Source organism: Tannerella forsythia 92A2, assembly GCF_000238215.1.
Taxonomy (GTDB): Bacteria; Bacteroidota; Bacteroidia; order Bacteroidales; family Tannerellaceae; genus Tannerella; species Tannerella forsythia.
In genome coordinates, this window is sequence record NC_016610.1 from 1,614,798 (window position 1) to 1,671,449 (window position 56,652).

The window sequence follows — 56,652 nt, forward strand, 5'->3', positions numbered from 1 at the left end:
TTTAATCAGGGATTGCGTAGCTTTTGACGTGTTAAAATTGAGAAGGTTTAACCGTCTTCTGTTAAAAACGCTTCAATTTTTTTGACGGCATGATGATACGAGGCTTTTAACGCTCCGACCGATGTACCAAGCACCTCGGACATCTCCTCGTATTTCATCTCTGTACCGTATTTCATCGTGAAGACGAGTCGCTGCTTTTCGGGAAGTTTGAGAATCGCTTCCTGAAATTTAAGTTCCAATTCATCCCCATCGAAATATTCGTCGCTTTTCAGGGTTTCCAGTAAGAAGACATCCGTGTCATCAAGCGAAATGTTACGATTGGAACGTTGCCGGTTCAGAAAGGTGATACATTCGTTCGTGGCGATCTTATACAGCCACGTCGAGATCTTGGCTTCGCCCCGGAAACAGTCGAGGTTCGACCATGCTTTCAGGAAAGTGTTTTGCAGAATATCATGGGCATCGTCATGCGAAAGCACCATTTTACGGATCTGCCAATACAGTTTTTCGCCGTATGCTTCAACCACCTCGGCAAACGCATTCCGCTGGGTCTCCGGATTGCGAAGACGTTCCGTTACCTCTTCTTCCTTGTACAGTCTGATCGACCTCTTTTTCACGGCGTAAATATACGTATTTTTGTTCGTATAAGGTAGCTTAATGTAAATGAATTTGTTAAGAATTGATAATTTTAGAGGCGAGTAATCGGGGTTTCCATATCTTTGTAGTGTGTTTTTTAACATTAAATAATTCATATGAGAACAAAAAAACGACTGAATGATCAACAGGCTTTCCGTTTCAGACGATTTGTACGGAAGGCGTACGGTGCATTTAACAGTATGCACAAGGTAGTGAACATCGGGGTGCTGACAAGCAGTATGCTGACCTTTGCACATCTGTCGCCGGTATCGGCACAGCAGGGAGCAGGTGCAGTAGCCGACAAGATGCCCGAAGAAGAACTGGATGAGGTGACGGTGACGGCTGCACGCGTCGAGACGCCCCTTGCGCAGTCGGCACGATTGGTTACAGTCATCACTAAAGCGCAGATTGAGCAGGCGCCCGTCCAAAGTCTGCAGGAACTACTGGCCTATGCCGCCCATATCGACGTGATTCAACGTGGCGGGCACGGCGTTCAGGCCGACATCTCCATCCGCGGCGGCTCAGCCGATCAGACCGCCATTCTGCTAAACGGCATCAACCTGACCAATCCACACACCGGACATTACAACCTCGACCTTCCGGTCAATCTCTCCGACATCGAACGTATCGAAATCATCCACGGCCCTTCGGCACTGATCTATGGATCAGGCGCTTTTTCCGGAGGGATCAATATCATCACAAAAAAAGAAATCGACGCACGCGTATATGCCAATGCGGAGGCAGGGATGCATAACCTGTGGCGAGGCGATGTACGTGGAGCGGCTGAGATCGGGCGGACGAGAAACAGCCTTTCGGCAGGCTACCAGTCGTCCGACGGATATATTCCTCACAGCGACTACCGGATGCATAACCTGCTCTGGCAGACACGCTGGAATGCACGCGAAGACGCATATCTGGACGTGCAACTGGGCTACAACAACAAACACTACGGAGCCAATACGTTTTATTCGGCAAAGTTCCCGAATCAGTATGAACGGACAAGCGCTTACATGGCAACACTGAAAGGCTCCTTTGGCCAGACGCTGCGGGTAATTCCCATCCTCTACTGGAGCCGCCACTACGACCAGTTCGACCTGATTAAAGATACCCCTAAAGGGCGTAATTTCCATCGCGGCGATACGTATGGCGCCAACCTGATTCTTCAATATACTTCGCGCATCGGTACAACGACATTGGGAGGTGAAGTGCGACGCGAAGACATCGTCAGCAGCAAACTGGGCAAGCCACGTGCCCGTCCGGAGGGAGATTATACGAAATATGACGACCGCACGACGAGCAGTGTAACATTGGAGCATACGTATACGACGAGCCGTTTCTCGCTTTCGGCGGGAGCATTGGTAAACTACAATACCTTGACGGATGCCATTCGTTTCTATCCGTCGGTCAGCGCGGCATACCGTCCCACAGAAGGGTTGAAGATTGCCACGACATGGAGCCAGTCAACCCGCATGCCGACCTTTACCGACTTGTATTATACGCAGGAGACACATCATGCCAATGAGCAGTTGAAACCTGAACGGTCGGAGTCGGTCGACTTGGGAGTGACGTATGACCGTCCGCTCGTAAGCGCTTACGTAAAAGGCTTCCTGATGTGGGGGCGCGATATGATTGACTGGGTGCGCACATCGGGCGATGCGAAATGGGCGTCATGGAACTTGACGGAAGTAGATAAGCAGGGCGTGGAGATAGGCGCCACATTACGACCGGGACACCAATGGCCGATGCTCGGGCACTCCGAACTTTCGATCAGCTATGCACGAATGAATCAGACTGCCGACTCGAAAGGATTGGAGTCAAAATATCTGCTGAACTATTTGCGCGATAAACTGGCGGTACAGTTACAACACCCTGTGTGCCGGAATTTTTCGGCCGCATGGCGTTTCCGGTTCCAAAAGCGGATGGGGAACTACCGCCGGTTTGAGGGAGGCACTGATGCGGGACTGCATCCCTATCCGGCTTTTTCGGTACTCGACCTGAAGCTCAACTATACACTTCGGAACGTCGATTTACATGTGAGCATGAATAATCTTTACGATACGCAGTATTACGACGTGGGCAACGTGCCTCAGGCCGGCTTCTGGCTGATGGGAGGCATAACGTACCGGTTGAAGTAAAAATCCAAAAACGGAGAGCTACCCTTTGCATCGGATGATGGAGGGTAGCTGCTTCTTGTGCTTTTATCAGCATTCATAAGCCTATCGCAAGTGTTGAATTGTTTAGTTGTTTGTTAAGGTGTTTGATTGTTGAGGTGTTGAATTGTTTAGTTGTTTGTTGAGGTGTTCGATTGTTGAGGTGTTGAGTTGTTGATCTGTTTGCTGACCGTTGTAAAAGCCCTGAAAGGGCGCATTAATTCAGCCCAATGTGGAGCGAAGCGAGTTACCTGATTTTCCGACCTGCGAGCGTCGCAACGGCGTGTGAAGCGCACGGAAGCCTTGACCTTTTGGTTACTTTTGGGTCAAGCCAAAAGTGACAAAAAAGAGATTCTTCGCTTCGCTCTGAATGACAAATTAATGGTTAATTGTTATGCGTGGTACACGGTATCCGAACGCAGAGGAACATCCCCCCCAGCCCCCCTTCAAAGGGGGGAAGAGCGCAGCGAAGGGGGATGTTATCCCTTCAAAGGGGGAAGAGCGGTAAAACGAAAAAATCTGTGCGAAGATTTATCTCCCGCATCGTTGTTTGTAATAAATCTGTGTAGAGATTTATTAGCCACAACGCCGTTTGGTTAAAATTCCTTTTGCGATTTATCTCCCGCAAATTGTTTCTGATAAATCACAACTGTGATTTATCTCCCGCTATGCCGGTTTCTCCGGAAATCTCTATCTTTGCCTTTCAAACGGCTTACAGTTTGTAATTTGTAATAAACGTGACGATCGGCGAACGTAACATCATGTATCTTCCGGGAGTAGGGCCTAAACGTGCCGAACTTCTGAAGAAAGAGGTCGACGTGGTCTCTTTCGAAGACTTGTTGTACTATTTTCCTTACAAACATATCGACCGCAGCCGGTTCTACCGGGTCAGCGAGATCACGGGCGACATGCCTTACATCCAGCTCAAAGGACGCATTGTCTTCTTCGATACGGTTGGTGAAGGACGCAAAAAACGACTGATCGGGAAATTCACGGACGACACCGGCACCATTGATCTCGTCTGGTTTCAGGGACTTAAATATATCACCGACAAGTACCGGCCGGGAACGGAATACATCGTCTTCGGCAGACCGAAAGCATTCGGTCACTCGGTGAACATTTCTCATCCCGAGATCGATCCGGTGGAAAATGCACCGCAGGTAGCCAGCGGACTGACCCCTCTTTATCATACGACCGAGCTGATGAAAAAGGCGTTTCTTCATTCACGCGCCATCCAAGATATGCAGTATACGTTGCTCTCGACGCTCGACTGGCAGATTCCCGAAACATTGCCCGAAGCCATCGTGACGCACTTTCAGATGATGTCTGTCTCGGAAGCTATCAAGAACATACACTTCCCCGAATCGGCACAAACGTTGCAGGCGGCGCAGCAACGTCTTAAATTTGATGAGCTGTTTTACATTCAGCTCAACATCCTGCGTACGGCAACGCTTCGGCGAAACAAGCTCAGCGGGGTTGCCTTTCGCAGAGTGGGCGACGCTTTTCATACGTTCTACCGTGATTATCTGCCCTTCCGGCTGACCGGTGCACAGCAACGCGTGTTGCGTGAGATCCATGCCGATATGAAGAGCGGACAACAGATGAACCGGCTGTTGCAGGGCGACGTGGGCAGCGGCAAGACACTCGTCGCCCTGATGGCGATGCTGCTCGCCGTTGACAACGGCTTTCAGGCCTGTATGATGGCTCCGACCGAGATTCTGGCCAATCAGCATCTGGCCACGGTAAAGGAGTTTCTGAAAGACATGGATGTGCGGGTCGAGTTGCTTACCGGATCGACGACGAAAAAGCAGCGTAGCGCCTTACTGCCTGCCGTAGCCTCGGGCGAGGTCGATATCCTGATCGGTACGCATGCGCTTATCGAGGAGACGGTTGTTTTCAAAGCCCTCGGCATGGCGGTAATCGACGAACAGCACCGTTTCGGCGTGGCACAACGTTCGAGATTATGGGTCAAAAACCAATTTGTACCTCATGTACTTGTGATGACAGCTACACCCATTCCGCGCACCTTGGCCATGACGCTTTACGGCGATCTCGATGTCTCCGTTATCGATGAATTGCCTCCCGGCCGAAAACCGATAAAAACCGTTCATCGCTACGATACGAAAAAAGCGGCCGTCTATGAGTTTCTGCGGAGCGAGATTCGCAAGGGACGGCAGGTTTATGTAGTCTATCCGCTTATCGAAGAAAGCGAAAACCTCGATTATAAAAATCTGGAAGAAGGGTTCGAGACATTCAAAAAAGTGTTTCCCGAATACCGGGTGTGCATGGTTCACGGCCGGATGAAAGCGAAAGAGAAAGACGCCGAGATGCAGCGTTTCGTTGGCGGAGAGGCGCACATTCTCGTGGCTACTACTGTTATCGAGGTGGGGGTCAATGTCCCGAACGCCTCGGTGATGGTCATCGAGAGCGCCGAACGTTTCGGACTGGCGCAGCTTCACCAGTTACGCGGACGTGTAGGGCGTGGCGCCGAACAGTCTTACTGCATCCTGATCTCATCGTACAAGTTGAGTAACGAGACACGCAAGCGACTCGAAATCATGGTTCGGACAAACAACGGTTTCGAGATTGCCGAAGAAGACCTTAAACTGCGTGGCGCGGGCGACCTTGAAGGGACGCAACAGAGCGGCGACGGGCTGTTTCTGAAGATCGCCAATCTTGCACACGACGGAGAAATCCTCCAACGCGCCCGCCGGACAGCGCAAAAAATACTCGATAACGACCCCGACCTGACAAAGCCCGAACACAAGCTGCTGCACGATCGGCTCAGCTCGCTTTTCCGTCGGAAAATGAACTGGGGACTGATCTCTTAATCTGACTTTTTGACCGGACACGCGAAACACCGGAAGCCTTAGTCGAGCCACAGCTCAGGATCGAGCTTACGCTTTTCTTTCCATAACTGGAAGTGGAGCACGGTCTCGTTATTGTTCTCCGTATCCGTATAGATTTTGCCGATGCTCTGACGGGTTGTCACATTGTCGCCGGCTTTTACATAAACATGGCTCAGGTTGCTGTAGACCGTCAGGTAGTTACCATGTCGTACGATGACACTGTTATTGTAGCCCGGGACGACGAAGACGCGTGTTACCACGCCATCAAAGACGGCACGGGCTTCCGTCCCGCTCGTAGTCTGGATATCGATACCGTTGTTGTTCGTACGCACATGCCTGAGAGCTTGATGTTGGTGTTCTCCGAAAGTGGAGATGATACGATATTTCCCGTTGAGAGGGAAGGGGAGTCGACCACGGTTCGAGGCAAAGTCGGCCGAAAGTTTCCGTTCTGCTTTCGTCATGGCATATCCGCCGTTGCTTTCGGCTTTCCGTTTTCCGCTCGAAGCTTTGCTCGATCTTTTTACCTCTTCGGCAATCAGCTTCTCGATTTGTCGGTTCAACGCTTCGGCCTGACGTCTTTTTTGCGCCAACTTCTGCCGCAGATTCTTCTCTTTTTTGTTGAGCTGCTGTACTTCCGCTTTCTGTTCCGATTCTTCCTGCTGCAGTTTCCGGCTTTCCTCCTCGCGAGCATCGAGCAAGGCTACTTTATCCGCACGCGTCTGCCCCAGTTCTTCCCGTTTTTTATCCAGCTCTTCCTGTTTTCTGACAATCAGTAATGCCTGCATTTTCTGCCACGACGCATATTCGCGCAGATAACGCATTCGGCGGAGCGACTGAGCGAAGTTATCGGCCGAGAGTACGAAGAGTAACCGGTGTTGCGATGCACGCCGCGTGTACAGATTCCGCACTAATTGGGCATATCGTTCTTTCCGGTCATTCAAACTTTTCTCCAATACAGCCAATTCACGGGTAGCATCAGCGATCTGCTTGTCGAGCACGGCGATCTCCTGATTGAGGAGACTGATCACCTTTTTCCGTGCGATCACCTGCTGCGATATCAGGTGCAGGCGGTTGAGCGATGTCTGGGCTGAGGCACGCGCCTCGTTAAGCAACTGGGTTGTCTGTTCAATTTCGCGAAGTGCCGCTCGCCGTTGCGCTTCGAGCTGCCTGATCGTATGCGTCTGTGCGGTTACACGACCCGCGCAAAGCAGCAGAGCGAGGTAACCGACATACCAAACATATCGTATCAGGCGTATGCGTTTCATTGAGACAGAGCTTTGAGGATTTGTTCCGGAGTCACCCGCTCATACCCTTCGGGAATGATGAATTTCAGGTCGACGGGTGTGTTAATTTCAACTTTATTAAACCGTATCGATAACTTATGGTCACGCAACGACGCAAGCATATCCATCGGGAAGAGTTGCCCTTCGACGGTACGGAAATTCGCATAATCCCACATGAGGGTATGCTTGTCGGCATCCGTGATTTCGGCAGTACGAAGTTTAGCCTCGTTATCGGCTAAGAAACGGTACTGCATACCGGTTGCATCAGACGTTTGAAGGCGATAGCCGGCGGGTATCCGTTCCCAGCCGAAGCGGCCGCGGTCATCCGGGGTGACGGCTTGTTTGCCGGGCAGGAAGAGGCGGTTGGTGAGGAGCGCCTGCAGGTTATCGAATGTAAAGTCGAGATGCTTGCGGGCTTTCAGGTCGGCGATGGATTCGGCGAAGTAGCGCTTGTTCATTCGGTCGATCGCCTTGACACTGTCTCGACTTACTTCAAGCCGGAACATCTCGATACCGAGCAATGGCTGGACGGAGATTTGCAGCCGGTCGTCGCGACGCAGTTTGAGTTGTGCACGCGAGCCGACTTCCTTGCCCGAAGCCGGAGTGAACTCAACTTGTATTTTAGCCGAAAGAGTTTGGTAGCGAAGCGACTGCTCATCGAGGGTACGGAAAAATTCCGTTTCGGCCTTCAGTGCGACATCCGTTTCGCCTGCGCCCTCTTTTACCGTCCGACATCCTGCCGGCAGAATACACAAGACGACGCACACATACAACCACAACGGATTAAGTGATATTTTTTTATTCTTCATTCGGGTCTTCGATATAGATTCCTTCTGCTATTTTGCGTTTCAATATTTCCGTGTCTTTGCCCAGCTCCTGCGCTTTCTTCCACTGTTCAAGGGCTTTTTCCTTATCGCCCGTCATGTAGAGGATGTCGCCATAATGATCGACGAGTTCAGCGCTGTTCGTCGTATCTTTTTCGAGCGCACTGCGGATGTAAATGTGGGCAAGCGTATAGTTTCCTTTCATAAAGAAGACCCACGCATACGTATCGAGATACGTCGGGTTATTCGGCTCCAATTTGATACATTGGGCGCTCATGCGCTCGGCCTTATCCAAGTCGTGTTTACGCAGCGTCAGGAAATAGCTGTAGTTGTTTAGCACGGGTACATTCTTGTCGTTGTATTTAAGCGCCTGTTCGTAAGCATTGAACGCATCCTCCACCTGTTTCATCTGATAATAGATGTCACCGATCTGTCCGTAAAAGTCGGAGCGCAGCGGTCGGTTGTCTTCGGGTATCTTGGCCAGCCCTTCCTGATATGTCTCGAGCGCCTTCCGGTAATCGTTCTGCTGGTAATATGCGATGCCGAGGTAGAAATAATATCCCGGCGCTTCGGGGAAAAGTTCCTGACATTTCCGGCAGATGCGGATGGCTTCGTCGATGTTTTCGGCACGGAAGGCCAAGTTAAGCAGCTGTTGCCAGGCCGATTCATTGTCGGGTTCCATTTCGGTAACCAGCCGGTACTGGAATTGTGCCTCATCGGTTTTGCCTTGCATCGCCAGCAAGCTGCCGTAGTGAAGTTTCAGTTCCGTATCTTCGGGATGTTGCTCGAGCAGAGTCTGAAAAAGCGCGTTGGCCGCCTCCGTACCGTTGCGTGACTGTTGCAGCTGACCAATGTAACGAGCCAGAATACCCATCTTCGTACTCACATCAAGGTCCTTATTGATTAAAGCCGTATGTATCTGCTTTTCGGCGGCTTCATGATCACCCACCTGTTCGTAATAGTTGGCCATCGAAACGGTATAATATGGATTCGACGGGTCGATACCGTGCGCCTTTTGGTAATATTCGTATGCTTTTACCGTATCGTTTCGCTGGAGATAGAGATCCCCGATCAGGATCGGATACCGTGCATCCGACGGATATTTGTCGGCCAGCTTTTTCAGTTCATCAAATGCTTTCTCCGGCTCTTCAATCTGCATGTACAACTTGTATTTCTGCGTCGAGAGCGCTTCGTTCATCCCGACAGCATTCTCCAGATCGTTGAATCGGTCGATGGCTTCGCCAATCTCTCCGGCTTGGGTCAGCGCTTCGGCGAGATAGTAGTTCAGTTCCACTTTGCCGGGGTGAGTCTTTACAAGTTCGCGATAAATCTCGGCCGCTTCACCATACATGCCGATGTTGAGTGAGAGGGAAGCAAGCGCCAATTTATAATGGAAGTTGGAAGGAGCATAAGCAACTGCTTTCCGTAGAAAGATGGCGGCTTTCTCGGGCTGATTGAGCTGCAAATAGAAAGCCGAAAGTTCGTAGAGTGGCGCGGCTGCCGTAGAATCCGTTTGGAGGCAGTGATAAAACATTTCGTATGCAGCGTCATATTTTCCTTCGTTCTTCAGTTTCACACCTTCGTAGAAAAAGTAGTCGACCTTGCGCTGTATGGCTGCCGGCGACGGTTTCTTCTTCAGTGGAGCATGTGGTGCAGCCGAGAGTATGCCGACCCACAGAGATAAACACAAGACGCCGATCTGCCGAGCCTTCCCGGATATGACCTTCTTTTTAAACGGTATGTTTCCTTTTTTATTCAATCGTCAGTATGATTATGATTCAGTTTTCGATTTATCTTATACCTTTCCCGTATGTCCGAATCCTCCGGCGCCTCGTTCCGTTTCGTCGAGTATTTCTTCGGGCTCCCATGTCACGTGCGCATGGGAGGTAATGACCATCTGGCAAATCCGCTCGCCGTCGTTTATTGTGAACGGTTCGTTCGACAAGTTCACCAGAATAACGCCGATCTCGCCGCGATAATCGGCATCGATCGTACCCGGCGTGTTCAGCAACGTAATCCCGTGTTTGAGCGCCAATCCGCTACGCGGACGTATCTGAGCCTCGTATCCTTCGGGCAGTGCGATGAATAAGCCGGTAGGAATCAACCTACGTTCAAGCGGACGGAGCACGACCGGCTCACGCAGGTTGGCACGCACATCCATCCCTGCCGAAAGAGGGGTTGCATACTGTGGCAACGGATGATGAGATGTATTGATAATTTTGACTTTCATGCTTTCTGTTTTGTTTGCCGGGCAAAGGTAGAAAAATTTGTCGAGAATGAATGAATGCATATTTGGGGCTTACAAAAACTGAAAGCCCTATAATGCACGATTATCGCCTTGTTTTTTGTTTCTAAATCTTCCGATAAACCTGATCGAACGGCACGCGGAACCGTTCGCCCCAGACACCTTCGGGCAAACGCATGCCGCATGAAATAATCATATTGATCTCCGTGCCGCGTGGCAGCTTCAGCATACGTTTTACCATCCGACTGTCGAATCCTTCCATCGGGCACGTATCGTATCCGGCATCCGACATGGCAAGCATAAACGTTTGAGCTATGAGACCGCACGATTTATGCACCACCACGCGCATATCGCCTTCCGAGACCTGATGTACCATGGGACGGAAAAGCCCGAAGCACCATGTCAAAGTTTTACGTAATGCTCCGAGCAACCCGAAGCATCGCGCGTAGAGAAACGGTATGATCCGCGTATAGTATAACTCTCTCCGTTCGATACGCTTGGCCTGACGGGCAGGTGAACTGTTATGTGTAATATTACCGCGTTCGAATGTCAGTACCGCATGGGCGCGTTGACGATGTAGGTCCTGTCGTGTAACGAAAACCACCATCTGCTTTGCGGAGCTCGCCGCCAATTGACCGAGACAGGCTTTCGAAAGTTGTCTGAGTATCTCGGGGTCCGTCACATGATACGCTTCCCATAACTGCATGTTACTGCTCGTCGGGGCGAGTGTGGACAGCAGGATACAACGCTTTACCGTTTCGGAATCTATTTCTTTCGTCGGGTCGTACTTGCGTACCGAACGGCGATGAACCAGTATTTCTTCGAATGTCACTTGTTTTATGTTTTGATATCGTTAAAAAAATAAGCGAGCCAAACACTTTGAGAACAGAGGGTGCGGCCGTTTATCGTACAACCATTAGCGAGGGGAAAAGGTTCTCGTCATGCAGAGAAAATGAAGCCGAATGCTGGCCGGAACTTCTCGGGAGTAAGATGAAGGTTGCGAGTAACGCTTTATGATCACTCGGCCATATTCCCATCGGTTCAATAAACGTATCTTTACCGGAATCGGGAGCGCGCTCTCCCCGAAGAACGGAGCCACTCGGTCCGACGATCCGCATATCTTTCAGTGCGATTGTATTGTCCGAACGGTAGTAGATAAAATCAATACGTTCTCGGTCATCGGCATCGGGCGACCAGACTAATCGGTCGAGCTCCGCCGCAGGATTATCCGCCGCAAAGGTGAAGCCCGGATAGTCGACGGCATTAGGATGCTTCTCGCGGAATGCATCGACAAATCCGTTGGAATACAAGAGTGCCGAGCAGTCCCATTCGATCACAACGTTACGATGATCGCGTATGTTTTTCGTATCAGCTTGCCAGTCGAGATGGGATGGCTCATTGAAATCTCCCCCGATCAATATGATCTTGTCCTGTTCTTTTAATGCGTCAGAGAGCAGGGCGCGTATCTCATCATCACGAAAAGAGGCCCTGTTGTCGGCCAGTAAGGAGTCTATGTCCGTGACCGGCTGAGGCAACTTTTTCCAATCGCTGCTTCCGTAACCGCGAGGGAGGTAAGAGGAGCAATTGAGCCAGTCTAAGTGTGCCGAATAAACAACGACTTCTCTTCCTTCGACCCGAAAACAGGCTTTCAACACGGAGCCCCGGTCGTTTTGCAGCGGATAAATGATTTCTTGCTTCAGAATGGGATATTTCGATATAATCCCCGTGCTTACACTCCGTTCGCCGTAATATGTTACGCCCGCCTCCGACAATGCGTCAATCAGACGGGCGATAAAATCCGTGTCGTTATAATTGCGTACTTCGCTGAATGTGACAAAATCCGGTTGCAAACGAGCGATATGGTTCACGATACTCGCGAATCCGCCTTCGATCATTGTCCCCTCCTGCCAGATATTGAACTGCAGGAGGGTAATTTCTTTAGGGCTTTCTTGACGGCAACCGGCACAGAGCAGGAACAAAACAAAAATATATTTCAAGTGTCTCATCTTAATTTGTGTATTATTTTAACAACCACATAACATCGTTTGGGGTGTCTGTTCCGTTAAACTGACGTTTTATTGCATTTTCTACATTTTCCTTATTGCGTTCATATTCGTTTTCAGGATACATCCATCGGACCGGATACTGTGTCTTGATTTCATTCATATTCGTTGTTGGATCTAATGGCAATTCAGGATAGCCCGTGCGCCGATAATCGTAATATGAATTAAACGGTAACTGTACGAACGATGCGATGTATTTCTGAATCATAATCTGTTTTAATCCATCTTTTTCGTTAAATGCGGCTTTACCTTTTAAATATCCGTCGATATACGCATCATCTATCGTTCTTCCGTGCCTAGATGCTTCGGGAGTATGTTCTGCCGTAAATTTCATGGCGGCACGGACTCCTTTTTCATAATGCTCCTTGGCCGAGCCGGGTGTCTTCCATCCTCGCAAAGCTGCTTCGGCCAGGATAAATTGAGTCTCGGTGTAGGCGATGAACTTTACCGGCTCGCCCTGTGGCATGCGGTGATAACGTTTGTTTATTGTAGAATGTTTTCCGGCAGCAAATTCGGCTTGAATCTGTCCGTATTCCAGCACGGGATTTACACCACTGTATGCATCGAAAGAAGACATGTCAGCAGTCAACGCTTTCGCCGGTTCTGCAAAATAGAAGAGGCGGTAATCCTGTAAGTCCTTCAACATATTTACGAAAAACGAAGTGAAAACAGGATATGGCCAGAAGTTCTGTTTCTCATGGTAGAACGGATACCACTGGCTACTTTTGCCGGCATCGTATGTGCGCTGATAACTGTCGGCTTCGCTCTCAATAAGAGGAGAGGCGGCTGTTTTCTCGAACAGGTTGCGTATATCAATACCGGCCACGGTCTGTTTTTTGCTTAACATATTCAGTAAACGCAACATGAAACTGTTCGTTGCACGCTGCCATTTGACCGGATTCCCGTTATAAATAAAATCACCATCGAATGCCGAAGCCGAACCGAATAGCTCGGAAGATTTCTGTAAGTTTTTCAGAATGACTCCGAATACCTCCTCCTGGGTATCATATTGGGGCGAAACAATGCCTTCGGATTCCCCTTTCAAGGCTTCTGAACAAGGAACATCACCCATAGCCATGGTAGCGTTATAGAAGACCAGTGCCTGCATAAAATAATCCAGTGCTTCGTAGGCTTGTTTTTTGTTTTCTGCCATGCCTTGATCGGCATGTACCAGGTCTACCATCTTCTTCGTGTCAATCAGATAGGCATAAGCATCGTAATTGCCGCGTTCGAATTTATTGTACATATACCATTCCATGTGTTCGGTAAAGCCGGTAGACTTCATCAGCCACGAGTCGCCGAATAGCCATTTGCTTGCCGGGCTGTCCGTCGTATTGAGAATGATTCTTGTCGCTAAAAAATCGGGAGTCACCATTGTCGGTGTATCCGGATTCAAGTTGATATCGTTGAAATCGCCGCAAGCAATCAGCATGACGGAGAGTAAGGGATAAATTATCTTTTTCATAATGATAGGTATTATAATGTCAAATAAATATTAAAACCGATATATCTGGTGGTCGGAGAGTTCAGGTTCTCTTTTCCGCGATCCGGGTCTGAATACTTGAACGCTTTGCTCCACATCAACAAGTTTTGCCCGATTATGCCGATCTGCACATTTTTCATAAGTAGTTTATCTGTGAGTGGGGCAGGGAAAGAATAGTTCAGCGCCACTTCGCGCAGCTTAACGAAGGAAGCATCGAGGATATTCTGGCGAGGCTGGTGATCCCACGGATTTTCATTATAAATCATGGTGTAGCTCTGGTATGATACGGGGATATCGTTCGGTGCGAATGTACGGGTATCTTGCAGCATCCGACCGTAAGCATCGTATGAGGCAGATCCGTTCACTATTTTCGAACCTGGGGCGACGTAATTCTGCTTTCCGTTCACTACCTCGTCGTAGCGCCACTGATTATCACTATCCGGATGTGATCCTGCATGCCATAATGCCTGTTCTGTCCATGAATACATCATACCGCCCAAACGACCATCTAATGAGATACTCAGATTGAAATCTTTATATCTGAAGCTGGAACTGAGACCCAGGATCAAATCCGGATCGCTGTTTCCGATCACACTTTGATATTTATTCTTGACAGGTAACCCTGCCTGATGAACGATATTTCCCTCGTGATCGCGCTCCCAATCGTAGTAGAAGAATTTATCGTAACGTTCTCCTTCTTTGATGCGGGGATCTTTCGAACTGTACACCGGATCGAGCTTGTCGTAATACCAATGGAAAAATGCTACATTCAATGCTCCTTCCCATGTGAAGTCGCGATTCACGACAGGTTTACCTCTGAGAGTAAACTCCATGCCTCGCTGCCGGATTTCTTCTGCAGTGTTCGTTGTGATTTGTCCGAAGCCTGAGCTTGTCGATATTTTGGATGAGATCAGTCGGTCGTAGCGTAGCCGATTGAAGAGCGTATAATCGAATCCTAGCCGGTTATTAAAGAAACGGAAGTCTGTACCGAACTCAAAGGACGATTCCGTTTCGGGTTTGATATTCGGATCACGCAAGGTGGTCGGATATGTTGCAGTAGACAATCCATTCCACACATCTGTTTCTACAGAATATATCCGGTTCAGTTCATACACTTCCAGATCTCTTTTGGCTACTGTCCACGAGGCGCGGATTTTCCAGAAGTCCAGGATGTCTTCGACCGGATTCCAGAGAGCTGTCGGGATCATGCTGCCTGATACGGAAGGGTAAAAGTAAGATCTTGAAGAAGAAGGGAGTGTTGACGACCAGTCGTTACGCCCGGTGATGTCGAGATAGATCGTACTTTTCCATGATAGACCTGCTTTTCCATAGATACTGTAGAGCGCTTTCTCACTTATTTCTTTCGAAACGTTCGGTCGTTCTACCGAAGCGTTCAGGGAGTAGAATCCCGGCACTGAAAGCCCGCCACGAGTATTACTTGTGAACGAAACGGTTTTATACCAGTAAGACGAGAGACCGGCGATTAGATCAATACCAAAGTCGTTATGGGAATAATCTCCTTTCACGATGAGGTCGTTATTAAAGCTGGATCCGTCGTATTGTCCATATCTGTAATATCCGCGCTTCTGACCGCTGTCACCGATCGACTGGCGGTAGTCCTCATCATTGTTGTAATTATCGAAACCCGAACGGAACATGACAGAGAGATTCTTCATAAAATCGTATGAGAGCGTAACATTCGTTGTAAACAGATTTTTATCCTGCTGATGAATTCGCTCATTCATGATATAGTAAGGATTATCATACCATGCTTCGAAAGGCCAGTTTTGTTTCCGGTCTTTGACTTTCCAGTAATTTTTGTAGTCGAATACATCGTACTCCGTTCCGCTCCATATCAGCATGTTATAGAAAATATTGCCATTGCCGTAATTGACTCTCGGCATATTCGGCACTTTTTCCTTTTTATAAGAGAAGCTGGCGTCAATTTTAAAGTTGTTGTATGTGATGTTGCCGTTGCCTGTCAGAATATATTTATTCAGGCTTGTATTAGGATAGGAACCTCGTTCGTGAACCTGTGTTCCCGAGATACGAAAACCTCCCAGTTTGCCGGCCTGCGAAATACTCACGTTTGTATTGGTAATAATACCCGAGCGGAAGAAGTTCGAGATATTGTTCTTTCCTCTCGGTAGCAAGGGCATCATTTGCTGTTCCATCGTCAGCGGGTCATACTGTTTTACTTCGCGACCATCCATGTAGTTTCCCCATACATAACCGCTGTTGTATTCTAATTGTCCGTAGTTTCCCGTACTGTACGACGTTTGTGCTTCCGGAATTTTCAGATAGCCCATTCCGGCCATTGTATGATTCGAAATATTGACAGTCAGTGTGCCGGACTCACCGCTTTTTTTCGTTGTGACCATGATAGCGCCTGCACGACCACGCACACCGTATAAGGCTGAAGCCGTTGCACCTTTCAGTACATCGATACTTTCAATATCTTCGGCCGAAAGATCGTGTAGAGTTATATTTCCATAAGCGACACCATCTACCACGATCAGCGGATTTTCCCCACGCAACATAAGCTTTGGTTTTTCCGATATCTCGGAACTGTTATGAATAGCCAGACCGGCAATTTTACCCGTCAGACTGGATGCCACATCGGTCCCTTTCACGGCAGAGAGCGCCTCCCCTCCGATTTTCTGCACCGAGTAGCCGAGCGCTTTTTCTTCCCGTTTGATACCTAAAGCCGTTACCACTACTTCGCTCAGACTTTTCGTATCTTCAATTAGCACGACGGTAAACGACGTTTTATTTCGTGTATCAAGTTCCTGCGTGTGATAGCCGATATAAGAAACAATAAGGGAGGCATGATTGGAGACAGATAAGGCGAATCGTCCGTCGTGATCTGTTACGGTGCCATTCGTCGCCGTGCCTTTTTCGATAATGTTTGCTCCGATTATTGGCGTGTTCGATGCATCCATGACGACGCCCGTCACAGCTTTTCGCCTGTCATCCTGTACTACCGTTTTTGCCGATAGCTCTTTAGGAGATAAGATGATGTTTTTGTCCAGAACCTTGTACTGAATGTCCATGTCGGCAAATAATCGGTCTAATACGTAAAAGATATTTTTTCCCTCGCTTTTAATGGTGACCACACGCGCCATATCTATCCGACGGTTGTTATAAAAGAAATGGAATTCAGACTGTCGCTCGATTTCGTCCAGGACCTCCTGCATCGTGCGGTTTTGTGCATTCAGTGTCAGGAGCGTTGATTGTCCATCGTTTTCCGTCGCTCGCATTCCTCCTGCGCAGAGCAACAGGCAAGTTATCAACACAAGCCCTTGTAATTTGCACTGTAACAAATAGCACGACAGGATTCCGTGCCTGATTTTCCGGTCTGTTTGTTTGTTTTTCATGTTTTTGGGTAAATCATTATAATATCTGTGTTAAAAAATCTCTACGATTGTTTTCTCTTGTGCCGCATCCTCCTTCCTCTCCGGCTCAATTATTCGATACCGAATACCCGAAGAGATACGGAAATGTTCCAGAATAAGCGGTAGTTGTTGCGTATCGAAGCGTCCGGTGTACGAATGTTCGTATAATTTATTGTTTTTTACATCGAACTGAGCGTTAAAACGTTTTTCGAGGATTCTTAACGCATCTTTGAACGGGGTATTACGGAAGATGACCAAACCGTCTTTCCAAGCAATCTGTGTTTCGGGGATTATTGTATTGAGAATTAAATGCTTCGTCGTTTTGTTATATCGGACATATTCGTCCGGATTCAGCACGATAGACGCTTCCCCGTGATCGCCCGATGGGTACGTGAAGCGAACAGAGCCGGAAACCAGCGTGGCGTTGACTAGTTCATCTTTCCGATAAGCTTCCAGATTAAACTCCGTGCCTAGTACCTCGACCTTTGCTCCGGAAGAGGTGTGTACGATGAACGGCCGGTTGCGATGTTTACGTACCGAGAAATATGCTTCGCCTTCAAGATCGACTTCCCGACAGTGGCCTGTGAATACACTCGGATAAGTTATGCGTGAGTCAGCATTGAGCCAGACCATGCTCCCGTCGGGAAGAGTGGTTGTTGCCACCATGCCCGGAGAAGTGTGTAGTTCTACATTTCCGGTTGTCTTTTCGGGGAGATGCTGGTAAAGTAGCACACAAAAGAGCGGAATGAATAAAACAGCGGCTATCCTTTGTGTCCATCGCCCGACCGTGCTCAGACGTCGCCATACGATCTTGCGACGGACATTTCTCAACGCTTCTATCGTCTTTGCTTCACGAATTGTCCTCAGTACCTCTGTACTGTAATATATATAATGTATATCGCGAGTCAGTTGCTCATTAGTTTCCGATTGTGCAATCCATGTTTCCACATCGACTTTTTCCTTTCCGAAAATCTTTCCGGAAAGATATTCCAGCAAAATCGCCTCATCGATCTTATTCCCTGTTTCCATATTATGAAGACGGTTTACATGTCAAATATCCTAAACTTGGTCGTTCGTTGGGAGGGATATTTTTAGGGAAGCTAAGATTTATCTTCGTCTTTTTATCGTATTTTTGTGAAAGAAATAAGAACATGAGAAAGGATAAAGGTTATAGAATATCGGACGAAACACTCTTTTTGCAAATCCGTCACGGATGCGGGAAATCTTTTGATGCACTTTTTATAAAATATTATCCGGTGCTATGGGCCTATACGCGGCAGTTTATCGAGCCGGAAGATGGCGAAGAAGTGGTGCAGGATGTCATGGTTTGGCTATGGGAAAACCGCCAGCGAGTGGCGTTCGAAACCTCTCTGAGGAACTACTTGTTTCGTGCGGTACGCAATCGTTGTCTCTCTTTGATTGATCGCAATGAGCTGAAACGAAAAGTATACCATATCGTCCATGAAAAGATGTCATCGCACTTCGAAAATCCCGATTTCTACGACTACGAAGAGTTGACCCGACGGATCGAAGAGGCTTTGACACGTCTTCCGGAAAGTTATCGCGAGGCTTTTGAGCTAAATCGCTTCCATCAGCTTACGTATAAAGAAATTGCTGAGCGGCTGAATGTATCGCCTAAAACAGTTGATTATCGTATTCAACAAGCTTTAAAACAATTGAGGGTGGAGTTAAAAGACTTACTGCCGATTCTTTTTCTCGTCCTATAACAACCCGTTATCGCGCAGCCATGTGTCCGCTTCGGCGAGCGCTTCGGGTTTTCCGATGTCTATCAGGCGAAGGCCGTCCTGCACGTAGGGGCAGATCGGAGCTTTGGCGCAGACTGAAAGATAGAAGTTGATGATTGAAAACTTGCCGGTCCATTCTTCCATCAGGTCGAAGATTTTGGGGGAGATGACATGGATACCTCCGAAGGCATATTCCAAGTATTTCGACGGGTCGAACTGCGGATAGTGCGAGCGTACCTCCCCTGTGTTGCGGTTACGCCAGCCGTAGAGACGATGGTCTTTTTTCTGCCCGAAGAGCAGTCTGCGTGCGGTCTGGCGGTGGCTTACCACAAGCGTGGCCAGTGCATCCGATGTCAGATGATGACGATAGAGCGCTTCCAGATCGATATTTGAGAAGATATCTACATTATGCACCAGAAACGGTTCGTCGCCTTTCAGAAACGATTGTGCCTGTTTGATTCCGCCTCCGGTATCCATCAGATAGTTACGCTCGTCCGAGATATCGATATGAAGCCCGAAATGACTCTTTGAGGTGAGGAACTCAATGATCTGTTCGCCCAAATGATGAATGTTGATGACGAGATGGGTGAATCCGGCAGCTTTCAGCTTCAGGATAATATGTTCGAGCATAGGCTTCCCGCCGACGGGTAGCAATGCTTTAGGCGTCTCGTCGGTCAGCGGTTTGAGACGCGACCCGAGCCCTGCGGCAAAAATCATGGCTTTCATTTTTCTTTGGGTTCAAAAGTCTCTTCTATGTTCTGCTCACGGTGAATCAGCCGCACTTTAACGTCGTACTTCTGATGTAAATGCTCGGCCAGATGTTGGGCTGAATAGACGGAACGATGTTGTCCGCCCGTACATCCGAAAGAAACCATCAGATTCGTAAATCCACGGTCTATGTATCGTTTGACGGATGCATCCACCAGCGAGTATACATGGCCGAGGAAAGTAGTGATTTCACCATCGTCTTCCAAAAAACGGATAACCGGTTCGTCCAGACCCGTGAAATGATTGAATCGTTCGTACTTACCGGGGTTATTGATGGCCCGGCAATCGAAGATAAAGCCTCCGCCGTTGCCGCTCGGATCGTTCGGGATTCCTTTTTTGTAGGCAAAACTCACGATCTTTACTTCGAGCATGCGTTTGCGGTGTTCCTCCGAGAACTGTTTCAGTTGAATCAGTTGTTTCAGAATAGTGCAGAGGTACGGATATTCCGGATAATCTTCGTGTAGCAGTTCGCGCAGATTCTCTAACGCATACGGTACGCTTTGAATGAAGTAAGGTTTTTTCTCGAAATAGCCGCGAAACCCATACGCCCCCAATACCTGTAGGGTGCGGAACAATACAAACTGTCTGAGCCGGTTGCGGAATGCCGCCTCATTCACGTCCGTATATTTTCGGAGTGCCTGAATATATTCGCCGAGCAGCTCTTCCCGTAGCTCGTTCGGATACCGCGCCTTGGCCTGCCAAAGAAACGAGGCTACATCGTAATAGACCGGCCCTTTGCGTCCTCCCTGAAAATCGATGAAATAGGGTTCTCCGTCCTTGATCATCACATTACGCGACTGGAAGTCACGGTACAGAAAAGTCTGTTCCGAGTCGCGTAACAACATACGGCACATCTGTTGGAAGTCGTCTTCGAGTCGCGCCTCCTGAAATTCGAGACCGGTGGCTTTCAGAAAACAGTATTTGAAATAATTCAAATCCCACATGACCAATCGGCTGTCGAATTCGGGCTGCGGATGGCATCGCGAAAAGTCGAACCCTTGCGCACCGGTGTACTGAAACGCCGGCAGCATCCGGATCGTTTTCTTCAGTAGCGCCCGCTCTTCCGGACTGAAGACACTGCTCTGCCGTCCTTTCTCGATGGCGTGAAAAAGCAGCGTGTCACCGAGATCCTCCTGCAGATAGAAACGTTTGTCGTCGGAGTGGGTGTAGATTTCAGGAACAGGCAATCCCTGCTGCCTGAAATGATGCCCCATATAGATAAAAGCTGCATTTTCTTCGATAGAGGTGCCGCATACCCCGATCAATGAGGTCTTGCCTGCCAGCCGGAAATAGCGCCGGTTCGAACCGGACGAAGGAAGCTCTGTCACTTCTTCCGCCTCCGTGTCGGTTTGCAGGCGATATAGTCGTTTTAATTCATCTGTTATCATTACGGGACACGAAGGTACGGCAAATTATTGGAAAAAGAAAACGATCCGCATGTTTTTCAACAGCAGAAATTAGGACAGGTGTCTTGAGACATGCGGTAAGAAGGCGGCAACTCCTTTTAAACATCTGCTTATGGTTACGAAAAAGCGGACGTTTCCAAATTAATCATTAACTTTGCACGTCTTGAAAATGATGACTCGATGAAAAAGTTAATTGTATCACTTATGACAACCGTAATGTTTACTGCCTGCGGCAACAAATCGCAGACTGTTCATGATGAAGCTGCAAAACAACAGGAAATCGACTACACGGTCGATCGTTTTGCCGACATCGAAGTACTTCGCTACGAAGTCCCCGGATTCGAAGCCTTGGCTTTGCAACAAAAACAGTTGCTTTACCATCTCTCGGAAGCCGCGTTGATGGGCCGCGATATTCTTTTTGATCAGAATTGCCGTTACAACCTTGCTATTCGCCGCTCGCTCGAAGCCGTGTATCAGGAATATAAAGGCGATCGGAACAACGCGCAGTTCAAGGCGCTGGAAACATACCTTAAACGCGTATGGCTGGCTAACGGTATCCACCATCATTATGCCGAAGACAAATTCGAACCGACGGGTCTTACGCCGGAATTCTTTGCGGAATGTATCCGTCAGGTTGATGCGGCCCGCTTACCCCTTCGCGAGGGACAGAGCGTGGAGCAGTGGCTTGAAGAAATCATGCCGGTCATCTTCGATCCGAAGGTGATGCCCAAACGGACCGTACAGAGCGGTGAAGGCGATATCCTTCTGGCTTCGGCAAATAATTACTATGAGGGCGGCATCACACAGAAAGAAGCGGAAGATTTCTATGCCCGCATGCGTCTCCCGAACGATACGATGGCTGTCTCCTACGGCCTCAACAGTCGGCTGGCTAAGGTAAACGGCGAGCTCGTTGAAAAAGTCTGGAAAGTTGGCGGATTGTATACGCAAGCGATTGAACGCATCGTCGACGAGTTGCAAAAGGCCGTGGCCTTTGCCGAGAATGACGCACAGAGAGCCGTTATCGAGAAGCTGATCGAATATTACCGTACAGGCGACCTCAAAACGTTCGATGCCTATGCCATCCTCTGGGTGAAAGACCTTGCGTCGGAAGTAGACTTTGTCAACGGCTTTACGGAGACATACGGCGACCCGCTGGGCATGAAAGCAAGCTGGGAGTCGATTACGAACTTCATCAATCGGGAAGCGACGAAGCGTACAAGAATCATCAGCGAAAACGCGCAATGGTTCGAGGACCATTCGCCGATGGACAAGCGTTTTAAGAAAGAAGAAGTAAAAGGTATCACAGCGAAAGTGATCACCGTGGCAATGCTTGGAGGCGACTGTTACCCGACAACGCCGATCGGCATCAACCTGCCGAATGCGGACTGGATACGCAAGCACTACGGCTCCAAGTCGGTGACGATCGAGAATATCACGGAGGCTTACGACAAAGCGGCGAAAGGAAACGGATTTAAGGAGGAATTTGTGATCAACGATGCGGAACGCGAACGAATCGAGCAATACGGTTTCATTACCGACAACTTGCATACCGACCTGCACGAGTGCCTCGGACACGGCTCGGGACAGTTGCTCGAAGGCACAGACCCGAATGCGCTCGGAGCATACAGCTCGACCCTTGAAGAGGCGCGCGCCGACATTTTTGCGCTGTACTATCTGGCCGATAAAAAACTGCTCGAACTGGGGCTGTTGAGCGATCCCGAAGCTTACAAGGCAGAATATTACAAGTATCTTATGAATGGCTTGATGACTCAGCTTGTGCGCATACAGTCGGGCAAAGACATCGAAGAGGCACATATGCGAAACCGGCAGCTTATTGCCCGCTGGGCTTACGAAAAAGGGAAGCCGGACAATGTCGTCTCATTCGAGAAACGTGACGGTAAGACGTTCGTTGCCATTAACGACTACGAAAAGTTGCGGACGCTCTTCGGCGAGCTGCTGGCGGAACTTCAACGCATCAAGAGCGAAGGTGATTTCAATGCCGGCAAGCAATTGGTGGAAACGTATGGCGTTAAAGTAGACCGGGCCCTTCACGATGAGGTGCTGGCACGCTATCAGCGTCTGAACCTCGCTCCATACAAAGGGTTTGTCAATCCGGTCATGAAGGAGGTTAAGAATGCACAGGGCGAAGTGACCGATATTACGCTCGATTATACCGAAGGGTATATAGAGCAGATGCTGCGGTATAGCAAAGAATATTCCTTTCTGCCTACATATAATTAAGATTGACGGATTGTTTACTTAAAAACGATAAGAAAAAGAAATGACTCCCGACGACCTGTATGACTTCGAGAAAATGAAAGCTCAGTTTTCACGCTATCTGATTGAGAAAGGGATGCGGAAAACAACGGAGCGTTTCATGATTCTGGATCATATCTGCCGGATTCAGGGGCACTTCGATGTCGAGATGCTGCACAAACAGCTTGACGACGATCATTTCCATGTCAGCAGGGCCTCCATCTACAACACGATCGAGACCCTCATGGATGCGCATATCGTGATCCGTCATCAATTCACCGCGCAACTGGTACAGTACGAGCTGCACGATGCAGCCGCAACTCATCACCATGCGATCTGCAGTTACTGTGGGGCGGTCAAGGAAATCAAAGACGAACGTCTCTCGGACGGAGTCGCGCGTTTACGTACTCCACGGTTCACATACGAGTATCATTCGCTCTATGTTTACGGGATCTGTTCGAAATGCAAATTCCGGATGGCACACCGGAGCAAAAAGTCGGTCGCTACGTGAGAAACGGAAAAACAAACAAAAATAATATAAGAAGATGAAAGTAGATGTTCTTTTAGGTTTACAATGGGGCGACGAAGGTAAAGGAAAGGTCGTTGACGTATTGACACCGTCTTACGACGTGGTCGCACGTTTTCAGGGAGGCCCGAACGCCGGACACACGCTCGAATTCGAAGGAAAGAAATATATCCTGCGCTCCATCCCGTCCGGTATTTTTCAGGGCGGTAAAATCAACATCATCGGAAACGGTGTCGTGCTCGACCCGTTATTGTTCAGGGAAGAAGCCGAGGCGTTGGCCGCCAGCGGATACGATATCCGGAAACAGCTGCGTATTTCGAAGAAAGCCCATCTGATCATGCCGACGCATCGAATCCTCGATCAGGCCAACGAAGCGGCCAAAGGTACCGGAAAGATCGGCACGACCGGCAAAGGCATCGGCCCGACATATACGGATAAGATCAGCCGTAACGGCTTGCGCGTAGGGGATATTCTTCATGATTTTGAAAAGAAATATGCCGAGGCCAAACGTCGTCATGAAAATATGTTGCGTGCCATGAACTTCGGATACAACATGGCCGATCTGGAAAAACCATGGTTCGAAGCGCTTGAATACCTCAAGCAATTTGATCTGATCGATAGCGAACATGAGATCAATGAATACCTTACCGAGGGCAAGTCGGTACTGGCCGAAGGGGCGCAAGGTACGATGCTTGATATCGACTTCGGCTCTTACCCGTTCGTTACGTCATCGAACACCGTCTGTGCCGGTTGCTGTACCGGCCTCGGCATTTCTCCGCGAAATATCGGCGAGGTGTACGGCATCTTCAAGGCCTATTGCACACGCGTCGGGAGCGGTCCGTTTCCGACCGAGTTGAAAGACGAGACCGGTGAAGAGATGTGTCAGCGCGGATGCGAATTCGGCTCTGTTACCGGGCGTAAACGTCGTTGCGGATGGATCGACCTCGTAGCGTTGCGGTATGCGATGATGATCAATGGCGTTAGCCGGCTTATCATGATGAAAAGCGATGTGCTGGATACGTTCGATACGATCAAGGCATGCGTCGCCTATCGGATCGATGGGAAGGAGGTGACCCGCTTCCCCTTTGAAGTGACGGAAACATCAACTACTCCTATTTATACGGAGCTGCCCGGATGGAAAACAGATATGACAACGATGAAAAGTGAAGACGAATTTCCGGAAGAGTTTAATGCCTATCTCTCTTTCCTTGAAGAAGAGCTGGGCGTTCCCATCAAGATCGTATCCGTAGGACCTGACCGCGAACAGACGATTATCCGGTATACCGAGTGATCTTCCTCTGCATGCATTTTCGGCAGGTAACTGACATTTTGTCGACTGGCACTGTTTTTGCATCAGAGCCGGTGATGATATAGTATTAACTTCAATTGTAGAAACGATGACGATGTATTCTTTATATTGGGTGCTCTTTATCGGCATTGCCGTCATCAGCTGGATTGTATCGGCCCGGATGCAGAGCAAGTTTAAAAAGTATTCTCAAATCCCGATGCCCAACGGCATGACAGGGAGAGAGGTGGCGGAAAAGATGCTGCGCGAAAACGGTATCACGGATGTGAGGGTGATCTCGGTGGCCGGTCAGCTGACCGATCATTACAATCCGGTTAATAAGACCGTGAACCTCAGTGAACCGGTCTACGCAAGCAACAGCATTGCCGCTGCTGCCGTAGCGGCACACGAATGCGGGCACGCCGTACAGCACGCAACGGCTTACGGTCCTCTTAAGATGCGTTCGGCGCTTGTCCCTGTCGTCAGCTTTTCTTCCAATATCGTGCAGTGGGTACTGCTCGGAGGCATGCTGATGTTGAAAGCTTTTCCGCAGCTGTTGCTGATCGGCATCATCCTGTTTGCCGTGACGACGCTGTTTAGCTTCATCACCCTGCCTGTCGAAATCAATGCCAGCAGCCGTGCCCTGGTATGGCTGAAAACAGCCGGTATCACGAATTATCAGACGGACGGAATGGCCAAAGACGCGTTGCGCTCGGCAGCCTATACGTATGTCGTTGCCGCGCTCGGATCGCTGGCGACTCTTTTGTATTACATCCTGATCTTTTTAGGAGGAAGACGAAATTAACGAATGGCACAGAAACCTTCTATTCCGAAAGGAACGCGCGACTTCTCACCCGAAGAGATGGCCAAGCGCAACTATATATTTAATATGATTCGCGACGTTTATCATCTCTACGGCTTTCAACAGATTGAAACGCCCGCCATGGAAAATCTTTCCACCTTAATGGGAAAGTATGGCGAAGAGGGCGATCGTTTGCTGTTTAAAATTCTGAATTCCGGCGATTGTCTGGCGGGATTTACGGACGAGGAACTGCGCGAAAAGAACGCCTTGAAGTTTGCGGCCAAAGCCTGTGAGAAAGGGTTACGCTATGATTTGACCGTACCCTTCGCCCGCTTTGTCGTACAGCATCGCAACGATCTCTCGTTTCCGTTCAAGCGTTACCAGATACAACCCGTATGGCGTGCCGACCGGCCGCAGAAAGGCCGCTATCGGGAGTTCTATCAGTGCGACGGCGATGTCGTCGGGTCGGATTCGTTGCTGAACGAGGTGGAATTTATCCAGATCATGGACGAAGTGTTCCGTCGTTTCGGCATACGTGTGTGCATTAAAATGAACAATCGCAAAATCCTGACCGGTATTGCCGAGATGATCCGTGAAGCGGATAAAATCACGGACATCACCGTGGCGATGGATAAGCTCGATAAGATAGGTCTCGACGGCGTTAACGACGAATTGCGGAGCAAGGGTATTTCGGAAGAAGCGATTGCGAAGTTGCAACCCGTTATCGTCATGAAAGGCGATAACCGCGAGAAGATGGCCGTGCTGAAAGAGATGCTTGCCGGCTCCGAGACGGGACTGAAAGGGATTGAGGAAACGGAATATATTCTGAATCATATCGAGACGTTGCCGCTTGCGGCCACGCTCGAAACCGACCTGACACTGGCGCGCGGACTGAACTATTATACCGGCACCATCTTCGAAGTGAAAGCACTCGATGTCGAAATCGGCAGTATCACCGGCGGAGGTCGGTATGACAATCTGACAGGTGTGTTCGGGATGGACGGTATGTCGGGGGTCGGCATCTCGTTCGGAGCAGACCGTATCTACGACGTGCTCAACCGGCTCGATCTCTATCCGGCCGATTCGCTCCAAACGACGCAAGTCATGTTCGTCAACTTCGGTGAGAAAGAAGCGGCTTATCTGTTGCCCGTTATGGCACGGGTACGTGCGGCCGGCATACGTGCCGAACTGTACCCCGAAGCGGCGAAGATGAAGAAGCAGATGGGGTATGCCGATGCGAAAAGGATTCCGTTCGTAGCCCTCGTCGGCGAAAACGAAATGGCCGAAGGAAAGATCAACCTCAAGAATATGCAGTCCGGCGAACAGGAATCCGTCGGTATGGATGAACTGATTGAAAAGATAAAATGACGGATATTTTAATCTGTAGTTTCAACCTGTCAAATCCGGTCACAACAGTCTGTTCGAACAGCACCAAGCAGGCTAAATAAAGTCCGGAGGAATTTACACATCTAAAAGAGGGTGTGCCCAAACATAGCGTTTTGACACACCCTCAAAATTCTCCGGACACGAGTTCCTGTTATCTCCTTTATTATCTTATCTCAAAGCAACAGCCTGAATTCACCTCAAATGTTCCGTTAACGGACGTTTCAGGCGATTTGACCGTCAATTTTGCACGATTAGACACCGTTACATTCTGCAATGCAAAACCGGAACCGCAGCTCCGAGCAAATCGGTTGGACGATATGTTATTCGCCAAACTGTTTACGCAATTTGCTGCCTGAACGGCCGCTTCGGCATCTACTAATCCATAGCCCACCTCATTATTCCAGGAACCGTTAGGATGGGCCGGTGTCGTTTGAAAAACGTAGTTGTCTAACTTCCGGCATGTCATTTCGATAATACTCCGGACTTCATGTTCGTACAAATGCGGATTAACGGATAAGATCAATGCGGCAATCCCCGCTACCTGCGGGCAGGCAGCCGAAGTGCCACGAAAACCGACACGATAATCGCCGGCCGGACCGGGAGCTGTGTTTTTCCCTTTCTCTCCCTGCAAATCGGTCGTATAGACTCTTGTCGTGATTTCATTATTATCATCAGGCCCAACGGGTGCTACCACATCCAAGTCTTTACCGTAGTTGGAACTCCCTACGCGTCTCCCTTTATTATCCACGGAACCTACAGCCATTACATTCGAAAGATGTGCAGGATTGCGTACCTGAGGTTTTCCATCATTATGCGAACAAAAAACAACTACGCACCCTTTTCCGTTTCTGCCCCGAAGAATACATTCACTAATAACAGCATTAAATACAGATGATTCATAATAACCTATTGGAAATCCCCATGAGTTATTAATCACATCGGAACCAGATTTATACGCATGTTCGAGACCACTTATAATAGTATTTTGGGAGACATATCCACTTCGAAATACCCTTATCGGTATCATTTTGCATTTCGGTGCAACGCCTACCACTCCGATGGAATTATCGATTGCACCTACCACTCCGGCACACCATGTGCCGTGACCGTCATTACCCGTATAGCTTCCTTTGGAATTACCTCCGGTAGCATCATATCCGAGATACTTCAGCAGATTGGCTTCCAGATCGGGATGCGTTAAATCAACACCTTCATCTACGATGGCAATCTTTATATTACCGTTGCCTTTTGTTATTCTCCATGCAGGCTCGATATTGATATCGATGCCCGGTATCCCTCCTTGCTGCCCCGTATTTTTGAATGTCCACTGTTGGGGCCAATACGTATTGCCTAACATCGCTTCCATATAAAAATTGGGTTCTACAAAATCGACCGTTCCCGTTTCATATACCTTACGGCATACGGACAGCATATCTTTCATCTTGCAGTCTAACGTCAGCAGAGATATTCCCGATGCCGGCAGAATCAGTTCTTGTTTTCTGATTTTACCGGATAATCCGCTTTTCCGGATCACGTTTTCTATCGTTTCGCCTTTGCGGGGTTTGATGAAAATACTGTTGGATAAAGCCAGCTGTGCAGCATTGTTATATTCCAGCATATAATAGACATCTTCTACCCTATCGGAGCGCATAAGTTCTTCATCCCGGAATCGATTCGGGTCGACCTTCGCTTTTACCAAACCGTCGGACAGCCTATCCAACGATTCGAACTTGAATTGCCGAATAGCCCGGTCCTGCCAATCCTGCGATTTCGTCTTAATGACAACGAGGTCTTTTCGAATCTTAAACACTTCTTTTTTCCCATCTTTCGAATAGAAAAAATCCGATTGGGCAAACAGACTCGTTGCAAGAAGTGCAACAAATAGACATAGATATAATCGTTTCATAACTTTACTTTTTAATTATTCTGCTTTCTTGAAAGTCATTAATACCTGGCCCGGATATTCAGCCGTATAACCACAGAAACAATCCGTTTCAAATTCGGAATCGCTTATCGCATGAAAAAACATTTTTTGCTCCGGTACTACTCCGGTAACATCTTTCAGCATAATTGCATGTTCGGTATCGAATATCTCATAATGATATGTTTTTACCGGAAGCCCGGGTTTCATCAGTTTGAGTATTTTCCGATCGATAAATTCGATTTTCACCGATTTACCACCAAGTGTTGGATAAGTATGTGCATACATTCCCAATTGCAACACCGGTTTCGGCTTAGGCCCGGTTGGCACAATCGAAGTCAGCTCCATCGTTCCCTGCTTCTTACCTAAACTGTCTGTTTCGGTCCGTACAATACCGCTCAGCTGCACATTGAGCTCCGTGATCGTACTTAATGTGTTCTTATAGACAAATTCTCCTTTCCGTTCTTTTACGGATGCTGGAAGATTTTTCACCTTACACAGAACAGTTTCTCCCTTTTCATCCGTATAGCCGAAGTATGTATTTCCTTTATACGAACCGTACGGAGGGTAATGTATCAGCATATTTTCAGGATTGGCACGCCATACGTGCTCGACATCGCTGCCTACCGAGGGTGACACCACGATCCGCAGCCTCGTTTGCAGATTTTCAATCTGGATGCCACCTTCTTGTTTGCCCGGATCATCTTCTTTGCTGCACGAGATTCCAGCTACAGCAAAAAGAAACAGTACACAAAGACACTTAACAGTCAAAAATAAATATAATCGTTTCATAGCTTTACTTTTTGTATAGTTTATCCATATGTTTGAAAGTCAAAATCTTAAACCTCGGATATTCTAAAACACTGCCCAAAGGATACTCAAATTCAAATTCGCAGTCATTTATCACATGGAAAAAATATTCCCATTCTTTTCCTGAAACAGAATTTTTCAGTACAATCGTATGTTTGTCTTCACGAATTGCATAATGATAGTACCCTTTCCCCGGCAACAATGAAGGCATCATTTCAATTTCTTCTCCATTAATAAAATGAAATCTCACTTTGTCCCAAGGATCTAATGCCGGATACATCACCCTATAGATTCCCCGTTGAAGCGTCGGCTTATTTCCGGCTCCTGACGGTTCTAATGAAGTCAACTCCAGCACACCCCGTTTTATTGCCTGTCCGGCTGTATCAAGCCGGACAACCCCGTTCATCCGCACATTGATTTCCCGAATCATACCGAATCCGGTATCATACACCAATTCTGCCTTCCAGTCCTTTACGGATTCCGGCAGGTTTTTCACTTCGCATTCGATGATCGCTCCCTGCTCATTCATATAGCCGAAGAAGACTTTGCCCTTATAATGATATGGCCTGCCCATATAGGAAAGATTAAACGGTGGGTAATATACCAGTATGTTTCCGGTATTGGCATGCCATAAATCCTCGACACTCGGATCAAGACTATCGGGCACTGCTATCCGCAGCCTCGTATCCAGATTTTCAATCCTGATACCATCATCCTGTTTGTCCGGACCGTCTTCTTTCCTACAAGACTGCCATGCCGTAAACAGCAACAAGATACAGAGGTATCTGATAAATATAGTAGATTTCATAATGTTCTCTTACGGATTCATTAATTTTTTTGAACTTAAAACAGCGCCATTTACCATTAATCGATAGAAATTTACTCCCTTGGCAAGATCGGACGCATACAAGGTAATATAACCATTCTTCCCGGATACATTGAGAGGGATTATTTTAACAACGGCCCCACCGGTCGAATAAACTGCAATAGAAGCCTGTGTTGTACCTTCGGGTAATTGATAACTGATTACGGTACTCCCGTCTATAGGATTGGGAACATTCTGAGACAGATATTCACCGTCCTCGGAAATTTTTCCTGCCGTATTATCGGAATAAGATGATACGCCTTTTTTCAACGATATACCCTGATTGTTATTTTGTTCCAACTTCTCCACCCTTTCTTGCAAATCTTTGATAGTTTCTACCTATACGGGGATTAGTCCCGTATAGTTAATCGAAAGGGTGCCTTCCGCATTCTCATCAACCAGTTCGGGAAATAATTCTTTTACCTCCTGAGCAATAAACCCATATTCCCGTATATACTTGTCTTTTTTCACTTTATTCAGTTCACTCAATGCAGACGGTGCATCTTGGGCTCTTATTTTCCCGGTCTCAACCATTCTTGCTATTTCTGCCGCATTGTCTTTTTCCGATTCGACCAGTTTATCGTACATCTTTCCATTCAGTCGCTTCATGTTATTCACGTAAACAGAGCGCTGTTCTCTCATGTTCTTAATGTTTCTCTTTTTCGTCTCGTCCGATGTAATCAATAACCCGGCCGACGTCCATACCTGACCGTTTACTTCCAATTTGTAAGTAGACGGCTTTCTGCCGACCCCGACATTGCCGTTGTCTCCAACGAAGAGCTTGAAGTTCGGAGAAGCCTGATTGGGTGTCCAAAAGTTCAAGCCTCCGTCCCAATACTCAATACTATGATTGGGGCCGAGAAAGAGACCCGGGGAAGCAGCCGAAGCCACCGAAGTGTAGTTTGCAGGCCGTGGCCCTACAAAAAGATGATTGTCTCTGAATAACAATTGCGCCTTGGCAGAGAAAACACCTGCTACCATAAAAAACATTACTGCGACGGCTGTTGCCACGCTCATTCTCATTCTAACGTTCGTTTCCATCTTTTTATTGATTTAAAATTAATAATGCCTCAAAGGTATAAATAAAAAAAACGAACCCTCTATAAAACCCTTAGGATTCTGTGTTTTTTGGGTCTGTGTTGAATCGTGTGGGTAACCCATAGATCAGCATTCGGAAAAAAGTTGTATAATTGCATTCATGGATACGAACATGTTATTCTCTATTGGTTTGAATTTGTCTTTTCCCTGGAAAGTGGTTAAGAGTGAGTTTCGTTTGCTTGATGAGAGCAATATCCGCGAGCTTCATATTTGGATTGACTTTGAGTACGGCTCCCGGTTCATCTCTTCTAAGGGAACCTTACTTTCCCCTCACGACACGGTTGACAAGCAGTGGCGTCATCTGAATTTCTTTGAGCATCCATGCTATTTGCATGCTCGTGTTCCTCGATTGAAGACCGATGTTTCCTCAATAGAGATGGTACAGGTTCCCTGGGCACGGCATAACTCGGGCTTTACGATGCTTTTCGAGGCGTTTGCGATGGCTCTTATAGAAGAAGAGACTCCTGTCAACTCTGTCGCTAAGACAGTAAAGGAATATCCCAAGCGTATATGGACCATATTCCGTCATTGGATAAGCAAAGGCAAGCGTAATCTCAACTTGTGCGGAGTCAGACGTATAGGTGTGGATGAAACCTCTCGCAGGAAAGGACATTCATACATCACTCAGTTTGTTGACCTTGACACCAGAGAGACGATCTTCGTCTGTCCGGGCAAGGATTCAGATACATTCAAGAGGTTTTCCGAATGGCTCATAGAGCATGATGGAGATCCGTCGCTTATAGAGGTGGTTGCTATGGACATGTCCAATGCTTTCACCTCCGGCTGCATGACGTATTTCCCTCAAGCACATATTGTATATGACAAGTTCCACATAGTACAGGACACCAACAAGAGACTTGATGAGGTGCGCAAGGCAGAAGTGGGTGAGAAGAAACTGCTGAAAGGGCATCGGTTTACACTGCTGCATCTTCGGAAGAACCTGCCGGAAGGAAGGTTGCAAGAGCTTGATACGATATTGCTCACCTACCCATCTCTTGGAAAAGCCTATAGCCTCAAGGAAGGCCTCGTTGATATACTTCATGCCGCCACTGCCAAATCTCAAGGAGCATGGGAAGACTTTCTCAAATGGATGGAGATGGCTGAGCAGTCTGCATTGGAACCGTTCAGAAAACTGGTGGCAACGTTCAAGGGGCATCTGTTCGGCATAAAGACATTCTTTGAGCAGGGAACTATCACAAATGGGGTATTGGAAAGTCTTAACTCTAAAGTGCAATTGGCTAAAAGAAGAGCTAGAGGATACGCAAATGTGAATAACTTTATGGATATGGTATACTACATAAACGGAGGAAGGAATTTCCATTACCCACTCAAATCAACATAGAGCCTGTTTTTTTATGTTTATTTAACAGTTTGTCAATGATAGAGGTTCCTTCATAGTAAAATATCTTATTGCATATCAGCGAAATATGTGCTATTTGGGGTACATAAAACAGATTTCGTCATTTACACTTCCCTAAAAATGACCTCGAAAAAATGAGGGGGAATGGATTGTGCAAAGGTCTCTTATGTGAGTTTGTTACAGCACTAAGATATTTGTTACAGCACTAAGATAAATGAAATTTCTGATATCGGCAAGTGGTGGACAATTTGTTGTTGTTTAATGACTTGATTTTTTTCGGAAGATCATAAATCTACTAATTTAGGTTCTTTGAAAAATTTGCATCGGCGGGCAAAAAAAGCGATCTTTGTCCCTCATTTAACATCCCGGAATGAAAGTTTGTATTGCAGAAAAGCCCAGTGTGGCCCGCGAGATTGCGGAAGTACTTGGAGCCTGGACAAAGAGAGAGGGCTATATCGAGGGGAACGGTTATCAAGTGTCGTGGACATACGGCCATCTCTGCACGCTTAAAGAACCGCACGATTATACGCCCGAATGGAAATCGTGGCGTCTGCAGTCGCTGCCCATGATTCCTCCGCGGTTCGGCATCAAGCTGATCCCGAGCGATAGCTACGAGAAGCAGTTCCGTATTCTTGAAGGACTGATCCGGAATGCCGAAGCGGTCATCAACTGCGGGGATGCCGGTCAGGAAGGTGAACTGATTCAACGCTGGGTGATGCAGAAGGCCGGCTGCCGCTGCCCGGTCTATCGTCTGTGGATTTCGTCGCTGACGGAAGACGCCATCCGCGAAGGATTCAAGAACCTCAAAGACGAGTCCGACTATCAACGCCTCTACGAAGCGGGTCTCTCGCGTGCCATCGGCGACTGGCTGCTCGGGATGAATGCCACGCGTCTCTATACGCTTCGTTACGGACAAAATAGACAAGTGCTTTCCATTGGGCGTGTGCAGACACCTACGCTGGCGCTGATCGTGAAGCGGCAAAAGGAGATCGAAGCGTTCAAGCCCGAACCTTATTGGGAACTGAAAACGATCTATCGCGAAACGATGTTTGCCGCTACGCAGGGCAAATTCGCCCGCAAGGAAGAGGGGCAGGCGTTGTTGGAGGCGGTAACAGGCCGGCCGTTCGTCATCACCGGTGTGGCTAAAAAGAAAGGAAAGGAAGCGCCTCCGCGCCTGTTCGACCTGACTTCGTTGCAGGTGGAATGCAACCGGAAATTTGCGTTCTCGGCCGAAGATACGTTGAAGCTCATTCAATCGCTTTATGAAAAAAAGGTGACTACGTATCCGCGTGTCGATACGACGTTTCTGAGCGATGATCTCTACCCGAAAATTCCAAATATGCTCAAAGGGCTCACCGATTATGCGAGTCTTACGGCTTCGTTGCTGTCGGGCCCGATCCGGAAAAGCAAAAAGGTGTTCGATAACACCAAAGTGACGGATCACCATGCCATCGTGCCTACCGGTGTGCCGCCGCGTAACTTGACGGACCATGAGCGGAAGGTCTACGACCTGGTGGCACGCCGCTTTATCGCTGCGTTTTACCCCGATTGTGAGATCTCTACGACGACCGTTCTGGGGGAGGTCGAGAAGACGGGTTTTAAAGCAACCGGCAAACAGATTCTCAAGCCGGGCTGGCGCGTTATCTTTGGCAAAGAAACGCAGGAAACAGCGGAAGAAGAACAGCCGACGGCAGAAGAAAATGGCGTGTTGCCCGACTTCGTGAAAGGAGAGCGCGGGCCGCATCAGCCGGATTTTGCAGAGAAGTGGACGACTCCGCCCAAACCCTATACCGAGGCGACTTTGCTCCGTGCGATGGAAACGGCCGGGAAGTTCGTGGAAGATGAAGAACTGCGCGATGCTCTGAAAGAAAACGGCATTGGCCGCCCTTCTACGCGTGCGGCAATCATCGAAACGCTTTTTAAACGCAACTACATTCGTAAGGAACGTAAGAATCTGTCGGCCACTTCGACGGGAGTAGAGCTGATCGGTATCATTCGTGACGAGTTGCTTAAAAGCGCCGAACTGACAGGGCAATGGGAGAAGAAACTGCGTCAGATCGAGCAGGGCGTTTATCAGGCCGAAGCGTTTCTCGACGAGCTGAAACAGATGGTCGGGCAGATGGTGCGGAACGTTCGCACCGATCGTACCACGACTACAATCACGATTGAGGAAATGGCTTCCGGTTCCAAAGAGGGGAAAAACACAAAAGCCTCCGCGAAAGAAAAACCGGTGAAAGTGAAGCGGAAGAAACAGGGCACCGTTACTCAGGATACGGCGTCAGCCCATGGTTCGCCTACCTGTCCGATTTGCGGGAAAGGAACTTTGCTGCGCGGGAAAACGGCTTACGGATGCTCCGAATATAAAAGCGGCTGTACGTTTCGCCTGTCTTACGAGCAGCATGGAAAAGATTTGAGCAACGAAGAATTACTAACCCTCGTGCGGAAACAATCGTTTCCCCGTAACCCGTAAAGGATAAGGAATAAGGAAGAGGAAGTATAATCAAGGGTTGAAGTCTTTTAGCTTTGTCTTCAATTCCTGACGGGCAAAGAATATTCGGCTCTTGACCGTTCCTAAAGGAATATGTAGCGCCTCGGCAATTTCGTGATAGCGATAGCCACTCACATACATAGAGAAAGGCGCTTTCAATTCTTCGTTCAGAGCGTCTATAGCTCCCGTAATTTCCTGTAACTGACAGGTACCGTCGGGGGTATCAAAACTCGAATCGTTCGTCACATGGAGATTGTATAAATCGACATCCTGCTCAACAACAGTCTGCGTACGCAATACACGGTGATAATTGTTAATGAAAATATTACGCATCACCGTCAGTACCCAACCTTTGAAATTCCGGTTGTCTACATATTTCTCCCGATTGTCTAAAACCTTGAGCGACGTCTCCTGCAACAAATCCTGTGCATCTTCACGATTTGCCGTTAACATCAATGCAAAATTCATCATGTTCTCCTGCATGCCCAATAGTTTTTTCTGAAACTGTGATGTGTTCATTGTCATTTTCTCCTAACAATTATCGGTTGCAAACATAAATTATTTTTTGAGCAAATCCTCCTTGCTTTGTTTTTTATTAACGTATTCGACGTCGTTTTGGCTTTTTTTGGGATGGTTGGGGCTGTTATACATACAATACTACCCGAGCAAATCGGCTGATCCGAAAGATAGTGGGAGTAAATCTTCTGCCGAGTCGAGCCGGCAAAACTCCGAACGTCCGCACATCCACACCTGCATCGGTCGATGATAACGCAGTTCTGTCTCGAGCAAGACTTGACGACATGCTCCGCACGGACTGATCTTCTCCTGAATCTCTCCGTCTTTCAACGCTACCAAGAACAAAGCCTTGACGGGTGTATCAGGATATTGTGCCCCCGCTGCAAACAGCGTCGTCCGTTCGGCACAAAGTCCCGACGGATAAGCGGCATTCTCCTGGTTGCTCCCCGATACGAACGTGCCATCCTCAAGCACGGCTACCGCACCCACCTGAAAATGCGAATACGGTGCGTATGCTTTCTTTGCCGCTTCGATCGCCGCCGTCATCCATCGCTTTTCGTCATCGCCTAAATCGGCTATCAGCCCGCGATGCACGCGTATCTCTACTGTTTGAGTCTTTTCCATTGAAAATGTCATTGCTCTTGTGTTACGTTGCCGACAAATTTACATATAATCGTTGAATATTTAAGCATGTGTTCCATAGTATTAGATTCATGTGGTAAAGCAGTATGATAATTAATATATTGAAAAACAGTACGAAATGCAAGGTTTATACGATCTTGCCACATGGCTTTTTTTAATTTTAATGCATGGTTATTTGTGATATAAGGGGGGCATAGACGATGCTTTTCTGCTCTTTTTAGATAATTAACAGAGTGAAAACGGTCAGTCTTGCCGGAAGTCGTATCTTTGCCGCCGAATTGGACGTGGATAGATTTGTATGGCTTGCAACCACGGGAAAAAATGCTAAAAAAGAAGGTTCTTCCCTGTCGTTCAGCCACGCGATTCCATCTCAAAGTTCGGTTCGTAATCCATGTTTTACTTAAATATTTATCAATAATGAGTTATTTATTTACCTCCGAATCGGTGTCTGAAGGACACCCCGATAAGGTAGCCGATCAGATTTCGGATGCCTTGCTGGATGAATTTTTGGCGTATGACAAAGATTCGAAAGTTGCGTGCGAAACGCTGGTAACGACCGGTCAGGTTGTGCTGGCAGGAGAAGTAAAGTCGAAAGCCTATGTCGATGTGCAGGATGTGGCTCGCCGGGTAATCGAACAGATCGGTTATACGAAAAGCGAATATCAGTTTGAGGCGAAGTCATGTGGTGTGCTATCGGCTATTCATGAGCAGAGCGGCGATATCAACCGCGGTGTGGAGCGTTCCGACCCTTACGAACAGGGCGCCGGTGATCAGGGGATGATGTTTGGATACGCGACGAATGAAACGGCGAATTATATGCCGTTGGCGTTAGATCTTTCGCACCACTTGTTGCTTGAGCTTGCTGCGATCCGTAAAAACGAACTTGAGAAGATGCCGTATCTTCGTCCCGATGCAAAAAGTCAGGTGACGATTGAATACGATGACCACGGCAAGCCGTTGCGTATCGATACGATTGTCGTTTCCACCCAGCACGATGAGTTTATTACGGCCGGCAACGGTCGCTCGCAGGCGGAGGCCGATGCTGCGATGCAGCAGAAGATTGCCGAAGATGTGAAAACCATTCTTATTCCGCGGGTCAAGGCGCAATATCCCGAGCATGTGCAGGTGTTATTCAATGATCGGATCAAATATTTCGTCAACCCGACAGGCAAATTCGCGATTGGCGGTCCTCATGGCGATACGGGGCTGACGGGTCGTAAGATCATCGTCGATACGTATGGCGGTAAAGGAGCGCATGGCGGTGGCGCTTTCTCGGGAAAAGACCCTTCGAAGGTCGATCGATCGGCTGCTTATGCGGCGCGTCATATCGCCAAGAACCTCGTAGCGGCAGGCGTTGCCGATGAGATGTTGGTACAAGTCTCGTATGCCATCGGTGTAAGTAAGCCGATGAATATCTTCGTCAATACGTTTGGACGATCCAATGTGAAAATCAGTGACGGGGAAATCGCCGACAAGATTTGGGAACTCTTTGATATGCGTCCCAAGGCTATTGAAGAGCGCCTGAAACTGCGTCATCCGATTTATCTGGAAACGGCTTCGTACGGACATATGGGACGTATTCCGCAGACGGTTCGGAAAACATTCCATTCGCGCTATAATGCAGAACCGGTGGTCTGCGATGTGGAACTGTTTACTTGGGAGAAACTTGATTATACGGACAAGGTAAAAACGGCCTTCGGTCTTTAAAGCACAAGTAGATGATTAAATCCTACAAGAGCTGTTTCGGAAAACGAGACAGCTTTTTTTATAGACGATTTGCAACCTTGGGCTTATACATTCAATCCGGATTCCGCAATAGAACCAATGAGAATGAATTTAATTCAGGCCTTCAGCCCTCCGAACAAGGTCCGGATGTCGATACCCCACCCTTTTGAGGGATGGGGCTGAAATAATTCGGGCTTGTAGCCCCTTCGGGTAATGGTTATGCGTGTTACACGCCAAATCATGTACCCGGCATGACAATTAACCATTAATAAATAGGGGGCGAGATTGTTCAGCCCAATGCGAAGCGTTGGGGAAAAAGGCATCGCGTCTCGGCGGAGGGTTGTAAGTCTGACGTAACCCTTGTCGTATATTCGTACGTCTATTATTATATGATAAACGCCGAACGGTGTATCGCGTAATTTGGGATAAATGAAGAAAAAAAGATGTGCTGCTATGAGAGAGAGGAGGAGTCGTTATCCTTCCTGCCGGAAGAGTATCGGGGTAAGCAAGAAGTTGTTTGACGGGTGGATTGGCATCCGTAGAGGGCTTCCTTTGTCTTATGGGAGGCGAAGAAAAGCATTGAAATCCAATTTTTTTTGAAGAAATGCTTGTCGGATAAAAAAAAGTCCGTATCTTTGCCACCCGAATTTGGAAAAGTATAAACAAATATAATAGTGTTTAAATAGTAGTAAAATGCCTACAATTCAGCAATTAGTAAGAAAAGGAAGGGAAACGTTGGCGGTGAAAGGTAAGTCGCCTGCACTTGATGCTTGTCCTCAAAAAAGAGGTGTTTGCGTGCGTGTGTATACCACTACGCCGAAAAAGCCGAATTCCGCGATGCGTAAAGTGGCCCGTGTTCGTTTGACGAATCACAAGGAGGTGAACTCGTATATTCCCGGAGAAGGCCATAACTTGCAGGAACACTCGATTGTGATGGTGCGGGGCGGCCGTGTGAAAGACCTGCCGGGTGTACGTTACCATATCGTGCGTGGGACATTGGATACGGCGGGAGTCGCCGGGCGTACGCAACGTCGTTCGAAGTATGGGGCGAAACGTCCGAAGGCCGGTGCCGCGAAGAAGTAATATAAAAGGAGAAAAGAGTTTACGAGTTAGAAATTATATAATCGGTTTTTAGTTATTGGGGAGAAAAAATTGATGAATGAGGGTTGAGTAAATGGTTCGGAGGAGCCGTTGAAGACAGTAAGAAATCAACAACCAAGAACAAGAACGAAAATTCTGAAAGCAAAATGAGAAAATCAAAGCCTAAAAAACGGCAGGTTCTCCCGGATCCTGTCTATGGTGATGTTCGGGTTACAAAGTTTGTAAACCATTTGATGTACGACGGTAAGAAGACCGTTTCGTATGAGATATTCTATTCCGCATTGGAGCGTGTGAAAGCCAAGATGCCGAATGAAGAAAAGTCAGCGCTCGAAATCTGGAAAGCTGCGCTTGAGAATATAACCCCTCAGGTCGAAGTAAAGTCCCGCCGTGTGGGTGGTGCTACTTTTCAAGTACCGACCGAGATCCGCCCGGATCGTAAGGAGTCCATTTCAATGAAAAATTTAATAGAGTACGCTCGCAAACGTGGCGGGAAATCCATGTCTGAAAAATTGAGTGCTGAAATTGTAGATGCGTTCAATAGCCAGGGCGGTGCCTTCAAACGTAAGGAGGATATGCATCGTATGGCAGAAGCCAACCGTGCTTTTGCTTATTTCCGCTTTTAATGTTTAATGAGAAGAAGACGATGAGCAAGGCAGATGCAATATTGAAAAATACACGTAATATCGGTATTATGGCCCATATTGACGCGGGAAAAACGACTACATCGGAACGTATTTTGTTTTATACCGGTCTGACGCATAAAATCGGAGAAGTGCATGACGGTGCCGCTACGATGGACTGGATGGAGCAGGAGCAGGAGCGGGGAATTACCATTACTTCCGCCGCAACGACAACATTCTGGAATTACAACAATGAGAGATTTAAAATTAACTTGATAGACACCCCCGGGCACGTCGACTTTACAGTTGAAGTAGAACGTTCGCTGCGCATCCTTGACGGAGCGGTGGCCGCATTTTGTGCTGTGGGCGGAGTGGAGCCGCAGTCGGAGACGGTGTGGCGCCAGGCCGATAAATATAATGTTCCGCGTATCGGTTACGTAAACAAGATGGACCGCTCGGGAGCGAACTTTTTTGAAGTGGTTCGTCAGGTGCGTGACGTGCTGGGAGCAACGCCTTGTCCGATTCAGATACCGATCGGCGCCGAAGAAAACTTTAAAGGCGTGATTGATCTCGTGACCATGAAGGCTATCTATTGGCGCGATGAAACGATGGGCGCCCAATATGAGATCGAAGACATTCCGTCCGGACTTTTGGCTGAAGCGCAGGAATGGCGCGATAAAATGCTTGAAGCCGTAGCCGAATGTGACGACACGGTCATGGAAAAATATTTTGACGATCCTTCTACGATTACGGAAGATGAACTTCGTGTGGCCATCCGTAAGGGTACGATTGACATGAAGATCAATCCGATGATTTGCGGTTCGTCGTTTAAGAATAAAGGAGTGCAGACGCTGCTTGATGCCGTTTGCTCGTACTTGCCGAGTCCGGATGATACGGCGGCTGTCACAGGTCATGATCCGCGTAATCCGGAGATTACCATCGAGCGCAAACCGACGCCGGATGAGCCGCTCACGGCTTTGGCGTTTAAGATTGCCACAGACCCCTATGTAGGGCGTTTGTGCTATTTCCGGGTGTATTCGGGCGAAATGCAAGCAGGGTCTTATGTGCTGAATACGCGTTCCGAAAAGAAAGAGCGTATCTCACGTCTGTTTCAGATGCACTCGAACAAGCAGAATCCGATGGAGAAAATCGGGTGCGGCGATATCGGTGCCGGCGTAGGGTTTAAAGACATACGTACCGGCGATACGCTGTGTGACGAAAATAATCCGATCACGCTCGAGTCGATCGAATTCCCCGACCCAGTAATTGGTGTGGCGGTAGAACCGAAGACACAAAAAGACCTTGATAAACTTGGGGCCGGATTGGCCAAGCTGGCGGAAGAAGACCCGACGTTCCGTGTGGAAACAAACGAAGAAACCGGCCAGACCGTGATTCGTGGCATGGGAGAGCTTCACCTTGAAATTATCGTAGACCGTCTGCGTCGCGAGTTCAAGGTGGAATGCAACCAGGGGCGTCCTTTGGTGTCGTATAAAGAAGCGATCACGCAGTCCGTTGAGTTACGCGAAGTATATAAAAAACAAACAGGAGGGCGTGGTAAGTTTGCCGACATTATCGTTCGCATCGAGCCGGCAGACGAAGCATTTGAAGGTCATTTACAATTCGTCGACGAGGTGAAAGGCGGAAACGTGCCGAAAGAATTTATTCCTTCCGTACAGAAAGGATTTGAGAAGGCGATGACGAATGGCGTCTTGGCCGGCTACCCGCTGGATAAGCTGAAAGTGACATTGATCGACGGTTCGTTTCATCCGGTTGACTCCGACCAGTTGTCGTTCGAGATATGTGCTATTCAGGCATTTAAGAACGCAGCGGAAAAGGCCGGCCCTGTTCTGATGGAACCGATCATGAAGCTGGAAGTCGTTACTCCCGAAGAAAACATGGGAGATGTCATTGGCGACTTGAACAAACGTCGCGGTCAGGTGGAAGGCATGGAATCGAGCCGTACGGGTACCCGGATTGTTAAAGCAAAAGTGCCTTTGGCTGAGACATTCGGCTATGTGACGGCTTTGCGTACGATTACGTCCGGTCGTGCTACCTCGTCCATGCAATTCTCGCACTATGCACAAGTATCGTCGTCGATTGCCAAGCAGGTGCTGACCGAAGTACAAGGGCGGGTTGATTTAGTCAAATAATATTAGAAACTAACGATATGAGCCAAAAAATCAGAATTAAATTGAAATCTTACGATTACTCGCTGGTCGACAAGTCGTCCGAGAAAATCGTCAAGACTGTGAAGGCTACCGGAGCGGTCGTAAGCGGACCTATTCCGCTGCCGACTCACAAACGGATTTTTACCGTAAACCGCTCGACATTCGTGAATAAAAAGTCACGTGAGCAGTTTGAACTGTCGTCTTACAAACGTTTGATAGACATTTACAGCTCGACAGCCAAAACGGTAGATGCTTTGATGAAGCTGGAATTGCCCAGCGGAGTGGAAGTAGAGATTAAAGTGTAAAATTAAAAAACAAAGTGAAATGCCAGGATTATTAGGAAAAAAAATCGGAATGACATCCGTATTCAGTGCCGAGGGAAAGAATCTTCCATGCACTGTTATCGAAGTAGGTCCTTGTGTGGTTACACAGATTAAGACCATGGAAAAGGACGGCTATGAGGCGATTCAGTTGGGTTTTCAGGAAAAAAAAGAAAAACATACGACGAAGCCGGAAGCCGGTCATTTCAAGAAGGCAGGCGTAGCCCCACAGAGACACTTGGCTGAGTTCAAGAATTTTGATGCTGAGTATAAGCTCGGAGATGTACTTACCGTAGACTTTTTGAATGATGCGACCTTCGTAGATGTGATCGGCACATCGAAGGGAAAAGGATTTCAGGGAGTCGTAAAACGTCACGGTTTCGGTGGTGTAGGTCAGACCACGCATGGTCAGCACAATCGTGCGCGTAAGCCGGGCGCTATTGGCGCCTGTTCGTATCCGGCGAAAGTCTTCAAAGGTACACGCATGGGCGGACAAATGGGCAACGTGCGCGTAACGGTTCAAAACCTTGAAGTGATCAAAGTGATGCCGGAAAACAACTTGCTGTTAGTGAAAGGCTCTATTCCGGGTGCAAAAGGTTCAATCGTATTAATTGAGAAGTAAGGCAATGAAACTAAACGTATTTAACAGAAAAGGGGAAGAAACCGGCAGAACGGTTGAACTCAGCGATGCAGTGTTTGGTATTGAGCCGAATGATCATGCGATCTATTTGGATGTGAAACAATATATGGCGAATAATCGTCAAGGGACACATAAGTCGAAAGAAAGAAGCGAAGTATCGGGAAGTACCCGCAAACTTATTCGCCAAAAAGGTAGCGGTGGAGCTCGCCGCGGTGACATCAATTCGCCGGTATTGGTCGGTGGAGGTCGTGTATTCGGACCGAAGCCGCGCGATTATAGCTTCAAACTGAATAAGAAAGTGAAAGCGTTGGCTCGCCGTTCAGCCCTCTCATATAAGGCAAAAGAGAACTCGATTATGGTGCTTGAAGACTTTACGATGGATACCCCGAAAACGAAAGACTTCCTCTCGATGCTGAAAGTCTTGAAATTGGATGGAAAGAAGATGCTGTTGATTTTGCCTGAGAGCAATCATTTCGTATCTTTGTCGGCTCGTAATCTGCCGCGCGCGAAGGTCATAGCCGCGTCGGATCTAAATACATATAAAGTGATGGATGCTGCGAACCTGGTGTTTACGGAACAGTCTGTCGCTGTCATTGAAAAACTTTTAAACGCATAAGAAGGAGGAAATAAAGATGGGAATTATCATTAAGCCGATCGTGACCGAGAAGCAGACTGCTGTGACGGAAAAAATGCCTAATCGCTTTGGGTTCCGCGTTTCTCCGGATGCGAATAAATTAGAGATAAAGAAGGCTGTTGAAGAGATGTATAACGTCAGCGTAGAAAGCGTGAACACGATGAATTATTCGGGAAAGCGCAAGAGCCGTTATACAAAATCCGGGATCATCAACGGAAAACAGGCAGCCTATAAGAAAGCAATTGTAACATTGAAAGAAGGAGAAGTCATCGACTTTTTCAGTAACATTTGATAGGAGATGGGAATACGTAAATTGAAGCCCACATCGCCGGGGCAAAGACACAAAATTATCGGTGCATTTGATAAAATCACTGCAAGTACACCGGAGAAGTCTCTCGTAGTCGGAAAGAAGAGAACAGGTGGCCGTAACAATACCGGAAAAATGACGATGCGTTATATCGGTGGCGGCCACAAGCGTCGTTTTCGTTTTATTGACTTCAAGAGAAGCAAAGATGGCATTCCTGCAACCGTGAAGTCGATTGAGTACGATCCCAACCGGACGTCTCGTATCGCATTGTTGTATTATGCTGACGGAGAAAAGAGTTACATCGTTGCTCCGAATGGTTTGGAAGTAGGCCAGACAGTGATGTCCGGAAAGGATGCAACGCCGGAAGTCGGCAATGCTTTGCCGATGCAGAGCATCCCTGTCGGTACGATTATTCATAACATAGAACTTCGTCCGGGACAAGGAGCGAAATTGGTTCGTTCGGCCGGTGCATTTGCTCAGTTGACATCGAAAGAAGGGGACTATGCCATCATCAAGATGCCTTCGGGCGAAACCCGTAAGATATTGTCGGCATGTAAAGCGACCGTAGGTAGCGTAGGCAATTCGGACCATGCACTCGAGAAATCCGGGAAAGCGGGACGCTCGAGATGGCTCGGCCGTCGTCCGCACAACCGTGGTGTCGTGATGAACCCGGTAGACCACCCGATGGGAGGTGGTGAAGGACGCGCCTCCGGAGGTCTTCCCCGTTCTCGTAAGGGCTTATATGCTAAGGGCATGAAGACGAGAGCGCCGAAGAAACCGTCTTCCAAGTATATCATTGAAAGAAGAAAGAAGTAAAATGATTAATTGAAAAACTATGAGTCGTTCGTTAAAAAAAGGTCCATATATCAATGTGAAATTGGAAAAGAAAGTCCTGGCGATGAATGAGTCGGGTAAGAAGACGGTGATAAAGACATGGGCAAGAGCGTCCATGATATCTCCGGACTTTGTAGGGCATACGATTGCCGTGCATAATGGGAACAAATTTATTCCCGTATTCATCACCGAGAATATGGTGGGTCACAAGCTGGGAGAATTTTCACCGACGCGTATATTCCGTGGCCATGCTGGAAACAAGAAGTAAGAAAATGAAAAAAATAAAATAAATGGGCAGAAGAAAGAAAATATCAGCAGAAGCCAGAAAGGAAGCCTTGAAAAGTGTTTCTTTTGCGAAATTGCGCAACGTGCCGAGTTCACCGCGCAAAATGCGTCTGGTCGTCGATATGATTCGCGGCATGGAGGTGTTTAGGGCGCTGGGAGTCTTGAGATTCTCCAATAAAGACGCAGCTACACCGGTAGAGAAATTGCTTCGTTCGGCGATTGCCAATTGGGAGCAGAAGAATGAGCGGAAAGCAGAAAGCGGAGAGTTGTTCGTTACGTCCGTCCATGTGGATGGAGCAGCAACGCTCAAGCGTATGCGTCCGGCCCCGCAGGGAAGGGGATATCGGATCCGTAAGCGTTCGAACCATGTGACCTTGTTTGTCGATACGAGAAATGTAGAGGCAGATGCAAACAATAACAAAGAAAGTCAAAATTAAGAACAGATGGGACAGAAAGTAAATCCGATTAGTAATCGTTTGGGAATCATTCGTGGATGGGATTCGAACTGGTACGGTGGAAAGAGTTACGGTGACACTTTGCTGGAAGACAGTAAAATTCGCAACTACTTGAATGCCCGTCTGGCTAAAGCAAGCGTTTCGCGCATCGTGATCGAACGTACGTTAAAGCTGATCACCATTACGGTGTGTACGTCGCGTCCGGGGATCATCATCGGAAAAGCCGGTTCGGAAGTTGACAAGCTCAAAGAAGAATTGAAGAAGATTACCGATAAGGAGGTTCAGATCAATATTTTTGAGATTAAACGTCCGGAATTGGACGCCGTGATTGTCGCCAATAATATTGCGCGTCAGCTGGAAGGAAAAATCGCTTACCGTCGTGCCGTGAAGATGGCTATTGCTTCGACCATGCGGATGGGAGCGGAAGGTATAAAAGTGCAGGTTTCGGGACGTTTGAATGGCGCTGAGATGGCGCGTTCCGAAATGTATAAGGAAGGACGTACTCCTCTCCATACATTCCGTGCCGATATTGATTATGCACTGGCAGAAGCGCTGACAAAAGTCGGTCTGATAGGAATAAAGGTTTGGATTTGCCGTGGTGAAGTATACGGTAAAAAAGATTTGTCTCCTTCATTTACAGTTTCGAAAGACTTCAGTCGTCGGGGCGGGGAAGGCAGTATGGGACGCGGTGATCGTGGGGATCGCGGCGGAAAACCGTTCAAACGCAGAAGAGAGAGAGACAAAGAAAAAGCCAATCGTTAAATTATTTAACAGTTAGAGAACTATGTTACAACCAAAGAAAACAAAGTTTAGAAGATCCCAAAAGGGGCGCGCCAAAGGCAACGCCCAGCGGGGAAATCAGTTGGCTTTCGGTTCGTTTGGAATCAAATCGTTAGGTACGAAATGGATCACAGGCCGGCAGATTGAGGCCGCCCGTATTGCCGTTACGCGTTATATGCAACGTCAAGGACAAGTGTGGGTACGTATATTCCCGGACAAGCCGATCACGAAAAAGCCGTTGGATGTACGTATGGGAAAAGGAAAAGGTAATCCTGAAGGATTTGTAGCGCCTGTTACGCCGGGACGTATGATTTTTGAAGTGGAAGGTGTACCGTTTCATATCGCGAAGGAAGCGTTGCGTTTAGCCGCACAGAAGCTTCCGGTAACAACCAAATTCGTGGTGCGCTATGACTATGATATGCAAAATGAAACCGTGTAAATGTTATGAAGATTAAAGAAGTAAGAGAATTAAGTACCAAAGAATTGGTTGAAAGAATGGACGCGGAAATGTCGTCTTTGGATCAGAAGCAGATTAATCATAGCATTTCGCCGTTGGATAATCCTGCTGCAATGAAAGAGCAACGCCGGACGATTGCACGTCTGAAAACAGTGCTGCGCCAACGTGAATTGAATAACGAATAATCATGAAGCCTGATATGGAAACGAGAAATTTAAGAAAGGAAAGAACGGGCGTGGTATTCAGCAACAAGATGGATAAAAGCATCACCGTTGCCGTAAAATGGAAGGAAAAACATCCGATTTACGGAAAATTCGTGAACAAGACGAAGAAATATCATGCGCATGACGAGAAGAATGAATGTAACGTGGGGGACACGGTAAAGATTATGGAGACACGCCCTTTGAGCAAGACGAAAAGATGGCGTTTGGTACAGATTATAGAAAGGGCTAAGTAAGATGATACAGCAAGAAACAAGATTAGTAGTAGCGGACAATAGCGGAGCGAAGGAAGCGCTGTGTATCCGTGTGTTAGGTGGTACGCGCAAGCGTTATGCCACGGTAGGCGATATCATTGTCGTAGCAGTAAAAGGCGTCATTCCTTCGAGTGATATGAAGAAAGGCGCCGTATCGAAAGCGGTTGTTGTACGGACAAAGAAAGAGATTCGTCGTCAGGACGGTTCTTATATCCGTTTCGATGATAATGCTTGTGTATTGTTGAATCAGGCGGGAGAAATCCGGGGAAGCCGTATTTTTGGCCCGGTTGCTCGTGAGTTACGTGCGACCAATATGAAAATCGTTTCATTGGCACCGGAAGTACTTTAATCGGTAAAAAGGTATTGTGATGAGTAAGTTACATATAAAGAAAGGCGATATCGTCTACGTAAACGCCGGAGAAGATAAAGGAAAAACAGGGCGCGTCCTGGAAATGCTTGTAAAAGAAAAACGTGCCATTGTGGAAGGGGTTAATATGGTGACGAAGCATACGAAACCCAATGCCCGAAATCCGCAAGGCGGACGGGAAACCAAGGAGGCATCGGTTCATATCTCGAACCTTAATCCGTTGGACCCCAAAACGGGAAAACCGACCCGCGTGGGACGCAAAGAAGTGAAAGGGAAGTTAGTGCGTTATGCTAAAAGATCAGGAGAGGAGATTAAATGATGGGTACGATAGCAACAGTAAAGCAAGATTACAGAGACCGGATTATACCGACGTTGAAGAAAGAGTTTAGCTACACGTCTGTGATGCAGGTTCCTGTGCTGAAGAAAATTGTAATCAATCAGGGACTGGGAATGGCAACGGCAGATAAGAAGATTATTGACGTGGCTATAGACGAGTTGACGAATATTACCGGTCAGAAAGCCGTCGCTACCTATTCGAAGAAAGACATCTCCAACTTCAAACTGCGTAAAAAAATGCCGATCGGAGTCATGGTTACTTTGCGTCATGAGCGTATGTATGAGTTTTTGGAACGTCTGGTACGTGTAGCATTGCCTCGTATTCGCGACTTCAAAGGTATTGAAAGCAAGCTCGACGGCCGGGGTAATTATACGCTCGGCATTCAGGAGCAAATTATTTTCCCGGAAATAAATATTGATAATATTACGAAAATATTGGGAATGAATATTACCTTTGTGACTTCCGCAAAAACGGATGAAGAGGGATTTGCTCTTCTGCGCGAGTTCGGACTGCCCTTCAAGAATGTAAAAAAGAATTGAGATATGGCAAAAGAATCAATGAAAGCCCGCGAAGTAAAACGGGCAAAGCTGGTAGCGAAATATGCGGCTAAACGATTGCAGTTGAAGAAAGAAGGCAACTATGAAGCGTTGCAGTCCATTCCTAAAAATGCATCGCCGGTGCGTTTGCATAACCGTTGCAAGATGACGGGACGTCCGAAAGGATATATGCGTCAGTTCGGTATTTCGCGTATTCAGTTTCGTGAGATGGCTTCCAACGGCCTTATTCCCGGAGTGAAAAAGGCAAGCTGGTAAAAGTAAAAAACATGTGAGTGTTGAGTGTTAAATATTGTCCGGATGGTCCGGATCAATTTAATGAAATAATATGACAGATCCTATAGCAGATTATTTAACAAGATTGCGCAATGCAATCAAGGCGCAGCACCGTGTAGTAGAGGTGCCGGCGTCGAATTTGAAAAAAGAAATCACCAAGATTCTTTTTGACAAAGGTTACATTCTTAACTTTAAGTTTGTAGACGAAGGCGTGCAGGGAACGATTAAGATCGCCTTGAAATATGACGCCGTGAATAAGGTTAATGCGATTAAGAAATTAGAACGCATATCGTCTCCGGGTCTTCGCCGGTATGTAGGTTACCGCGAGATGCCGAGAGTACTGAACGGTCTTGGAATTGCAATTCTTTCTACCTCTAAAGGTGTGATGACAAATAAGGAAGCCGGTGAGTTAAAAATCGGTGGTGAAGTATTGTGTTACGTTTATTAAAATTAGGAGGAGGATAGCGATGTCAAGAATTGGAAAATTACCTGTTCACATACCAAGTGGTGTGACCGTTACAGTGAAAGATAACATGGTCACTGTAAAAGGACCGAAAGGAGAACTTACACAGAAAGTGAATCCCGAGATCAAAGTGTCTGTGGAAGGCGGGATATTAAAGGTTGAAAGACCAACGGATGAAAAAGAGCACCGTGCTTTGCATGGCCTCTATCGTTCTTTGATCCACAATATGGTTGTAGGGGTATCCGAAGGATATAAAAAGGAGCTTGTGCTGGTCGGTGTCGGCTACCGTGTTGCGAATACCGGTCAGTTGCTGGACCTTTCGTTAGGCTATACGCACAATATCTACCTTCAGTTACCTGACGAAGTGAAAGTAGAGACAAAGTCGGAGCGTAATCAGAGTCCGCTCATTATTTTAGAGTCGGCCGATAAACAGTTGCTCGGACAGATCTGTGCAAAGATTCGCTCGTTCCGTAAGCCTGAGCCTTATAAAGGAAAAGGTATTAAGTTCGCGGGCGAAGTGATTCGAAGAAAATCAGGCAAATCTGCATCTAAGTAAGTGATGAAATAGGAGATAGACTATATGGCAACGAAAGAAACAAGAAGATTAAGGATCAAACAAAGCATACGGAATAAAGTATCAGGCACCTCGGAATGTCCGCGTCTGACCGTGTTCAGAAGCAACAAGCAGATTTACGCGCAGGTAATCGATGATACGACCGGAAAGACGCTGGCTGCCGCTTCGTCTTTGAAGCTGGCGGACAAAGCTCCGAAGAAGGAAATCGCTGCAAAAGTCGGCGAAGTGATTGCAAAGAATGCACAGGAAGCCGGTGTACAGGCCGTGGTGTTCGACCGTAACGGATACCTGTATCATGGGAGAGTGAAAGAATTAGCCGATGCTGCACGGAAAGGCGGCCTTAAATTTTAAGAAAGATGGCAATAAATAATAGAGTAAAATCGACGAACGATTTAGAACTGAAAGATCGCCTGGTGGCGATTAATCGTGTGACGAAAGTGACGAAGGGCGGACGTACATTCAGTTTTGCCGCCATCGTCGTAGTCGGAAATGAAAATGGTATTGTCGGATGGGGCTTGGGAAAAGCCAGTGAAGTAACGACCGCAATTTCGAAAGGTACGGAGTCGGCCAAAAAGAACTTGGTTCGTATTCCCATTCATAAGGGTACGATTCCTCATGAACAAGCGGCAAAGTTTGGCGGAGCCGAAGTGTTGATCAAGCCGGCTACCCTCGGTACCGGCGTGAAAGCCGGAGGTGCTATGCGCGCTGTTTTGGAAAGCGTCGGCATTACGGACGTGTTGGCTAAATCCAAAGGATCGTCCAACCCCCATAACTTGGTCAAAGCGACGATCGCCGCGTTGAGTGAACTGAGAAGTCCGGCCATGGTGGCGCAAAACAGAAACGTGCCGGTTGAAAAAGTATTTAAAGGATAAAGAAGGAGGAAGTTCGAATGGCAACAATTAAAATAAAACAAGTAAGAAGCAGAATTAAATGCCCGAAAGTTCAGAAAAGAACCTTGGATGCATTGGGCCTGAGAAAAATGAATCGTGTGGTTGAACATGAAGATACTCCTTCGATCCGGGGAATGGTAGAGGTCGTGAAACATTTAGTTTCCGTTGAAAAATAATAATCGAAGGGCGCTTTTATAGAAAGGTGCCCGGTAAAAAATAGAAATTGATATGAATTTATCTAATTTGAAACCGGCCGCAGGTTCGGTGAAAACCAGAAAACGTATCGGTCGCGGTCCGGGTTCGGGCCGGGGAGGTACTTCGACAAGAGGCCACAAAGGGGCTAAATCACGCTCGGGTTACAAACACAAAGTGGGATTCGAAGGCGGACAGATGCCTATTCAACGGCGTTTGCCGAAGTTCGGCTTTAAGAATATCAATCGCGTAACCTACAAAGCCATTAATCTTTCGACTCTGCAGGAGCTTGCCGAAACCAAAAGTCTGAACAAGATCGGGCTGGAAGAGCTGCGGAGCGCCGGCTTTGTTTCTGCCTCACAATTAGTCAAAGTACTTGCCAAAGGTGCCTTGTCCGCAAAAGTCGATGTCCAAGCACATGCTTTCTCGAAAAAGGCGGAAGAAGCCATTGTGGCAGCCGGCGGTACGGTTTCCAAACTGGGTGACGACGCCGAAAAAGCGGAATAATTATGAGAGCAATTGAGACAATTAAAAATATCTGGAAGATAGAGGATTTGCGGAAACGCATCCTGATAACGCTTTTATTGGTGCTGATTTACCGCTTCGGCACATACATCGTACTTCCCGGTATCGATCCGAAAGACTTGACCGCATTGGGCGAACAAACGCGCGGTGGATTGATGGCACTTTTGGATATGTTCTCGGGAGGAGCTTTCTCGAATGCGTCAATTTTTGCCTTGGGAATCATGCCTTATATCTCAGCTTCGATTGTGATGCAGTTGGCAGCCATTGTGATTCCTTCGTTCCAGAAGATGCAGCGTGAAGGAGAGAGCGGACGGAAAAAGATCAATCAATGGACGCGTTATCTGACCGTGATCGTGTTGATTCTGCAAGGATCGGCTTATTTGGTAAACTTAAACGTACAACTTAGAAGTGCAGGGGCGGCGATGCCTACCGACTGGTGGTTTAAAGTTTCTTCAACCATCATCATGGCGGGAGGAAGTATGTTTGTCCTTTGGCTGGGTGAGCGTATCACCGACAAAGGGATTGGCAATGGTATTTCTTTTATCATTTTGATCGGGATCATTGCGCGTCTGCCTCATTCGCTCTTCGAAGAATTTACATCACGAGTAACGGAGAAATCCGGAGGTTTGGTAATGTTTCTCTTTGAAATTTTATTCCTGCTTCTGGTGATGGCCGGTGCGATTCTGTTAGTACAGGGAACGCGTAAAGTCGTTGTTCAGTATGCGAAACGCATCATCGGAAATAAACAGTATGGCGGGGCACGTCAGTATATTCCGTTGAAGGTGAATGCTGCGAACGTGATGCCGATTATCTTTGCTCAAGCGATTATGTTTATTCCGATTTCGCTTGCGGGATTTTCCAATACGGGCGAGAACAGCACTTTCATGCGGGCATTTATGGATAATACGGGATTTTGGTACAACTTTGTCTTTGCTTTATTGATTATCGCATTTACGTATTTTTATACGGCCATTACGATTAATCCGACTCAAATGGCAGACGACCTGAAGCGTAATAACGGATTTATTCCGGGGGTAAAACCGGGAAAGGCGACGAAAGAATTTCTGGATGAGATTATGAGTCGGATCACGCTTCCGGGCGCGATTTTCCTTGCCGTCGTCGCCATTATGCCGGCTTTTGCACGGATTCTGGGGATTAGTCAAGGTTTTGCACAATTCTTCGGCGGTACCTCATTGTTGATTTTGGTCGGTGTCGTATTGGATACTTTGCAGCAAATAGAAAGTCATCTCTTGATGCGTCATTATGATGGTTTGTTGAAATCTGGACGAATCAAAGGACGCACCGGGTCCATAGCCGCATATTAACGATGATCTATCTGAAGACGGATGAAGAGATAGAATGGATGCGCGCCGCGAATCAATTGGTGGGAAAGACCCTGGGCGAATTAGCGAAACATATTGTGCCAGGGGTGACTACCCTCCGGTTAGATAAGATTGCCGAAACGTTCATACGCGATCATGGGGCGGAACCTGCTTTTCTGGGATACGGAGGTTTCCCGAATTCGATTTGCACGTCGATTAATGAGCATGTTGTGCATGGAATCCCTTCGGATAAAGATATTTTGAAAGAGGGAGATATCATTTCAATCGATTGTGGAACGAAACTGAACGGCTTCGTGGGGGACTCGGCGTACACGTTTTGTGTCGGGGACGTCGCTGAAGATGTCCGAAAGTTGTTGCGTACGACGAAAGAAGCATTGTACAAAGGGATAGAGCAAGCCCGTGTCGGAAATCGGGTCGGCGACATCAGCAGTGCGGTGCAGACCTATTGCGAGAAGCAAAACTATTCGGTTGTACGTGAACTGGTGGGGCATGGATGCGGACGGAAGATGCATGAGGAGCCCGAAGTGCCCAATTACGGGCGTCGCGGTTGCGGACCGGTACTGAAGAGCGGGATGTGCATTTGCATCGAGCCGATGATCAATCAGGGCAGTAAACACGTTGTGTTTGAGTCGGACGGCTGGACGGTACGGACGAAAGACAGAAAATGTTCGGCGCACTTTGAGCATTGTATTGCCATACGTCCCGAAGGGCCGATGATTCTCTCATCATTCGAATATTTGGAGGAGATAGTAGGAAAAGAAATATAATATATGGCTAAACAAGCTGCAATAGAACAGGACGGAGTGATCGTGGAGGCATTGTCGAATGCCATGTTTCGGGTCGAACTGGAGAATGGGCATGAGATCACGGCGCATATATCGGGGAAGATGCGGATGCATTATATCAAGATACTTCCCGGCGATAAGGTGCGCGTAGAAATGTCGCCTTATGATTTGTCGAAAGGTCGGATATCATTCCGCTATAAATGAGAAAAACTAATAATGAGATAGAACGATGAAAGTAAGAACATCTTTAAAGAAACGGACGCCCGACTGCAAGATTGTACGCCGGAAGGGGCGTTTATATGTGATTAACAAGAAGAACCCCAAGTTCAAGGTACGTCAGGGGTAGTAGTAAACTGCAAATAAACTAAACATCTAAATAATATGGCGATAAGAATAGTTGGTGTGGACTTGCCACAAGACAAGAGAGGGGAAATCGCATTGACCTATATCTTCGGTATCGGTCGTAGCGCTTCCAACTCGATTTTAGCAAAAGCGGGCGTTGATAAGAATATCAAGGTCAAGGATTGGACGGATGATCAGGCGGCCAAGATCCGTGAGGTCATCGGAGAAGGATATAAGGTAGAAGGTGATCTTCGCTCGGAAGTGCAGTTGAACATCAAGCGCCTGATGGATATCGGTTGCTATCGTGGGATACGTCACCGTATCGGTCTGCCGTTGCGTGGTCAGAGTACGAAAAACAATGCCCGTACGCGTAAGGGTAGGAAGAAGACAGTTGCAAACAAGAAAAAAGCTACAAAATAATCAGTAAAGATGGCAAAGAAAACAGTCGCAGCAAAAAAGAGAAAAGTGAAAGTCGAAGCGTATGGTCAAGCCCATATCCATTCTTCTTTCAACAACATTATTGTGTCGCTCACCAATAATGATGGTCAGGTAATCAGTTGGTCGTCGGCCGGTAAGATGGGCTTTCGCAGTTCGAAGAAGAACACGCCCTATGCCGCCCAGATGGCTGCTCAGGATTGCGCCAAGGTGGCGTATGATTTAGGCCTGCGCAAAGTAAAAGTGTATATCAAAGGGCCGGGTAACGGTCGTGAATCGGCCATTCGTACCATTCACGGAGCCGGTATTGAAGTGTCGGAAATCATCGATGTGACGCCGCTGCCGCACAATGGCTGCCGTCCGCCCAAAAGAAGAAAAGTATAATTAACAGATCCGGCGAATCCCCGAAGAAGTGATTAGATTGCACTATTCACCCTCTCTGCAATCGCGGCTGCACGATTCCGGGATTCCGAAGAACGATTAAAAATAAAGAATAAAATGGCAAGATATACAGGTCCAAAAACAAAAATTGCCCGTAAGTTTGGCGAAGCAATATTCGGTGCGGATAAAGTCCTTTCGAAAAAGAACTATCCTCCCGGACAACACGGGAACAACCGCAGACGTAAAACGTCTGAGTATGGCGTGCAGTTGCGTGAAAAGCAAAAAGCAAAATATACGTACGGCGTACTTGAGAAACAGTTCCGGAACATGTTTGAAAAGGCCTCCCGTTCGAAAGGAATCACCGGTGAGGTATTGTTGCAGTTGCTCGAAAGCCGACTCGACAATGTCGTGTTCCGCCTCGGACTCGCTCCGACGCGCGACGCTGCCCGTCAGCTCGTATCGCATCGTCATATCGTCGTCGACGGTAAAGTCGTGAATATCCCGTCATACAGTGTGAAGCCCGGTCAGATTATCGGGGTACGCGAAAAATCGAAATCGCTCGAAGTGATCAGCGAAGCCCTCTCCGGATTTAATCATAGTAAATATCCTTGGATTGAGTGGGAACAAAGTGCCATGAACGGGAAGTTCCTTCATTTGCCCGAACGTGCGGATATTCCTGAAAATATCAAGGAGCAGCTGATTGTCGAATTATACTCTAAATAATGATCCTATGGCGATATTGGCATTTCAGAAACCTGATAAAATCTTGATGTTGGAGGCGAATAACTTCTTCGGGAAGTTTGAATTTCGCCCACTGGAACCGGGTTATGGTATTACCATCGGTAATGCGTTGCGCCGTATTCTCTTATCTTCGCTGGAAGGTTACGCCTTCTCGTCCGTGAAAATCGAAGGAGTGGATCATGAATTTGCAACCATTCCGGGGGTGATGGAAGATGTAACAAACATCATCCTGAATCTGAAACAGGTGCGCTTTAAATGCATCGCCGAAGAAATGGAAGAGCTACCCAAGGTCGTTTTGAATGTGGCCAATACGGAGGTGCTGAAAGCCGGCGATCTGAAGCCTGCAGGTTTCGAAATCCTCAATCCCGAATTGGAAATTTGTCATTTGGATCCGAAAACTTCGTTCCAGATGGAGTTGACAATGAACAAGGGACGCGGTTATGTGCTGGCCGAGGAGAATGCGGACCCGGCCAACCCCGATGTACAGGTGATAGCCATCGATTCCGTTTATACGCCGATACACAATGTGAAATATACGGTGGAGAACTTTCGTGTGGAACAGAAGACCGACTATGAGAAGCTTCTGCTTGAGATCACCACAGACGGTTCGATTCATCCTAAAGAAGCGTTGAAAGAAGCGGCTAAAATCCTGATTCAACACTTTATGCTCTTCTCTGACGATAAGATTGCCGTGGAAACGATGGATGTTGATGGAAACGAAGAATTTGACGAAGACATTTTGCACATGCGTCAACTGCTCAAGACGAGACTGATTGACATGAATCTCTCCGTTCGCGCATTAAATTGCCTCAAGGCGGCCGATGTGGATACGGTGGGTGAGTTGGTG

General features: G+C 47.7%; 63 protein-coding genes (1 of these 63 cut by a window edge). 44 read left to right on the forward strand and 19 right to left on the reverse strand.

Annotated features, from left to right (window positions below; translation table 11 throughout):
• Nucleotides 1-47: 47 nt before the first annotated feature.
• Complete coding sequence (locus tag BFO_RS06575; RefSeq protein WP_394329997.1) at nt 48-614, reverse strand: RNA polymerase sigma factor; 567 nt, start codon at nt 612-614, stop codon at nt 48-50.
• A gap of 135 nt (nt 615-749) precedes the next feature.
• Between BFO_RS06575 and BFO_RS06580 the strand changes: the two genes are divergently transcribed.
• A complete protein-coding gene (locus tag BFO_RS06580; protein WP_014224862.1) occupies nt 750-2,768 on the forward strand; it encodes a TonB-dependent receptor plug domain-containing protein in 2,019 nt (672 codons plus the stop codon).
• Between the two features lie 776 nt (nt 2,769-3,544).
• A complete protein-coding gene (recG, locus tag BFO_RS06585) occupies nt 3,545-5,614 on the forward strand; it encodes an ATP-dependent DNA helicase RecG (protein WP_041591177.1) in 2,070 nt (689 codons plus the stop codon).
• Between the two features lie 38 nt (nt 5,615-5,652).
• Here the strand turns inward: recG and BFO_RS06590 are convergent, their stop codons facing one another.
• The 9 genes from BFO_RS06590 to BFO_RS06630 form a co-directional block, all read right to left on the reverse strand.
• Nucleotides 5,653-6,879, reverse strand: a complete 1,227-nt coding sequence (locus tag BFO_RS06590; RefSeq protein ID WP_041591178.1) for a murein hydrolase activator EnvC family protein — start codon at nt 6,877-6,879, stop codon at nt 5,653-5,655.
• A gap of 14 nt (nt 6,880-6,893) precedes the next feature.
• Complete coding sequence (locus tag BFO_RS06595) at nt 6,894-7,724, reverse strand: DUF4292 domain-containing protein (protein WP_014224865.1); 831 nt, start codon at nt 7,722-7,724, stop codon at nt 6,894-6,896.
• Nucleotides 7,714-9,498, reverse strand: coding sequence for a tetratricopeptide repeat protein (locus tag BFO_RS06600; protein WP_014224866.1), 1,785 nt, complete (start codon nt 9,496-9,498; stop codon nt 7,714-7,716). Before BFO_RS06600 ends, BFO_RS06595 begins: the two co-directional genes overlap by 11 nt.
• A 36-nt stretch (nt 9,499-9,534) precedes the next feature.
• On the reverse strand, nt 9,535-9,969 hold the full coding sequence (dut, locus tag BFO_RS06605) for a dUTP diphosphatase (RefSeq protein ID WP_014224867.1): 435 nt from the start codon (nt 9,967-9,969) through the stop codon (nt 9,535-9,537).
• Nucleotides 9,970-10,090: 121 nt separating this feature from the next.
• The gene (locus BFO_RS06610; protein WP_014224868.1) at nt 10,091-10,816 is read right to left on the reverse strand and encodes a nitroreductase family protein; all 726 of its coding nucleotides are present in this window, start codon (nt 10,814-10,816) and stop codon (nt 10,091-10,093) included.
• Nucleotides 10,817-10,886: 70 nt separating this feature from the next.
• The gene (locus BFO_RS06615) at nt 10,887-11,990 is read right to left on the reverse strand and encodes an endonuclease/exonuclease/phosphatase family protein (protein ID WP_014224869.1); all 1,104 of its coding nucleotides are present in this window, start codon (nt 11,988-11,990) and stop codon (nt 10,887-10,889) included.
• Nucleotides 11,991-12,003: 13 nt separating this feature from the next.
• Entirely contained in the window at nt 12,004-13,512 is a 1,509-nt protein-coding gene (locus BFO_RS06620) for a SusD/RagB family nutrient-binding outer membrane lipoprotein (RefSeq protein WP_014224870.1), read from the reverse strand.
• Between the two features lie 11 nt (nt 13,513-13,523).
• On the reverse strand, nt 13,524-16,907 hold the full coding sequence (locus BFO_RS06625) for a SusC/RagA family TonB-linked outer membrane protein (protein ID WP_014224871.1): 3,384 nt from the start codon (nt 16,905-16,907) through the stop codon (nt 13,524-13,526).
• Nucleotides 16,908-16,937: 30 nt separating this feature from the next.
• Nucleotides 16,938-17,954, reverse strand: a complete 1,017-nt coding sequence (locus tag BFO_RS06630; protein ID WP_014224872.1) for a FecR family protein — start codon at nt 17,952-17,954, stop codon at nt 16,938-16,940.
• 122 nt (nt 17,955-18,076) lie between these two features.
• On the opposite strand from BFO_RS06630, the gene BFO_RS06635 reads away from it, so the two are divergent.
• Nucleotides 18,077-18,652 carry an RNA polymerase sigma-70 factor gene (locus tag BFO_RS06635; RefSeq protein WP_014224873.1) on the forward strand — a complete coding sequence of 192 codons (576 nt, stop codon included), beginning with the start codon at nt 18,077-18,079 and terminating at the stop codon, nt 18,650-18,652.
• Here the strand turns inward: BFO_RS06635 and BFO_RS06640 are convergent.
• On the reverse strand, nt 18,647-19,396 hold the full coding sequence (locus tag BFO_RS06640; protein ID WP_014224874.1) for a nucleotidyltransferase family protein: 750 nt from the start codon (nt 19,394-19,396) through the stop codon (nt 18,647-18,649). The genes BFO_RS06635 and BFO_RS06640 overlap by 6 nt on opposite strands.
• Nucleotides 19,393-20,826, reverse strand: a complete 1,434-nt coding sequence (locus BFO_RS06645) for a RapZ C-terminal domain-containing protein (protein ID WP_014224875.1) — start codon at nt 20,824-20,826, stop codon at nt 19,393-19,395. The genes BFO_RS06640 and BFO_RS06645 overlap by 4 nt, the downstream gene beginning before the upstream one ends.
• A gap of 198 nt (nt 20,827-21,024) precedes the next feature.
• Between BFO_RS06645 and BFO_RS06650 the strand changes: the two genes are divergently transcribed.
• From BFO_RS06650 to hisS, 5 genes are all read left to right on the forward strand, one after another.
• A complete protein-coding gene (locus BFO_RS06650) occupies nt 21,025-23,085 on the forward strand; it encodes a dipeptidyl-peptidase 3 family protein (RefSeq protein WP_041590744.1) in 2,061 nt (686 codons plus the stop codon).
• Nucleotides 23,086-23,125: 40 nt separating this feature from the next.
• Nucleotides 23,126-23,611: a Fur family transcriptional regulator gene (locus tag BFO_RS06655; RefSeq protein ID WP_014224877.1), complete on the forward strand. Its 486-nt coding sequence runs from the start codon at nt 23,126-23,128 to the stop codon at nt 23,609-23,611.
• A gap of 34 nt (nt 23,612-23,645) precedes the next feature.
• Nucleotides 23,646-24,917 (forward strand): adenylosuccinate synthase, encoded by a 1,272-nt coding sequence (locus BFO_RS06660; RefSeq protein ID WP_014224878.1) that lies wholly within the window; start codon nt 23,646-23,648, stop codon nt 24,915-24,917.
• A 112-nt stretch (nt 24,918-25,029) separates the two neighbouring features.
• A complete protein-coding gene (locus BFO_RS06665) occupies nt 25,030-25,716 on the forward strand; it encodes a zinc metallopeptidase (protein ID WP_014224879.1) in 687 nt (228 codons plus the stop codon).
• A 3-nt stretch (nt 25,717-25,719) separates the two neighbouring features.
• Nucleotides 25,720-27,081, forward strand: a complete 1,362-nt coding sequence (hisS, locus tag BFO_RS06670; RefSeq protein ID WP_014224880.1) for a histidine--tRNA ligase — start codon at nt 25,720-25,722, stop codon at nt 27,079-27,081.
• A gap of 181 nt (nt 27,082-27,262) precedes the next feature.
• Here hisS and BFO_RS16455 read toward each other — a convergent pair whose 3' ends face one another.
• The 5 genes from BFO_RS16455 to BFO_RS06695 are packed head-to-tail and all read right to left on the reverse strand — an operon-like array spanning nt 27,263 to nt 31,736.
• Nucleotides 27,263-29,005, reverse strand: coding sequence for a S8 family serine peptidase (locus BFO_RS16455; RefSeq protein ID WP_014224881.1), 1,743 nt, complete (start codon nt 29,003-29,005; stop codon nt 27,263-27,265).
• A 15-nt stretch (nt 29,006-29,020) separates the two neighbouring features.
• Nucleotides 29,021-29,812, reverse strand: coding sequence for a hypothetical protein (locus BFO_RS06680; protein ID WP_014224882.1), 792 nt, complete (start codon nt 29,810-29,812; stop codon nt 29,021-29,023).
• A 4-nt stretch (nt 29,813-29,816) separates the two neighbouring features.
• Nucleotides 29,817-30,638, reverse strand: a complete 822-nt coding sequence (locus BFO_RS06685) for a hypothetical protein (RefSeq protein ID WP_074449790.1) — start codon at nt 30,636-30,638, stop codon at nt 29,817-29,819.
• Nucleotides 30,639-30,647: 9 nt separating this feature from the next.
• Nucleotides 30,648-31,004, reverse strand: coding sequence for a hypothetical protein (locus BFO_RS06690; protein ID WP_014224884.1), 357 nt, complete (start codon nt 31,002-31,004; stop codon nt 30,648-30,650).
• Nucleotides 31,005-31,034: 30 nt separating this feature from the next.
• The gene (locus BFO_RS06695) at nt 31,035-31,736 is read right to left on the reverse strand and encodes a tail fiber domain-containing protein (RefSeq protein WP_041590745.1); all 702 of its coding nucleotides are present in this window, start codon (nt 31,734-31,736) and stop codon (nt 31,035-31,037) included.
• A gap of 157 nt (nt 31,737-31,893) precedes the next feature.
• On the opposite strand from BFO_RS06695, the gene BFO_RS06700 reads away from it, so the two are divergent.
• Both BFO_RS06700 and BFO_RS06705 read left to right on the forward strand, forming a co-directional pair.
• A complete protein-coding gene (locus tag BFO_RS06700) occupies nt 31,894-33,135 on the forward strand; it encodes an ISL3 family transposase (RefSeq protein WP_014224885.1) in 1,242 nt (413 codons plus the stop codon).
• 388 nt (nt 33,136-33,523) lie between these two features.
• Nucleotides 33,524-35,623 (forward strand): DNA topoisomerase 3, encoded by a 2,100-nt coding sequence (locus BFO_RS06705; RefSeq protein WP_014224886.1) that lies wholly within the window; start codon nt 33,524-33,526, stop codon nt 35,621-35,623.
• A 30-nt stretch (nt 35,624-35,653) separates the two neighbouring features.
• Here the strand turns inward: BFO_RS06705 and BFO_RS06710 are convergent, their stop codons facing one another.
• Nucleotides 35,654-36,160 (reverse strand): RNA polymerase sigma factor, encoded by a 507-nt coding sequence (locus BFO_RS06710; RefSeq protein ID WP_041590746.1) that lies wholly within the window; start codon nt 36,158-36,160, stop codon nt 35,654-35,656.
• A gap of 138 nt (nt 36,161-36,298) precedes the next feature.
• On the reverse strand, nt 36,299-36,781 hold the full coding sequence (cdd, locus tag BFO_RS06715; protein WP_041590747.1) for a cytidine deaminase: 483 nt from the start codon (nt 36,779-36,781) through the stop codon (nt 36,299-36,301).
• A gap of 251 nt (nt 36,782-37,032) precedes the next feature.
• Between cdd and BFO_RS15605 the strand changes: the two genes are divergently transcribed.
• The 34 genes from BFO_RS15605 to BFO_RS06870 all read left to right on the forward strand — a co-directional run.
• A complete protein-coding gene (locus BFO_RS15605; RefSeq protein WP_155642423.1) occupies nt 37,033-37,203 on the forward strand; it encodes a hypothetical protein in 171 nt (56 codons plus the stop codon).
• 13 nt (nt 37,204-37,216) lie between these two features.
• The gene (gene metK, locus BFO_RS06720) at nt 37,217-38,506 is read left to right on the forward strand and encodes a methionine adenosyltransferase (protein WP_014224889.1); all 1,290 of its coding nucleotides are present in this window, start codon (nt 37,217-37,219) and stop codon (nt 38,504-38,506) included.
• Between the two features lie 711 nt (nt 38,507-39,217).
• A complete protein-coding gene (gene rpsL, locus BFO_RS06725) occupies nt 39,218-39,607 on the forward strand; it encodes a 30S ribosomal protein S12 (protein WP_014224891.1) in 390 nt (129 codons plus the stop codon).
• 164 nt (nt 39,608-39,771) lie between these two features.
• Complete coding sequence (gene rpsG, locus BFO_RS06730; RefSeq protein WP_041591184.1) at nt 39,772-40,248, forward strand: 30S ribosomal protein S7; 477 nt, start codon at nt 39,772-39,774, stop codon at nt 40,246-40,248.
• A 20-nt stretch (nt 40,249-40,268) separates the two neighbouring features.
• Complete coding sequence (fusA, locus tag BFO_RS06735) at nt 40,269-42,395, forward strand: elongation factor G (RefSeq protein ID WP_087879685.1); 2,127 nt, start codon at nt 40,269-40,271, stop codon at nt 42,393-42,395.
• Between the two features lie 17 nt (nt 42,396-42,412).
• On the forward strand, nt 42,413-42,718 hold the full coding sequence (rpsJ, locus tag BFO_RS06740; protein WP_014224894.1) for a 30S ribosomal protein S10: 306 nt from the start codon (nt 42,413-42,415) through the stop codon (nt 42,716-42,718).
• 19 nt (nt 42,719-42,737) lie between these two features.
• Nucleotides 42,738-43,355, forward strand: coding sequence for a 50S ribosomal protein L3 (rplC, locus tag BFO_RS06745; protein ID WP_014224895.1), 618 nt, complete (start codon nt 42,738-42,740; stop codon nt 43,353-43,355).
• A 4-nt stretch (nt 43,356-43,359) separates the two neighbouring features.
• Nucleotides 43,360-43,989, forward strand: coding sequence for a 50S ribosomal protein L4 (gene rplD / locus BFO_RS06750; RefSeq protein ID WP_014224896.1), 630 nt, complete (start codon nt 43,360-43,362; stop codon nt 43,987-43,989).
• Nucleotides 43,990-44,005: 16 nt separating this feature from the next.
• The gene (gene rplW / locus BFO_RS06755) at nt 44,006-44,299 is read left to right on the forward strand and encodes a 50S ribosomal protein L23 (RefSeq protein WP_014224897.1); all 294 of its coding nucleotides are present in this window, start codon (nt 44,006-44,008) and stop codon (nt 44,297-44,299) included.
• A gap of 6 nt (nt 44,300-44,305) precedes the next feature.
• A complete protein-coding gene (gene rplB / locus BFO_RS06760; protein WP_014224898.1) occupies nt 44,306-45,130 on the forward strand; it encodes a 50S ribosomal protein L2 in 825 nt (274 codons plus the stop codon).
• Nucleotides 45,131-45,149: 19 nt separating this feature from the next.
• The gene (gene rpsS / locus BFO_RS06765) at nt 45,150-45,416 is read left to right on the forward strand and encodes a 30S ribosomal protein S19 (protein ID WP_014224899.1); all 267 of its coding nucleotides are present in this window, start codon (nt 45,150-45,152) and stop codon (nt 45,414-45,416) included.
• 22 nt (nt 45,417-45,438) lie between these two features.
• Nucleotides 45,439-45,870 carry a 50S ribosomal protein L22 gene (gene rplV / locus BFO_RS06770; protein WP_014224901.1) on the forward strand — a complete coding sequence of 144 codons (432 nt, stop codon included), beginning with the start codon at nt 45,439-45,441 and terminating at the stop codon, nt 45,868-45,870.
• A gap of 6 nt (nt 45,871-45,876) precedes the next feature.
• The gene (gene rpsC / locus BFO_RS06775; protein WP_014224902.1) at nt 45,877-46,650 is read left to right on the forward strand and encodes a 30S ribosomal protein S3; all 774 of its coding nucleotides are present in this window, start codon (nt 45,877-45,879) and stop codon (nt 46,648-46,650) included.
• A 22-nt stretch (nt 46,651-46,672) separates the two neighbouring features.
• Nucleotides 46,673-47,107 (forward strand): 50S ribosomal protein L16, encoded by a 435-nt coding sequence (gene rplP / locus BFO_RS06780; protein ID WP_014224903.1) that lies wholly within the window; start codon nt 46,673-46,675, stop codon nt 47,105-47,107.
• Between the two features lie 5 nt (nt 47,108-47,112).
• On the forward strand, nt 47,113-47,310 hold the full coding sequence (gene rpmC, locus BFO_RS06785) for a 50S ribosomal protein L29 (protein ID WP_014224904.1): 198 nt from the start codon (nt 47,113-47,115) through the stop codon (nt 47,308-47,310).
• Between the two features lie 14 nt (nt 47,311-47,324).
• Nucleotides 47,325-47,582, forward strand: coding sequence for a 30S ribosomal protein S17 (gene rpsQ, locus BFO_RS06790; protein WP_041591185.1), 258 nt, complete (start codon nt 47,325-47,327; stop codon nt 47,580-47,582).
• Between the two features lies 1 nt (nt 47,583).
• Complete coding sequence (gene rplN / locus BFO_RS06795) at nt 47,584-47,949, forward strand: 50S ribosomal protein L14 (protein ID WP_014224906.1); 366 nt, start codon at nt 47,584-47,586, stop codon at nt 47,947-47,949.
• Nucleotides 47,950-47,968: 19 nt separating this feature from the next.
• Nucleotides 47,969-48,286, forward strand: coding sequence for a 50S ribosomal protein L24 (gene rplX, locus BFO_RS06800; protein ID WP_014224907.1), 318 nt, complete (start codon nt 47,969-47,971; stop codon nt 48,284-48,286).
• Entirely contained in the window at nt 48,286-48,843 is a 558-nt protein-coding gene (rplE, locus tag BFO_RS06805; protein WP_041590748.1) for a 50S ribosomal protein L5, read from the forward strand. Before rplX ends, rplE begins: the two co-directional genes overlap by 1 nt.
• A 3-nt stretch (nt 48,844-48,846) precedes the next feature.
• Nucleotides 48,847-49,116: a 30S ribosomal protein S14 gene (gene rpsN, locus BFO_RS06810; protein WP_014224909.1), complete on the forward strand. Its 270-nt coding sequence runs from the start codon at nt 48,847-48,849 to the stop codon at nt 49,114-49,116.
• 70 nt (nt 49,117-49,186) lie between these two features.
• Nucleotides 49,187-49,582: a 30S ribosomal protein S8 gene (rpsH, locus tag BFO_RS06815; RefSeq protein WP_014224910.1), complete on the forward strand. Its 396-nt coding sequence runs from the start codon at nt 49,187-49,189 to the stop codon at nt 49,580-49,582.
• 19 nt (nt 49,583-49,601) lie between these two features.
• On the forward strand, nt 49,602-50,153 hold the full coding sequence (rplF, locus tag BFO_RS06820; protein WP_041590749.1) for a 50S ribosomal protein L6: 552 nt from the start codon (nt 49,602-49,604) through the stop codon (nt 50,151-50,153).
• Nucleotides 50,154-50,177: 24 nt separating this feature from the next.
• A complete protein-coding gene (rplR, locus tag BFO_RS06825) occupies nt 50,178-50,522 on the forward strand; it encodes a 50S ribosomal protein L18 (protein ID WP_014224912.1) in 345 nt (114 codons plus the stop codon).
• A gap of 5 nt (nt 50,523-50,527) precedes the next feature.
• Complete coding sequence (gene rpsE / locus BFO_RS06830; protein WP_014224913.1) at nt 50,528-51,043, forward strand: 30S ribosomal protein S5; 516 nt, start codon at nt 50,528-50,530, stop codon at nt 51,041-51,043.
• A gap of 17 nt (nt 51,044-51,060) precedes the next feature.
• Nucleotides 51,061-51,237 carry a 50S ribosomal protein L30 gene (rpmD, locus tag BFO_RS14940; RefSeq protein ID WP_014224914.1) on the forward strand — a complete coding sequence of 59 codons (177 nt, stop codon included), beginning with the start codon at nt 51,061-51,063 and terminating at the stop codon, nt 51,235-51,237.
• A 52-nt stretch (nt 51,238-51,289) separates the two neighbouring features.
• Nucleotides 51,290-51,760, forward strand: a complete 471-nt coding sequence (rplO, locus tag BFO_RS06835) for a 50S ribosomal protein L15 (RefSeq protein WP_014224915.1) — start codon at nt 51,290-51,292, stop codon at nt 51,758-51,760.
• Nucleotides 51,761-51,762: 2 nt separating this feature from the next.
• Nucleotides 51,763-53,103 (forward strand): preprotein translocase subunit SecY, encoded by a 1,341-nt coding sequence (secY, locus tag BFO_RS06840; protein ID WP_014224916.1) that lies wholly within the window; start codon nt 51,763-51,765, stop codon nt 53,101-53,103.
• A 2-nt stretch (nt 53,104-53,105) separates the two neighbouring features.
• Complete coding sequence (gene map, locus BFO_RS06845) at nt 53,106-53,888, forward strand: type I methionyl aminopeptidase (RefSeq protein ID WP_014224917.1); 783 nt, start codon at nt 53,106-53,108, stop codon at nt 53,886-53,888.
• 3 nt (nt 53,889-53,891) lie between these two features.
• Entirely contained in the window at nt 53,892-54,110 is a 219-nt protein-coding gene (gene infA / locus BFO_RS06850) for a translation initiation factor IF-1 (RefSeq protein ID WP_014224918.1), read from the forward strand.
• 25 nt (nt 54,111-54,135) lie between these two features.
• Nucleotides 54,136-54,252 (forward strand): type B 50S ribosomal protein L36, encoded by a 117-nt coding sequence (ykgO, locus tag BFO_RS14945; RefSeq protein WP_014224919.1) that lies wholly within the window; start codon nt 54,136-54,138, stop codon nt 54,250-54,252.
• 35 nt (nt 54,253-54,287) lie between these two features.
• Nucleotides 54,288-54,668 (forward strand): 30S ribosomal protein S13, encoded by a 381-nt coding sequence (gene rpsM / locus BFO_RS06855; RefSeq protein WP_014224920.1) that lies wholly within the window; start codon nt 54,288-54,290, stop codon nt 54,666-54,668.
• A gap of 9 nt (nt 54,669-54,677) precedes the next feature.
• On the forward strand, nt 54,678-55,067 hold the full coding sequence (rpsK, locus tag BFO_RS06860; RefSeq protein WP_014224921.1) for a 30S ribosomal protein S11: 390 nt from the start codon (nt 54,678-54,680) through the stop codon (nt 55,065-55,067).
• A 114-nt stretch (nt 55,068-55,181) separates the two neighbouring features.
• Nucleotides 55,182-55,787, forward strand: coding sequence for a 30S ribosomal protein S4 (gene rpsD / locus BFO_RS06865; protein ID WP_014224922.1), 606 nt, complete (start codon nt 55,182-55,184; stop codon nt 55,785-55,787).
• Nucleotides 55,788-55,794: 7 nt separating this feature from the next.
• Nucleotides 55,795-56,652, forward strand: partial view of a DNA-directed RNA polymerase subunit alpha gene (locus tag BFO_RS06870; protein ID WP_014224923.1) — the 5' portion only. 135 nt of this gene lie beyond the right edge of the window; the window shows 858 of its 993 coding nt (coding positions 1-858); its start codon is at nt 55,795-55,797; its stop codon lies off the right edge, out of view.

What these genes read in the sequence shown, in the direction of transcription:
- BFO_RS06580 (WP_014224862.1), top strand. Translation starts at nt 750, where the DNA reads ATGAGAACAAAAAAACGACTGAATGATCAACAGGCTTTCCGTTTCAGA.
- recG (WP_041591177.1), top strand. Translation starts at nt 3,545, where the DNA reads ATGTATCTTCCGGGAGTAGGGCCTAAACGTGCCGAACTTCTGAAGAAA.
- BFO_RS06595 (WP_014224865.1), bottom strand. Translation starts at nt 7,724, where the DNA reads ATGAAGAATAAAAAAATATCACTTAATCCGTTGTGGTTGTATGTGTGC.
- dut (WP_014224867.1), bottom strand. Translation starts at nt 9,969, where the DNA reads ATGAAAGTCAAAATTATCAATACATCTCATCATCCGTTGCCACAGTAT.
- BFO_RS06615 (WP_014224869.1), bottom strand. Translation starts at nt 11,990, where the DNA reads ATGAGACACTTGAAATATATTTTTGTTTTGTTCCTGCTCTGTGCCGGT.
- BFO_RS06620 (WP_014224870.1), bottom strand. Translation starts at nt 13,512, where the DNA reads ATGAAAAAGATAATTTATCCCTTACTCTCCGTCATGCTGATTGCTTGC.
- BFO_RS06625 (WP_014224871.1), bottom strand. Translation starts at nt 16,907, where the DNA reads ATGAAAAACAAACAAACAGACCGGAAAATCAGGCACGGAATCCTGTCG.
- BFO_RS06630 (WP_014224872.1), bottom strand. Translation starts at nt 17,954, where the DNA reads ATGGAAACAGGGAATAAGATCGATGAGGCGATTTTGCTGGAATATCTT.
- BFO_RS06635 (WP_014224873.1), top strand. Translation starts at nt 18,077, where the DNA reads ATGAGAAAGGATAAAGGTTATAGAATATCGGACGAAACACTCTTTTTG.
- BFO_RS06640 (WP_014224874.1), bottom strand. Translation starts at nt 19,396, where the DNA reads ATGAAAGCCATGATTTTTGCCGCAGGGCTCGGGTCGCGTCTCAAACCG.
- BFO_RS06645 (WP_014224875.1), bottom strand. Translation starts at nt 20,826, where the DNA reads ATGATAACAGATGAATTAAAACGACTATATCGCCTGCAAACCGACACG.
- BFO_RS06650 (WP_041590744.1), top strand. Translation starts at nt 21,025, where the DNA reads ATGAAAAAGTTAATTGTATCACTTATGACAACCGTAATGTTTACTGCC.
- BFO_RS06655 (WP_014224877.1), top strand. Translation starts at nt 23,126, where the DNA reads ATGACTCCCGACGACCTGTATGACTTCGAGAAAATGAAAGCTCAGTTT.
- BFO_RS06660 (WP_014224878.1), top strand. Translation starts at nt 23,646, where the DNA reads ATGAAAGTAGATGTTCTTTTAGGTTTACAATGGGGCGACGAAGGTAAA.
- BFO_RS06665 (WP_014224879.1), top strand. Translation starts at nt 25,030, where the DNA reads ATGTATTCTTTATATTGGGTGCTCTTTATCGGCATTGCCGTCATCAGC.
- hisS (WP_014224880.1), top strand. Translation starts at nt 25,720, where the DNA reads ATGGCACAGAAACCTTCTATTCCGAAAGGAACGCGCGACTTCTCACCC.
- BFO_RS16455 (WP_014224881.1), bottom strand. Translation starts at nt 29,005, where the DNA reads ATGAAACGATTATATCTATGTCTATTTGTTGCACTTCTTGCAACGAGT.
- BFO_RS06680 (WP_014224882.1), bottom strand. Translation starts at nt 29,812, where the DNA reads ATGAAACGATTATATTTATTTTTGACTGTTAAGTGTCTTTGTGTACTG.
- BFO_RS06685 (WP_074449790.1), bottom strand. Translation starts at nt 30,638, where the DNA reads ATGAAATCTACTATATTTATCAGATACCTCTGTATCTTGTTGCTGTTT.
- BFO_RS06695 (WP_041590745.1), bottom strand. Translation starts at nt 31,736, where the DNA reads ATGGAAACGAACGTTAGAATGAGAATGAGCGTGGCAACAGCCGTCGCA.
- BFO_RS06700 (WP_014224885.1), top strand. Translation starts at nt 31,894, where the DNA reads ATGGATACGAACATGTTATTCTCTATTGGTTTGAATTTGTCTTTTCCC.
- BFO_RS06705 (WP_014224886.1), top strand. Translation starts at nt 33,524, where the DNA reads ATGAAAGTTTGTATTGCAGAAAAGCCCAGTGTGGCCCGCGAGATTGCG.
- BFO_RS06710 (WP_041590746.1), bottom strand. Translation starts at nt 36,160, where the DNA reads ATGAACACATCACAGTTTCAGAAAAAACTATTGGGCATGCAGGAGAAC.
- cdd (WP_041590747.1), bottom strand. Translation starts at nt 36,781, where the DNA reads ATGGAAAAGACTCAAACAGTAGAGATACGCGTGCATCGCGGGCTGATA.
- metK (WP_014224889.1), top strand. Translation starts at nt 37,217, where the DNA reads ATGAGTTATTTATTTACCTCCGAATCGGTGTCTGAAGGACACCCCGAT.
- rpsL (WP_014224891.1), top strand. Translation starts at nt 39,218, where the DNA reads ATGCCTACAATTCAGCAATTAGTAAGAAAAGGAAGGGAAACGTTGGCG.
- rpsG (WP_041591184.1), top strand. Translation starts at nt 39,772, where the DNA reads ATGAGAAAATCAAAGCCTAAAAAACGGCAGGTTCTCCCGGATCCTGTC.
- fusA (WP_087879685.1), top strand. Translation starts at nt 40,269, where the DNA reads ATGAGCAAGGCAGATGCAATATTGAAAAATACACGTAATATCGGTATT.
- rpsJ (WP_014224894.1), top strand. Translation starts at nt 42,413, where the DNA reads ATGAGCCAAAAAATCAGAATTAAATTGAAATCTTACGATTACTCGCTG.
- rplC (WP_014224895.1), top strand. Translation starts at nt 42,738, where the DNA reads ATGCCAGGATTATTAGGAAAAAAAATCGGAATGACATCCGTATTCAGT.
- rplD (WP_014224896.1), top strand. Translation starts at nt 43,360, where the DNA reads ATGAAACTAAACGTATTTAACAGAAAAGGGGAAGAAACCGGCAGAACG.
- rplW (WP_014224897.1), top strand. Translation starts at nt 44,006, where the DNA reads ATGGGAATTATCATTAAGCCGATCGTGACCGAGAAGCAGACTGCTGTG.
- rplB (WP_014224898.1), top strand. Translation starts at nt 44,306, where the DNA reads ATGGGAATACGTAAATTGAAGCCCACATCGCCGGGGCAAAGACACAAA.
- rpsS (WP_014224899.1), top strand. Translation starts at nt 45,150, where the DNA reads ATGAGTCGTTCGTTAAAAAAAGGTCCATATATCAATGTGAAATTGGAA.
- rplV (WP_014224901.1), top strand. Translation starts at nt 45,439, where the DNA reads ATGGGCAGAAGAAAGAAAATATCAGCAGAAGCCAGAAAGGAAGCCTTG.
- rpsC (WP_014224902.1), top strand. Translation starts at nt 45,877, where the DNA reads ATGGGACAGAAAGTAAATCCGATTAGTAATCGTTTGGGAATCATTCGT.
- rplP (WP_014224903.1), top strand. Translation starts at nt 46,673, where the DNA reads ATGTTACAACCAAAGAAAACAAAGTTTAGAAGATCCCAAAAGGGGCGC.
- rpmC (WP_014224904.1), top strand. Translation starts at nt 47,113, where the DNA reads ATGAAGATTAAAGAAGTAAGAGAATTAAGTACCAAAGAATTGGTTGAA.
- rpsQ (WP_041591185.1), top strand. Translation starts at nt 47,325, where the DNA reads ATGGAAACGAGAAATTTAAGAAAGGAAAGAACGGGCGTGGTATTCAGC.
- rplN (WP_014224906.1), top strand. Translation starts at nt 47,584, where the DNA reads ATGATACAGCAAGAAACAAGATTAGTAGTAGCGGACAATAGCGGAGCG.
- rplX (WP_014224907.1), top strand. Translation starts at nt 47,969, where the DNA reads ATGAGTAAGTTACATATAAAGAAAGGCGATATCGTCTACGTAAACGCC.
- rplE (WP_041590748.1), top strand. Translation starts at nt 48,286, where the DNA reads ATGGGTACGATAGCAACAGTAAAGCAAGATTACAGAGACCGGATTATA.
- rpsN (WP_014224909.1), top strand. Translation starts at nt 48,847, where the DNA reads ATGGCAAAAGAATCAATGAAAGCCCGCGAAGTAAAACGGGCAAAGCTG.
- rpsH (WP_014224910.1), top strand. Translation starts at nt 49,187, where the DNA reads ATGACAGATCCTATAGCAGATTATTTAACAAGATTGCGCAATGCAATC.
- rplF (WP_041590749.1), top strand. Translation starts at nt 49,602, where the DNA reads ATGTCAAGAATTGGAAAATTACCTGTTCACATACCAAGTGGTGTGACC.
- rplR (WP_014224912.1), top strand. Translation starts at nt 50,178, where the DNA reads ATGGCAACGAAAGAAACAAGAAGATTAAGGATCAAACAAAGCATACGG.
- rpsE (WP_014224913.1), top strand. Translation starts at nt 50,528, where the DNA reads ATGGCAATAAATAATAGAGTAAAATCGACGAACGATTTAGAACTGAAA.
- rpmD (WP_014224914.1), top strand. Translation starts at nt 51,061, where the DNA reads ATGGCAACAATTAAAATAAAACAAGTAAGAAGCAGAATTAAATGCCCG.
- rplO (WP_014224915.1), top strand. Translation starts at nt 51,290, where the DNA reads ATGAATTTATCTAATTTGAAACCGGCCGCAGGTTCGGTGAAAACCAGA.
- secY (WP_014224916.1), top strand. Translation starts at nt 51,763, where the DNA reads ATGAGAGCAATTGAGACAATTAAAAATATCTGGAAGATAGAGGATTTG.
- map (WP_014224917.1), top strand. Translation starts at nt 53,106, where the DNA reads ATGATCTATCTGAAGACGGATGAAGAGATAGAATGGATGCGCGCCGCG.
- infA (WP_014224918.1), top strand. Translation starts at nt 53,892, where the DNA reads ATGGCTAAACAAGCTGCAATAGAACAGGACGGAGTGATCGTGGAGGCA.
- ykgO (WP_014224919.1), top strand. Translation starts at nt 54,136, where the DNA reads ATGAAAGTAAGAACATCTTTAAAGAAACGGACGCCCGACTGCAAGATT.
- rpsM (WP_014224920.1), top strand. Translation starts at nt 54,288, where the DNA reads ATGGCGATAAGAATAGTTGGTGTGGACTTGCCACAAGACAAGAGAGGG.
- rpsK (WP_014224921.1), top strand. Translation starts at nt 54,678, where the DNA reads ATGGCAAAGAAAACAGTCGCAGCAAAAAAGAGAAAAGTGAAAGTCGAA.
- rpsD (WP_014224922.1), top strand. Translation starts at nt 55,182, where the DNA reads ATGGCAAGATATACAGGTCCAAAAACAAAAATTGCCCGTAAGTTTGGC.